At 63.8% G+C, this 53966-nt stretch carries 60 protein-coding genes and 1 pseudogene (1 of these 61 running past the window's edge); 35 read left to right on the forward strand and 26 right to left on the reverse strand.

All coding sequences use genetic code 11. The features are described from left to right. Window positions 1-1135 (reverse strand): PQQ-dependent sugar dehydrogenase (locus MAXJ12_RS02230; RefSeq protein WP_008834118.1); only part of this gene is annotated, 1135 nt, incomplete at its 3' end. A 115-nt stretch (window positions 1136-1250) separates the two neighbouring features. Then, window positions 1251-1955 (reverse strand): SDR family oxidoreductase, encoded by a 705-nt coding sequence (locus MAXJ12_RS02235; RefSeq protein ID WP_008834119.1) that lies wholly within the window; start codon window positions 1953-1955, stop codon window positions 1251-1253. A gap of 217 nt (window positions 1956-2172) precedes the next feature. Between MAXJ12_RS02235 and MAXJ12_RS02240 the strand changes: the two genes are divergently transcribed. Beyond that, on the forward strand, window positions 2173-2514 hold the full coding sequence (locus MAXJ12_RS02240; RefSeq protein WP_040584663.1) for a hypothetical protein: 342 nt from the start codon (window positions 2173-2175) through the stop codon (window positions 2512-2514). Window positions 2515-2733: 219 nt separating this feature from the next. Here MAXJ12_RS02240 and MAXJ12_RS02245 read toward each other — a convergent pair whose 3' ends face one another. After that, window positions 2734-4725: a PhoX family protein gene (locus MAXJ12_RS02245; protein WP_008834121.1), complete on the reverse strand. Its 1992-nt coding sequence runs from the start codon at window positions 4723-4725 to the stop codon at window positions 2734-2736. 168 nt (window positions 4726-4893) lie between these two features. On the opposite strand from MAXJ12_RS02245, the gene MAXJ12_RS02250 reads away from it, so the two are divergent. From MAXJ12_RS02250 to MAXJ12_RS02265, 4 genes are all read left to right on the forward strand, one after another. Continuing rightward, window positions 4894-5607, forward strand: coding sequence for a phosphatase PAP2 family protein (locus tag MAXJ12_RS02250; RefSeq protein WP_008834122.1), 714 nt, complete (start codon window positions 4894-4896; stop codon window positions 5605-5607). 107 nt (window positions 5608-5714) lie between these two features. Continuing rightward, the gene (locus tag MAXJ12_RS02255; RefSeq protein ID WP_040584664.1) at window positions 5715-5987 is read left to right on the forward strand and encodes a helix-turn-helix domain-containing protein; all 273 of its coding nucleotides are present in this window, start codon (window positions 5715-5717) and stop codon (window positions 5985-5987) included. 134 nt (window positions 5988-6121) lie between these two features. Then, entirely contained in the window at window positions 6122-7837 is a 1716-nt protein-coding gene (locus tag MAXJ12_RS02260; RefSeq protein ID WP_008834124.1) for a SulP family inorganic anion transporter, read from the forward strand. Window positions 7838-7915: 78 nt separating this feature from the next. After that, on the forward strand, window positions 7916-8401 hold the full coding sequence (locus tag MAXJ12_RS02265) for an SRPBCC family protein (protein WP_008834125.1): 486 nt from the start codon (window positions 7916-7918) through the stop codon (window positions 8399-8401). A gap of 65 nt (window positions 8402-8466) precedes the next feature. Here the strand turns inward: MAXJ12_RS02265 and MAXJ12_RS02270 are convergent, their stop codons facing one another. Genes MAXJ12_RS02270 through MAXJ12_RS02280 form a run of 3 tightly spaced genes read right to left on the reverse strand, consistent with a single transcriptional unit; the run spans window position 8467 to window position 10678 of the window. After that, window positions 8467-9282 carry a C40 family peptidase gene (locus MAXJ12_RS02270; protein WP_008834126.1) on the reverse strand — a complete coding sequence of 272 codons (816 nt, stop codon included), beginning with the start codon at window positions 9280-9282 and terminating at the stop codon, window positions 8467-8469. Continuing rightward, window positions 9279-10211, reverse strand: a complete 933-nt coding sequence (locus MAXJ12_RS02275) for a CHAD domain-containing protein (RefSeq protein WP_008834127.1) — start codon at window positions 10209-10211, stop codon at window positions 9279-9281. Before MAXJ12_RS02275 ends, MAXJ12_RS02270 begins: the two co-directional genes overlap by 4 nt. Then, a complete protein-coding gene (locus MAXJ12_RS02280) occupies window positions 10208-10678 on the reverse strand; it encodes a CYTH domain-containing protein (RefSeq protein WP_040584666.1) in 471 nt (156 codons plus the stop codon). The genes MAXJ12_RS02275 and MAXJ12_RS02280 overlap by 4 nt, the downstream gene beginning before the upstream one ends. Before the next feature lie 80 nt (window positions 10679-10758). Here MAXJ12_RS02280 and MAXJ12_RS02285 point away from each other — a divergent pair, with 80 nt between their 5' ends. From MAXJ12_RS02285 to MAXJ12_RS02300, 4 genes are all read left to right on the forward strand, one after another. After that, entirely contained in the window at window positions 10759-11448 is a 690-nt protein-coding gene (locus MAXJ12_RS02285) for a CerR family C-terminal domain-containing protein (RefSeq protein WP_008834129.1), read from the forward strand. Beyond that, window positions 11445-12389 (forward strand): HlyD family secretion protein, encoded by a 945-nt coding sequence (locus tag MAXJ12_RS02290; protein ID WP_008834130.1) that lies wholly within the window; start codon window positions 11445-11447, stop codon window positions 12387-12389. The genes MAXJ12_RS02285 and MAXJ12_RS02290 overlap by 4 nt, the downstream gene beginning before the upstream one ends. 121 nt (window positions 12390-12510) lie before the next feature. Then, window positions 12511-13428: an ABC transporter ATP-binding protein gene (locus MAXJ12_RS02295; RefSeq protein ID WP_008834131.1), complete on the forward strand. Its 918-nt coding sequence runs from the start codon at window positions 12511-12513 to the stop codon at window positions 13426-13428. Next, on the forward strand, window positions 13425-14576 hold the full coding sequence (locus tag MAXJ12_RS02300) for an ABC transporter permease (protein WP_008834132.1): 1152 nt from the start codon (window positions 13425-13427) through the stop codon (window positions 14574-14576). Before MAXJ12_RS02295 ends, MAXJ12_RS02300 begins: the two co-directional genes overlap by 4 nt. A gap of 41 nt (window positions 14577-14617) precedes the next feature. Here the strand turns inward: MAXJ12_RS02300 and MAXJ12_RS02305 are convergent, their stop codons facing one another. After that, window positions 14618-15397 carry a ZIP family metal transporter gene (locus MAXJ12_RS02305; RefSeq protein WP_008834133.1) on the reverse strand — a complete coding sequence of 260 codons (780 nt, stop codon included), beginning with the start codon at window positions 15395-15397 and terminating at the stop codon, window positions 14618-14620. Between the two features lie 164 nt (window positions 15398-15561). On the opposite strand from MAXJ12_RS02305, the gene mbfA reads away from it, so the two are divergent. Further along, window positions 15562-16545 (forward strand): iron exporter MbfA, encoded by a 984-nt coding sequence (gene mbfA, locus MAXJ12_RS02310; RefSeq protein WP_008834134.1) that lies wholly within the window; start codon window positions 15562-15564, stop codon window positions 16543-16545. Here the strand turns inward: mbfA and MAXJ12_RS02315 are convergent. The 4 genes from MAXJ12_RS02315 to MAXJ12_RS02325 form a co-directional block, all read right to left on the reverse strand. Further along, entirely contained in the window at window positions 16542-17024 is a 483-nt protein-coding gene (locus tag MAXJ12_RS02315) for a DUF305 domain-containing protein (protein WP_008834135.1), read from the reverse strand. The two genes, mbfA and MAXJ12_RS02315, sit on opposite strands and share 4 nt — an antisense overlap. 63 nt (window positions 17025-17087) lie before the next feature. After that, window positions 17088-17450: an antibiotic biosynthesis monooxygenase family protein gene (locus tag MAXJ12_RS02320; RefSeq protein ID WP_008834136.1), complete on the reverse strand. Its 363-nt coding sequence runs from the start codon at window positions 17448-17450 to the stop codon at window positions 17088-17090. Further along, complete coding sequence (locus MAXJ12_RS34925) at window positions 17447-17803, reverse strand: NIPSNAP family protein (protein ID WP_244421428.1); 357 nt, start codon at window positions 17801-17803, stop codon at window positions 17447-17449. The genes MAXJ12_RS02320 and MAXJ12_RS34925 overlap by 4 nt, the downstream gene beginning before the upstream one ends. Window positions 17804-17949: 146 nt before the next feature. Then, a complete protein-coding gene (locus MAXJ12_RS02325; protein ID WP_008834137.1) occupies window positions 17950-18171 on the reverse strand; it encodes a DUF1127 domain-containing protein in 222 nt (73 codons plus the stop codon). A 66-nt stretch (window positions 18172-18237) separates the two neighbouring features. Here MAXJ12_RS02325 and MAXJ12_RS02330 point away from each other — a divergent pair, with 66 nt between their 5' ends. Further along, the gene (locus MAXJ12_RS02330) at window positions 18238-18918 is read left to right on the forward strand and encodes an ArsR/SmtB family transcription factor (RefSeq protein ID WP_008834138.1); all 681 of its coding nucleotides are present in this window, start codon (window positions 18238-18240) and stop codon (window positions 18916-18918) included. Between the two features lie 58 nt (window positions 18919-18976). Here the strand turns inward: MAXJ12_RS02330 and MAXJ12_RS02335 are convergent, their stop codons facing one another. Next, the gene (locus MAXJ12_RS02335) at window positions 18977-19483 is read right to left on the reverse strand and encodes a YciE/YciF ferroxidase family protein (protein ID WP_008834139.1); all 507 of its coding nucleotides are present in this window, start codon (window positions 19481-19483) and stop codon (window positions 18977-18979) included. Between the two features lie 407 nt (window positions 19484-19890). Between MAXJ12_RS02335 and MAXJ12_RS38140 the strand changes: the two genes are divergently transcribed. From MAXJ12_RS38140 to MAXJ12_RS02345, 3 genes and pseudogenes are all read left to right on the forward strand, one after another. Then, window positions 19891-20046, forward strand: a complete 156-nt coding sequence (locus MAXJ12_RS38140) for a hypothetical protein (RefSeq protein ID WP_008834140.1) — start codon at window positions 19891-19893, stop codon at window positions 20044-20046. A gap of 123 nt (window positions 20047-20169) precedes the next feature. After that, on the forward strand, window positions 20170-20616 hold the full coding sequence (locus MAXJ12_RS02340; RefSeq protein ID WP_008834141.1) for a thiol-disulfide oxidoreductase DCC family protein: 447 nt from the start codon (window positions 20170-20172) through the stop codon (window positions 20614-20616). Next, window positions 20609-22192: pseudogene (locus MAXJ12_RS02345) on the forward strand (DUF4166 domain-containing protein); the annotation flags it as partial. The gene MAXJ12_RS02340 and the pseudogene MAXJ12_RS02345, both read left to right, overlap by 8 nt. 44 nt (window positions 22193-22236) lie before the next feature. Here the strand turns inward: MAXJ12_RS02345 and MAXJ12_RS38660 are convergent. The 7 genes from MAXJ12_RS38660 to hrcA all read right to left on the reverse strand — a co-directional run bounded on the left by MAXJ12_RS38660 (window position 22237) and on the right by hrcA (window position 29243). Beyond that, complete coding sequence (locus tag MAXJ12_RS38660; protein ID WP_008834143.1) at window positions 22237-22623, reverse strand: DUF1850 domain-containing protein; 387 nt, start codon at window positions 22621-22623, stop codon at window positions 22237-22239. Next, window positions 22620-24746 (reverse strand): TRAP transporter permease, encoded by a 2127-nt coding sequence (locus MAXJ12_RS02350; RefSeq protein ID WP_008834144.1) that lies wholly within the window; start codon window positions 24744-24746, stop codon window positions 22620-22622. Before MAXJ12_RS02350 ends, MAXJ12_RS38660 begins: the two co-directional genes overlap by 4 nt. A 225-nt stretch (window positions 24747-24971) precedes the next feature. Next, complete coding sequence (locus tag MAXJ12_RS02355) at window positions 24972-25931, reverse strand: TAXI family TRAP transporter solute-binding subunit (protein ID WP_008834145.1); 960 nt, start codon at window positions 25929-25931, stop codon at window positions 24972-24974. 109 nt (window positions 25932-26040) lie between these two features. Then, window positions 26041-27021 carry a cysteine synthase A gene (gene cysK / locus MAXJ12_RS02360; RefSeq protein ID WP_008834146.1) on the reverse strand — a complete coding sequence of 327 codons (981 nt, stop codon included), beginning with the start codon at window positions 27019-27021 and terminating at the stop codon, window positions 26041-26043. Window positions 27022-27166: 145 nt separating this feature from the next. Then, window positions 27167-27784, reverse strand: coding sequence for a LysE family translocator (locus MAXJ12_RS02365; protein WP_008834147.1), 618 nt, complete (start codon window positions 27782-27784; stop codon window positions 27167-27169). A gap of 120 nt (window positions 27785-27904) precedes the next feature. Further along, a complete protein-coding gene (locus MAXJ12_RS02370; RefSeq protein WP_008834148.1) occupies window positions 27905-28102 on the reverse strand; it encodes a hypothetical protein in 198 nt (65 codons plus the stop codon). Window positions 28103-28172: 70 nt separating this feature from the next. Then, window positions 28173-29243, reverse strand: coding sequence for a heat-inducible transcriptional repressor HrcA (gene hrcA, locus MAXJ12_RS02375; RefSeq protein ID WP_008834149.1), 1071 nt, complete (start codon window positions 29241-29243; stop codon window positions 28173-28175). A 161-nt stretch (window positions 29244-29404) separates the two neighbouring features. On the opposite strand from hrcA, the gene rph reads away from it, so the two are divergent. Genes rph through hemW form a run of 4 tightly spaced genes read left to right on the forward strand, consistent with a single transcriptional unit; the run spans window position 29405 to window position 32371 of the window. Next, entirely contained in the window at window positions 29405-30121 is a 717-nt protein-coding gene (rph, locus tag MAXJ12_RS02380) for a ribonuclease PH (RefSeq protein ID WP_008834150.1), read from the forward strand. 8 nt (window positions 30122-30129) lie between these two features. Further along, window positions 30130-30558, forward strand: a complete 429-nt coding sequence (locus tag MAXJ12_RS02385) for a VOC family protein (protein ID WP_008834151.1) — start codon at window positions 30130-30132, stop codon at window positions 30556-30558. Continuing rightward, window positions 30558-31205 (forward strand): RdgB/HAM1 family non-canonical purine NTP pyrophosphatase, encoded by a 648-nt coding sequence (gene rdgB / locus MAXJ12_RS02390; protein WP_008834152.1) that lies wholly within the window; start codon window positions 30558-30560, stop codon window positions 31203-31205. The genes MAXJ12_RS02385 and rdgB overlap by 1 nt, the downstream gene beginning before the upstream one ends. Before the next feature lie 11 nt (window positions 31206-31216). Continuing rightward, window positions 31217-32371, forward strand: coding sequence for a radical SAM family heme chaperone HemW (gene hemW, locus MAXJ12_RS02395; protein ID WP_008834153.1), 1155 nt, complete (start codon window positions 31217-31219; stop codon window positions 32369-32371). Between the two features lie 2 nt (window positions 32372-32373). Here hemW and MAXJ12_RS02400 read toward each other — a convergent pair whose 3' ends face one another. Continuing rightward, window positions 32374-32571: a hypothetical protein gene (locus MAXJ12_RS02400; RefSeq protein WP_008834154.1), complete on the reverse strand. Its 198-nt coding sequence runs from the start codon at window positions 32569-32571 to the stop codon at window positions 32374-32376. 131 nt (window positions 32572-32702) lie between these two features. Here MAXJ12_RS02400 and rsmI point away from each other — a divergent pair, with 131 nt between their 5' ends. The 4 genes from rsmI to MAXJ12_RS02420 all read left to right on the forward strand — a co-directional run bounded on the left by rsmI (window position 32703) and on the right by MAXJ12_RS02420 (window position 35426). After that, window positions 32703-33602, forward strand: a complete 900-nt coding sequence (gene rsmI / locus MAXJ12_RS02405) for a 16S rRNA (cytidine(1402)-2'-O)-methyltransferase (protein ID WP_040584650.1) — start codon at window positions 32703-32705, stop codon at window positions 33600-33602. Then, window positions 33599-33973 (forward strand): YraN family protein, encoded by a 375-nt coding sequence (locus tag MAXJ12_RS02410; RefSeq protein ID WP_008834156.1) that lies wholly within the window; start codon window positions 33599-33601, stop codon window positions 33971-33973. Before rsmI ends, MAXJ12_RS02410 begins: the two co-directional genes overlap by 4 nt. A gap of 75 nt (window positions 33974-34048) precedes the next feature. After that, window positions 34049-34873: a cyclase family protein gene (locus MAXJ12_RS02415; RefSeq protein ID WP_008834157.1), complete on the forward strand. Its 825-nt coding sequence runs from the start codon at window positions 34049-34051 to the stop codon at window positions 34871-34873. A gap of 322 nt (window positions 34874-35195) precedes the next feature. Then, window positions 35196-35426, forward strand: a complete 231-nt coding sequence (locus tag MAXJ12_RS02420; protein WP_008834158.1) for a DUF3297 family protein — start codon at window positions 35196-35198, stop codon at window positions 35424-35426. Window positions 35427-35478: 52 nt separating this feature from the next. Here the strand turns inward: MAXJ12_RS02420 and MAXJ12_RS02425 are convergent, their stop codons facing one another. Then, complete coding sequence (locus MAXJ12_RS02425; RefSeq protein WP_008834159.1) at window positions 35479-36849, reverse strand: cytochrome P450; 1371 nt, start codon at window positions 36847-36849, stop codon at window positions 35479-35481. 81 nt (window positions 36850-36930) lie between these two features. Beyond that, window positions 36931-38337: a PQQ-dependent sugar dehydrogenase gene (locus MAXJ12_RS02430; protein WP_008834160.1), complete on the reverse strand. Its 1407-nt coding sequence runs from the start codon at window positions 38335-38337 to the stop codon at window positions 36931-36933. 294 nt (window positions 38338-38631) lie between these two features. Here MAXJ12_RS02430 and gyrB point away from each other — a divergent pair, with 294 nt between their 5' ends. From gyrB to MAXJ12_RS02450, 4 genes are all read left to right on the forward strand, one after another. Beyond that, complete coding sequence (gene gyrB / locus MAXJ12_RS02435; protein WP_008834161.1) at window positions 38632-41079, forward strand: DNA topoisomerase (ATP-hydrolyzing) subunit B; 2448 nt, start codon at window positions 38632-38634, stop codon at window positions 41077-41079. A gap of 157 nt (window positions 41080-41236) precedes the next feature. After that, complete coding sequence (locus tag MAXJ12_RS02440) at window positions 41237-42265, forward strand: ABC transporter substrate-binding protein (protein ID WP_008834162.1); 1029 nt, start codon at window positions 41237-41239, stop codon at window positions 42263-42265. A 54-nt stretch (window positions 42266-42319) separates the two neighbouring features. Continuing rightward, window positions 42320-44548, forward strand: a complete 2229-nt coding sequence (locus MAXJ12_RS02445; protein WP_085983855.1) for an ABC transporter permease — start codon at window positions 42320-42322, stop codon at window positions 44546-44548. Between the two features lies 1 nt (window position 44549). After that, complete coding sequence (locus tag MAXJ12_RS02450) at window positions 44550-45626, forward strand: ABC transporter ATP-binding protein (protein ID WP_040584655.1); 1077 nt, start codon at window positions 44550-44552, stop codon at window positions 45624-45626. On the opposite strand, the gene MAXJ12_RS02455 is transcribed toward MAXJ12_RS02450, so the two are convergent. Then, window positions 45616-46407, reverse strand: a complete 792-nt coding sequence (locus tag MAXJ12_RS02455; protein WP_008834165.1) for an inositol monophosphatase family protein — start codon at window positions 46405-46407, stop codon at window positions 45616-45618. The two genes, MAXJ12_RS02450 and MAXJ12_RS02455, sit on opposite strands and share 11 nt — an antisense overlap. A 217-nt stretch (window positions 46408-46624) precedes the next feature. On the opposite strand from MAXJ12_RS02455, the gene ku (MAXJ12_RS02460) reads away from it, so the two are divergent. The 6 genes from ku (MAXJ12_RS02460) (at window position 46625) to MAXJ12_RS02475 (ending at window position 50001) form a co-directional block, all read left to right on the forward strand. Further along, the gene (ku, locus tag MAXJ12_RS02460; protein ID WP_008834166.1) at window positions 46625-47524 is read left to right on the forward strand and encodes a non-homologous end joining protein Ku; all 900 of its coding nucleotides are present in this window, start codon (window positions 46625-46627) and stop codon (window positions 47522-47524) included. A gap of 211 nt (window positions 47525-47735) precedes the next feature. After that, window positions 47736-47888: a hypothetical protein gene (locus tag MAXJ12_RS37485; RefSeq protein WP_008834168.1), complete on the forward strand. Its 153-nt coding sequence runs from the start codon at window positions 47736-47738 to the stop codon at window positions 47886-47888. Beyond that, window positions 47885-48211 (forward strand): hypothetical protein, encoded by a 327-nt coding sequence (locus tag MAXJ12_RS02465; RefSeq protein ID WP_008834169.1) that lies wholly within the window; start codon window positions 47885-47887, stop codon window positions 48209-48211. Before MAXJ12_RS37485 ends, MAXJ12_RS02465 begins: the two co-directional genes overlap by 4 nt. Before the next feature lie 114 nt (window positions 48212-48325). After that, entirely contained in the window at window positions 48326-48529 is a 204-nt protein-coding gene (locus MAXJ12_RS36485) for a hypothetical protein (protein ID WP_139043768.1), read from the forward strand. A gap of 12 nt (window positions 48530-48541) precedes the next feature. Beyond that, entirely contained in the window at window positions 48542-48805 is a 264-nt protein-coding gene (locus MAXJ12_RS02470; protein WP_008834171.1) for a DUF6894 family protein, read from the forward strand. Between the two features lie 302 nt (window positions 48806-49107). Further along, window positions 49108-50001, forward strand: a complete 894-nt coding sequence (locus MAXJ12_RS02475) for a hypothetical protein (protein ID WP_008834172.1) — start codon at window positions 49108-49110, stop codon at window positions 49999-50001. Between the two features lie 56 nt (window positions 50002-50057). On the opposite strand, the gene MAXJ12_RS02480 is transcribed toward MAXJ12_RS02475, so the two are convergent. After that, window positions 50058-51089 (reverse strand): histone deacetylase family protein, encoded by a 1032-nt coding sequence (locus tag MAXJ12_RS02480; protein WP_008834173.1) that lies wholly within the window; start codon window positions 51087-51089, stop codon window positions 50058-50060. A 264-nt stretch (window positions 51090-51353) separates the two neighbouring features. On the opposite strand from MAXJ12_RS02480, the gene ku (MAXJ12_RS02485) reads away from it, so the two are divergent. Together ku (MAXJ12_RS02485) and MAXJ12_RS02490 are read left to right on the forward strand one after the other, a co-directional pair. Further along, window positions 51354-52190: a non-homologous end joining protein Ku gene (ku, locus tag MAXJ12_RS02485; protein WP_008834174.1), complete on the forward strand. Its 837-nt coding sequence runs from the start codon at window positions 51354-51356 to the stop codon at window positions 52188-52190. Window positions 52191-52205: 15 nt separating this feature from the next. Beyond that, window positions 52206-52976 (forward strand): exodeoxyribonuclease III, encoded by a 771-nt coding sequence (locus MAXJ12_RS02490; protein ID WP_008834175.1) that lies wholly within the window; start codon window positions 52206-52208, stop codon window positions 52974-52976. 23 nt (window positions 52977-52999) lie between these two features. Here MAXJ12_RS02490 and MAXJ12_RS02495 read toward each other — a convergent pair whose 3' ends face one another. After that, window positions 53000-53200, reverse strand: coding sequence for a hypothetical protein (locus MAXJ12_RS02495; protein ID WP_008834176.1), 201 nt, complete (start codon window positions 53198-53200; stop codon window positions 53000-53002). 167 nt (window positions 53201-53367) lie between these two features. On the opposite strand from MAXJ12_RS02495, the gene MAXJ12_RS02500 reads away from it, so the two are divergent. Next, entirely contained in the window at window positions 53368-53676 is a 309-nt protein-coding gene (locus tag MAXJ12_RS02500; protein WP_008834177.1) for a hypothetical protein, read from the forward strand. 33 nt (window positions 53677-53709) lie between these two features. On the opposite strand, the gene MAXJ12_RS02505 is transcribed toward MAXJ12_RS02500, so the two are convergent. Next, window positions 53710-53966, reverse strand: partial view of a four-helix bundle copper-binding protein gene (locus tag MAXJ12_RS02505; RefSeq protein ID WP_008834178.1) — the 3' portion only. 76 nt of this gene lie beyond the right edge of the window; the window shows 257 of its 333 coding nt (coding positions 77-333); its start codon lies beyond the right edge, outside the window — the gene reads right to left on this strand; it ends in the stop codon at window positions 53710-53712.

The raw sequence follows: 53966 nt of genomic DNA on the forward strand, positions 1-53966 counted from the left end.
TGAAGGCGCCGCCGGCAAATTGCGGGCCGAACAGGTCGGCGTCGTAGAAGGTGAGGCCCAGCGAGGCGGTGTGCGCGCCGAGCGCATAGTCGGGCACGATCGCCTTTTCGACCAGGTCGGGGCGCTGAGGCTCGACGCGGGTGTCGACATGCTGGCCGAAATAGCTGTAGGGCCAGCCGTAGAAGCCGCCCTCCCTGACCGAGGTCATGTAGTCGGGGACCAGATCGCTGCCGATCTCGTCGCGCTCATTGACGACGACCCAGAGTTCGCCGGTGGCGGGATGCCAGGACAGGCCGTTGGGATTGCGCAGGCCAGAGGCGAAGAGGCGGGTCTGCCGGGTGGCGAGGTCGATCTCCAGCACGGCGGCGCGGTTCTCTTCCTCTTCCATGCCATTTTCGCCAACATTGGAGTTGGAGCCGACGGTCGCGTAGAGCTTAGTGCCGTCGGGGCTGGCGATGATATCCTTCGTCCAGTGATGGTTTCGGCCGGCGGGTAGGTCCACGATCTTCTCGCCCGGCGCGTCGATGCTGGTGGCGCCGTCGGTATAGGGGAATGCGACGATGGCGTCAGCGTTGGCGACGTAGAGCGTGTCGTTGAGCAGCGCCATGCCGAAGGGCGAGTTCAGGCCTTCGAGGAAGGGCGAGCGGGTCTCGGCGACGCCGTCGCCATCGGCGTCGCGCACAAGAGTGATGCGGTTGGCGCTCGGCACCTCCGCGCCGGCACGTGTCAGGACCAGGCCCATGATCCAGCCGCGCAGGTTGAATTCCTCCTCGGGCTTGGGCGGCCTGTTGGTTTCGGCGACCAGCACGTCGCCATTGGGCAGTACGTGCAGCCAGCGCGGATGATCGAAATCGCCGGCATATTCGTTGACCGCGAAGCCAGGCGCCGGCGTCGGCGTCATGCCCTCCGGCCACGGGCTGGCCGGAGCGATGTTGATGGTGGGGATGAGTGTCTGGTTGGGCTCGGGCAGGGTCGGATTGGCGCCGTACCCCTCCTCGACGGGCACCGTCGCCTCCTCGCGCGACATGAAGAAGACGGCGACTGCCGCCAGGATGGCGAGCACGGCGAGTATGAGGATGGCGATGAGGATTCGTTTCACGGCGACCTGCTCCGATCCGATGAAGTCCTGGCGCATTGTCCCGTCGGAAGGTTCGCAACTTTTCGCTGCGCGGGCCTTCGGTCCGGATCACGCTTCTCGCCTAACCGCGAGCAGGGAACATTGTTGCAAGCGGCGAAGCGTCAACCCCCGGTTACACCGATTTCGTGATACCGCCGTCGATGCGGATGTTCTGGCCGGTGATGTAGCTGGAGCGGTCGCTGGCAAGGAAAGCGATGAGCTCCGACACCTCCTCGACGCGGCCATAGCGGCCCATCGGGATGCGCTCGCGGCGCTCGCCGGCTTCCGGCAGACTGTCGATGAAACCGGGCAGGACATTGTTCATGCGGACATTGTCGGGCGCATACTTGTCCGCGAAGAGCTTCGTGAAGGACGCCAGGCCGGCGCGGAAGACGCCGGAGGTAGGGAACAGCGCTTCCGGCTCGAAGGCGGCATAGGTGGAGATGTTGACGATCGAGCCGGATTTTTGCGCCTGCATGACCGGGGTCACGAGACGGGCGACGCGAATGGCGTTGAGCAGATAGGTCTCCATGCCGAGATGCCAGTCCTCGTCGCTGATCTCCAGCACCGGCGCGCGCGGGCCATGGGCGGCGCTGTTGACCACGGCATCGATGCGGCCCCATTTCTCGACCGTCGCGTCTACCAGGCGTTTCAAGTCGCCGTTGGAGCGGTTGGAGCCGGTGATGCCGATCCCGCCGAGCTTTTTGGCCAGCGCCTCGCCCTTGCCCGACGAGGACAAAATGGCGACCTGAAAGCCGTCCTCTGCCAGCTTCCGCGCCGCATCCGCGCCCATGCCGCTGCCGCCCGCCGTGATGATCGCCGTCTTCAGTTCCGTCATTTTTGTTCTCCGTCGCTGTATCCGAGCGAGGGGTAGCCATGTCGGCGCGGCGAGGCAAGCAGCCAGCGGCAGGGAAATGTCTGGCAACCGGTTCGGCCTTGCGTGGACCATGGCTTGCTACCTCGTCGGCATCTTGACGCCAATCCGGCTTTGCCCGAGAGATCGCGTTTGCGCTTGCCGGCTGCAAAAGGGCGACGGCAGTTACGGAGAGATTGCCTTGACGTTATCCGGCTTCCTGCAGCTCGGCCTTTCGACCGCGATCTTCCTCATTGCCGCGACCGTGGCGAAATACTGGGCGCTGGCGCCGAGCATCCCCAAGCTTCTACTGACGCTGGCGCTCTATTCGCTCGGCAATCTGATCATGCTCAGGCTGGTGCGCGAATTCGGCATGGCCTCGGCCTTCAGCCTTTCGGCGGTGATCCAGCTTGTCGCGGTTAACGTGATTGCGCTTGCCTATTTCAGCGAGCGGCTGAATGCACTGCAGAGCGGCGGCATCGTGCTGGCGATCGTGGCGGTGGGGTTGATTACGCTCGGGCCGGCGCTGACGGGCGGGCGGTAGCGACCTTAATAATTTTCCCTGCGGGCATCCGACGCGGTTTTCTCTGCCGAATTCAAGCTGGCGATCCGAGGCCCGCGCCGCCCCTCACCTGCCTGCCGGCATCCTCTCCCCGGAAGAACGGGGAGAGGAGCGACTGCCGCAACGCTGGCGACCCCCTCTCCCCGTTGTTCACGGGGAGAGGGTAAGGGTGAGGGGCGGCGCTGACGTAACCGGAGCTTTCTAAACCCCGATCTTGCCGCCACCCTGCTTGGTGATGGCGACGACCGACGGGCGCACCGGCATGTCGTCCTTGAAGTCGGGCCAGCGGGTCGAAAGATCCTCATAGTAGGACGGGCGGCCGAAGCCTTCCCAATCCTCGCCGCCATCGGCTGGGTGCTGCACGGCGACAAAGGCCGTCTGGTCATCAGGCGTGAACAGCGGACCGCACATTTCAGCGCCGATGGGTACGCGGAAGAACAGTTTCGACGTGGCGCGCGCCTCGCCCTCGGTGTCGACCGCCCACAGGCCGTCAGTGCGACCGGTGGCCTTCGGACCGTTACCGTCGGTCGAGACCCACAACCGGCCGGCGGAATCCACCGCGCAATTGTCGGGCATGCCGAACCAGCCATTGGCCGTCGTCGCGGTCGAGAAGGACGCGCCGACCTCCGCGACCGAGGGATCGCCGCATTTCAGGAGAATTTCCCACTTGCCTTTGGTGGCCGCGAAGTCGCCGCCGTCCTCGGCCAGCTCGATGATGTGGCCGAACGCGCTTTCGAAGCGCGGGTTGGCGGCGTCGACCTGCTCGGCCTTGCGCTTGGTGTTGTTGGTCAGCAGGACATAGACCTTGCCGTTGGCGCCGTTGGGCTGGATATCCTCCGGGCGGTCCATCTTGGTGGCTTCCAGCAGGTCGCCGGCACGGCGGGTCTCGATCAGGATGTCGGCCTGGCTCGCAAAACCGTTCTCGGCGGTCAGCGGGCCCTGGCCATGAACCAGCGGCAGCCATTCGAACGAGCCGTCATCGGCGAACTTGGCGACATAGAGCGTGCCTTCGTCGAGCAGGTCCATGTTGGCGGCGCGATCGTCGGGGTTGAATTTGCCCGCGGTGACGAATTTGTAGACATAGTCGAAGCGCTCGTCGTCGCCGAGATAGAAGACGACGCGGCCGTCCGGCGCCACGATCGACTCGGCGCCCTCATGCTTGAAGCGGCCGAGCGCGGTGCGCTTCTTCGGGACGGAGTTCGGATCCTGGACGTCGACCTCGACGATCCAGCCGAAGCGGTTCGGCTCGTTTGGCTCTTTCGACACATCGAAGCGATCGTAGAAATTCGCCCACTGATAGGTGCCGTCCGGGACGCCGACGCGTTCGTAATTGGCGGCTTCGGGATGATCGGCTGGCAGTTCGCCGGCGAAATAGCCGTGGAAATTTTCCTCCGCCAGGATGTAGGTGCCCCAGGGCGTGACGCCGCCCGCGCAATTGTTGATGGTGCCGAACACCTTCGTGCCGGTGGCGTCGGCATTGGTCTTGACGCGGTCGTGGCCGGCGACCGGGCCGGAAAGCTGCATTTCGGTGGTGGCGGTGATGCGGCGGTTAAGCTCGCCGTCCTTGACGACCTGCCACTTGCCGCCTTCCTTCCTGATCTCGACGATGCTGCCGCCATGGGCGGCCATCTCGATGTCAACGCGTTTCTGGTCGGCGTCGCTGACCTTGATCTCGCCCTCGGAGATCGTGACGATGCCGGGAAACATCAGATGTTCGTTGGTGTATTCGTGGTTGACGACAAGCAGGCCGTGTTCGGACGAGCCGTCGAGCGGGATATAGCCGACATAGTCGTTGTTGTAGCCGAACTGTTTTGCCTGAGCCTCCGGCGTCTGATTGGCCGGATCGAACTCCGGCGCATCGGCGAAGATCGGATCGCCCCAGCGCAGCAGGATGTCGGCGTCATACCCGGCTGCGACATGGTGCTTGTCGTCGATACCGGCTTCGACCTCGTCGAAGCTGAAGACCGAACCCGAAGCGGCGCGGGCGTTGTCCGCGGTGATGAGGGCGATCGGGCTGACGGTGGCGGCGATAGCCGAAACGGCGAGCGAGCCTTTCAGGAAGCCGCGGCGCGAGAAGCGCGCGGCGATGACTTCGCCCATAGTCCTGTTGGCGGTCGGATTATGGCCCGGACCGTCATTGTCCTCGAGCTGGCTGGTGCGGAATTTGGTTTCGGGAGAGACGTATTCGTTCATCGTACTGACCTCTGGCTGGCGGCGGCTTGAGATGAGCGATGGCTAGTGCGGCCTTATAACAAGAGCATGACAGTTTTGCGCCTGGCGGACTTGCCGGACAAGGCGTGGGGCCTATAGGTCTAGCGCGGTTGAAAGCCGCGCCCGCGCACATCCACACCGAGAGACGCCATGCCGTTTTTTCCCGATCTCCTGAAGAGGATCGAGTTTTCCGTTCTGATGGCGGCGATGATCATTGCCGGCGGCGCCTATGGCTTCGTCGAACTCACGGAGATCGCGCGCGAGACAACACCGCACACATTCGACACGCGCATCCTACTCGCCTTCCGCACGCCGGGCCAGCCCGACAATCCGATCGGTCCGTTCTGGATGGAGGAGGCGGTGCGCGACATGACCAGCCTGGGAAGCGCCGCAGTGCTTATCTTTTTCACGGCGGTTGTCATCCTCTATCTGATGATCGTCCGCAAACCGGCGGCCGCCCTGTTCGTCTTCGTTTCCGTCGCCGGCGGCCAGTTGCTGAGCAGCGTGCTCAAGCTCGGCGTCGACCGCCCTCGCCCTGAACTTGTGTCGCATCTGGCCGACGTGCACACGCTGAGCTTTCCCAGCGGGCACGCCATGATGTCGGCCGTGACCTATCTGACGCTCGGCGCGCTGCTGGCACGGATAATGCCCAACACTGCACTCAGGATCTATGTGCTCGGCGTCGCCATACTGGCGACATTCCTGGTTGGCGCCAGCCGCGTCTATCTCGGCGTTCACTGGCCTTCCGATGTGCTGGCCGGCTGGTGCGCCGGAGCCGCCTGGGCAATGCTTTGCTGGCTGATCGCGCGGCTGATGCTCAGACGGGCGGGAGACATCGACAGTTCTACTCCGGCGGAGACGTGACGGGGTTTTCTCCCGAGCTCCATTCTGCGACACTAAAGATGATGCTTGAAACATCATAATGAATGCATGATACATTCATCTCGCAAACTCAGACAGGAGCACTGTCCGTGATCACCGCAGCGCAGATGCGCGCCGCGCGGGCGCTGGCCGGCATAGACCAGAAGACGCTCGCCGAACGCGCCGGCGTTTCGCTTCCCACCATCCAGCGGATGGAAGCGAGCGACGGCGTCGTCAGGGGCGTCGTTGACACTTTGGTCAAGGTCATCCACGCGCTGGAGATGTCAGGTGTGGAGCTGATCGCGGACAACCAGGCAAGCGCCGAGGGCGGCAGGGGCGTTCGCCTGCGCCAGCCCGCGGGGCCGAATGGGCAGCCTGGCTGAGTTGGCAGGACAAGAGTCGCGACGGCGACGCCGACATTTGGGGGTGTGCTGAAATTCGGCGATGCCGGCCAGACCGGAATCCCGACACACCCCAGCCGACGATCCCGCCGCCCTTCGCACCGCGAAAGGCAAGCATGAAAGCAGATCTCAACCCGGGCCGGACGACGAGGCAGCCGACATTCCGGGAACTCTATACCCCCAAGCTGGTGACCGTGATACGCGAAGGCTATGGCCTTCCGCAATTTCAGGCCGACCTGCTCGCCGGATTGACGGTGGCGATCGTGGCGCTGCCGCTGTCGATGGCCATCGCCATTGCCTCGGGCGTTTCTCCCGACCGCGGCCTCTATACGGCGATCATTGGCGGCTTCCTGGTTTCGGCGCTGGGCGGCAGCCGGTTCCAAATCGGCGGGCCGGCCGGGGCCTTCATCGTGCTGGTCGCCGCGACGGTGGCGCGGCACGGTGTGGAAGGGCTGATCCTGGCGACGATGATGTCGGGCGCGTTTCTCGTCGCCGCCGGCTATCTGAGGCTCGGGACCTACGTCAAATTCATCCCCTATCCGGTGACGGTCGGCTTCACCTCCGGTATCGCGGTCATCATCTTCGCCAGCCAGCTCAGCGAATTGTTCGGCCTGACGCTGCCGGGCAAGGAGCCGGGCGAACTGATTGAAAAGCTGATCGCGCTGGGCGAAGCCGCCGGCACTGTGAATCCCGCGGCAGTCGGCGTGGCCGCCCTGACGATCGGCGTAATCCTTGGGCTGAAGCGCCTGCGGCCGACCTGGCCGGGCATGCTGATCGCAGTGGCGGCCGCAGCGCTTGCGGCATACGCCTTCGGCCTGCCTGTCGAAACGATCGGCAGCCGGTTCGGCGGCATACCGCGCTCGCTGCCGCTGCCTTCGCTGCCGGCCTTCAGCCTGGAGCAGGTACAGGCGGTGTTTCCGGACGCGGTCGCTTTCACGCTGCTCGGCGCGATCGAATCGCTGCTTTCGGCCGTCGTCGCCGACGGCATGACCGGACGGCGTCACCGCTCGAATTGCGAACTGGTGGCGCAGGGTTTCGCCAATATGGGCTCGGCTCTGTTCGGCGGCATCTGCGTGACCGGCACTATCGCGCGGACCGCCACGAATGTGCGGGCCGGCGCGCACGGTCCGGTTTCGGGCATGCTCCACTCCGGTTTCCTGCTGCTCTTCATGCTGATCGCCGCGCCACTGGCAAGCTACATACCGCTGGCCGCACTTGCCGGCGTTCTCGCGGTGGTGGCCTGGAATATGGTGGAGAAGACTGCGTTCGCAGCACTCATCCGCTCGTCCTGGGGCGACGCCATGGTGCTTCTGGTGACATTCGCGCTCGTGGTTTTCCGCGACCTGACGGAGGGCATAGTGGTCGGCTTTGCGCTCGGCTCGGTGCTGTTCATCGATCGCATGTCGAAATCGATCGCGGTCGACACGGATGTGCCTATGGCGCGCGACGATGTCGCGGACGATCGCAATGGCCGCCGCACGAGCTATGAGCCGGAGAAGGCGAGCGACCCGGACACAGTGATCTACCGGATATCGGGGGCATTCTTCTTTGGCGCGGCCACGACAGTCGGCACGGTGCTCGACCGCATCGCCGACCAGCGCAAGAGCTTCGTCCTCGACTGCTCGGGCGTGCCGTTCCTCGATTCGACAGCAGCCAATGTGCTGGAAGGCGCGGTGCGCAAGGCGAAAAGGGCGGGCGTGCGCTTCTTCATCACCGGGGCGTCGCCAGGCGTTCGGCGGATGCTGTTCGCGCAGGGCGTGAAGCCGCCGCATGTCCGCTACAAGGCGACAATCGAAAACGCGCTACAGCAGTTGCGCGACGAGCGGGTTTGACAAAAATATTCACAGCGCTGTCGGATTTCCGTTTCATGGTTCGTCCTTGGGTCGAACCACCAATCACGGAGAGAGACCATGACCAACGCCGCCCAGACCACCGCCCCCGCCAACGACCGCGAACTCGTGCTGACCCGGCTGATCGACGCGCCGCGCGAAAAGCTTTTCAAGTGCTGGACGCAGCCGGAACTGATGAAGCAGTGGTTCGCGCCGTTGCCCTGGACGTTGTCGCACGCCGAAGTCGACCTCAGGGCCGGCGGAAGCAACAAGATCGTGATGCGTAGCCCCGAGGGCCAGGAATTCCCGAGCCTGGGCGTTTATCTGGAGGTTGTGCCAGACGAGAAGATCGTCTTCACCGACGCCTACACCGAGGCCTGGGTGCCTTCCGAGAAGCCGTTTTTCACTGGGATCATCACCTTCGAGGATGAAGACGGCAAGACACGCTACACGGCAGTGGCCCGCCACTGGACCGTGGAGGACCGCAAGGCGCACGAGGAGATGGGTTTTCACGAAGGCTGGGGCCAGTGCGCCGACCAGTTGGCGGAACTTGCCAAGAAGATTTAGCTCGTTCAAATCACGGCCGGCGCGGCAATGTCGCGCCGGTCTGTCCCCAGCGCAGGCCTCAAGTCTCAAGCCGTTCGGCTCTCCGCCTCCGGAACCGCGTCCAGCTTTTCCTGTTCGGCCCAGGTGACCGTCTTGTAGTCGAAGCCGTATTCCAGCGTCGGCTTGACGATCTGGAAATAGGGCGAGAGGTCGAAATCGCGCGGCGTGTAGAGCGAGTGGTGGCGGATATGCAGGATTTCCCGCCGCATGTAGGTCGACTGCGCCGAAGCGCGGCCGGGTGCGCGGGTGATCTCGGGCAGGATAGGATAGCGAATGCCCTCATAAGCCTCGGCGATCATGGACGAGCAGATGGCGCGGGTCGGATCCCCGGAGCCGAAGGCCAAAGCGCGCCGTCTCCAGCGCACCGGCATCGGAACCGGGAGGAAATAACGCAGCATGTCAAAAATATTCTTCGTGTCGTATTTGAGGCCGAGCCGCGCGACCATGAAGCCAACGACATGGTCGCGATCCTCAGGCGTCAGACCGCGGGCGCGGCAGATGCGAGTGTTGTAGGTCCGGTATTTCGACAGCGGCACCGCCACACAGCCCTCGCCCAGATTGACCTCGATCAGGCGCGGGCGCTCGGAGCCGTCCTGAGGCTCGGCCAGAGCATCGCCGACATAGAGCGCCGAATGCGACCAGGTCGATTGAGTCAGATATTTGATGGTGGCTGAAATCCGCTGGTTGCCCTCGATCAGCAGAATGTCGCCGGGCTCCAGCGCGCGGCGGAGCGTTTGCGGGTCGGACGGCGTATAGGGCTCGTAACCGGACGATTCCTCCTGCAACCGACCCGCCAGCCAGCGGCCCAGCCGATCCAACAGCGTGTCGGCAGCTTCCGTCATTGATTGGTTCCTGGCTGAGACTCGGAGGCGCCGGCCTGATAGCGATCCGCGATCTTCCTGACTATCGGCTTTCGCGCTTCGCCGAATAGAAGTTCCGCCTCACGAAGACATTGCCTGCGGAGCGCTTTCTCGCTGCGTTTCATGAGCTTGCCAAGGAGCTTTAGCTGCTCTTTCGAACCGAGCGCTTCGCCGTCCGACTGGATCAGCCTGCGCATGACGAAAATATCGTTCAATTCGCCAAGGCGCTCGCCGAGCGCATCGAGCGCCTTGCGGCGCGACTTGACCGGGCGCGGCCAGAAGCGATGCAGCAGCAAGACGTGCATCCAATGCGCCTTGACGCATTTGCGCAATTCGTGGAAGTCCTCCGGTTGGCCGCGCTTGCCGGCGGTATCGAGCGCGCGGCGGGCCCGGCGCAGGGTTTTTCCGGCGCCATCGGCCAGTACGTCGGCTGCGGCCTCTGGATCGTCTGGCAGGATCAGGCCGGCGAGCGCTTGACGGCCTTGCTCGCAAGCCTCGACAGCTGCATTGACGGTTTCTTCCAGACCGGTTCTTTCCCGCACAGGCGCCTCACGGCGGGCGACGAGGGCGGACCGCACCGCATCAAGCTCTCCCGCGGACGTCTGGTCCGGAAACGCCTTGACCAGACGGTCGACCGTCTCAATGAGAGCGGTGTCTTCTCGCGCGCCGGCAAGGCTGCGCGAAATGTCGCGGTAGCGTGCATTTTCGGTTCGGCAAAACTGCTCGTCGCCCGGCCGGACGAGACGGAACAAGGCGCGAAGTTTCTTGAACCGCTTTCGGCACGCATGCAGTCCCTTTTCGGGCTCGGTGCGAGAGGCCGCGAGATCGCCGATTGCTTTGCCGATCTCATCGGCCGCGATGCGCCGCACCTCGGCGGTCACCGGCAGGCTGGGCTCAATGCGATAGCTCATGCCGCCACCGGCAGGCCGTTGCGGGCAAGCGAGGCGTTGTAGAAGGCGCTCTCGCCGGTGATCTCGCGGCCGAGCCACGGCGGAAGTTTTGCCACCGGAACGTCGTCGGAAGTCTCCAGTTCTGCAATGACCAGCCCGGTCAGGGCGCCGGCGAACACATCCACCTCATAGAGGTAACCGTCGTGCCGGACTTCGTGGCGCGTCTTTTCGATCACCAGACCGATGGCAAATTCCTGCATCTCCCCGGCATCGGCTAGAGGTATCGCATATTCGAATTCGTCCCTTTCGCGCCCGTTCGCGCCAAACTTGAGCGTCAGGACCGCCGAACTGCCGTCGCGTATGCGCACACGGAAGGACCTGCCGTCGACCGCTGCCAGATAGAACTGACGGATCGCCGTCTTCGCGTCGGTCCGGCTGCGCCAGTCGTCGCTCGTCACCAGGAATTTGCGTTCGATTTCCTTGGCCATGACGCGGAATAAAGCGCACCCGGTGCGGCGGAGCAAGATGTCCATTGACTTTAATCATTCGATTGAATAAATCTTTGCATATGAACAAAATGCCTCAAAGCTCCTCTCCGCCAAAAGCACCGCCGTCCTCGGCCGAGCTTACCCGCGCCGCGCTCATCCATGCCGCGCTGCGGCTGTTTGGCCGGCAAGGCTTCCACGCCACCTCGACCCGCGAGATCGCGACCGCCGCGAGAGCCAATATCGGCTCGATCGCCTATCACTTCGGCGGCAAGGAAGGGTTGCGGGCGGCCTGCGCCAACTACATCGTCGAGACAATCGGCGGCATTGCCGGTGCTGCGATGGCGGAGGACGCCGGCGAGACGCCAGGCGCCGAAGCAGCGCATGAGCGGCTGAACACTGTGCTCGAAGCAATGGTCGGCTTTATCGTGGCCCGCCCCGAAGCCGGCGAATTCGTGCAATTCGTGCTGCGCGAACTCTCGCAGCCGAGCGAAGCGCTCGACATCATCTACAACGGCGTGTTCGAGCCGGTACACAACAGGCTCTGCCGCATCTGGGCCCAGGCGACCGGCGAGGACGCCGAAAGCGAGCGCACCAAGATCACTGTCTTCACCATGATCGGACAGGTCGTCTACTTCCGGATCGCCGGCCCGGCGGTGATGCGGCGCATGGGTTGGGAAAGCGTCGGGCCGGCCGAAGCGGCTACCATCATTTCGGTGGTAAAGAGCAATCTCGAGGCGGTCATCGCCGCTCGCAAAGGCGGAAAATCATGAGCTTCCTCTGCGCCATCCCGCTCGTGGCTTCGCTGTTTTCCGCCTGCGGGCCGGCGGCGCCGCTGGCAGTCGGCTATGTCGAGGGCGAGTTCGTGCTGCTGGCGCCAATCGAGACAGCGCAGGTGGAGACGGTTTCGGTGCGCCGCGGCGACCGCGTCACGCCGGGAAAGACAATCGTGGAGCTGGAGAGCGGCGACGCCGAGATCGCGGTCGCCGAGGCCGAAGCCGGGCTGGCGAGAGCGAAGGCGCAGCTTGCCGATCTGAAGCTCGGCAAGCGCCCGGAAGAGATCGAGGTGCTCGAAGCGGCGGTGCGCTCAGCCAAGGCGCAGGCGGAGGAAGCAAAGCGCGTGCTGGCCAGGGCTCAGGATCTCTTCAAGCGCGGAATAGCGCCCCAGGCGCAGTTCGACGAGGCTTCCACCAGGGTGGAACTGGCCGATTCCGAGGTCCGGCAGGCGGAGGCCAATCTGGCCGTGGCCGGCCTGGCGGCGCGGGCGGAGACGATCAGGGCCGCCGAATACCAGGTGAAGCAGGCCGAAGCGCAACTCGAGCAGGCGCGCTGGCGGCTTTCCAAGCGTGCGCTCGAAGCGCCCTCTCCCGGCCGCATAGACGATGTCATCCGCGACGCTGGCGATATCGCCGGGCCATCCGCCCCGGTGATTTCGATGCTGCCCGACGGCGCGGTCAAGCTGAAGGTGTTCGTGCCGCAGGCGGCATTTTCGTCGGTGCAGGTCGGAGCCCTGCTCGATGTGCGCTGCGACGGTTGCCCGGACGGCCTGACGGCGCGCGTCAGCTATGTCTCGCCCGACCCCGAATTCACGCCGCCGGTGATTTTCTCGCTCGAGACCCGGCAGAAGCTGGTCTACCTCGTCGAGGCGCGGCCGGAAGATGAAGCATCGCCGCTGCAGCCGGGGCAGATCGTGGATGTGAGTTTGAGGGAGTAGGCAGTAGGCAGTAGGCAGTAGGCAGTAGGATCATCAAGCAAGTGGATTGTATGTCAAACGCGCTGGTTCCCATTGCCTATTGCCCGCTGCCTACTGCCTCGTTCGCCGAAGGCGCAGCGCAATGAACGCCATCGAAGTCCGTAATCTCGTCAAGCGCTTCGGCACGAAGACCGTCGTCGACCATGTCACGATGAATGTCGCCGAGGGCGAGATCGTCGGCTTCCTCGGACCGAACGGCTCGGGCAAGACGACCACGATCCGCATCATGTGCGGGCTTTTGACGCCAGACGAGGGCGAAGGCCAGGTGCTTGGGTACGACCTCCTGACCGAGAGCCTCAAGATCAAGCGCGAGGTCGGCTACATGACCCAGAAATTCTCGTTCTACGAGGATCTGACCATCGCCGAGAACCTCGAATTCGTTGCCCGGCTCTATCGGCTGAGGCCGGTGGAGGAATATGTCGGCCGCACGCTGGAGGATCTGGGCATGACTTCGCGGCGCAACCAGCTTGCAGGCACGCTGTCGGGCGGCTGGAAGCAGCGCCTGGCGCTGGCCGCCTGCATCATGCACGAGCCGAGGCTGCTCCTGCTCGACGAGCCGACGGCCGGCGTCGACCCCAAGGCGCGGCGCGAGTTCTGGGACGAAATCCACCGGCTGGCGCAAGGCGGGCTGACCGTGCTGGTATCGACGCATTACATGGACGAGGCCGAGCGCTGCCACCGCATCAGCTATATTTCCTACGGCAAGATGCTGGCCACCGGCACCGTCGACGAAGTGGTGAAAAATGCCGGGCTGACGACCTTTGTGGTCGAAGGCCCGCGGCTCGACCAGGTGGCGGAAGCGCTGGAAGGCCGGCCGGGCGTCGAGCAGGTCGCGCCCTTCGGCACGACGCTGCATGTCGTAGGTTCGGATCAGAAACTGCTGGACGCAGCGCTGGAGGATGTCAGGAAACGCGAGAGAACCACCGTCAGGCCGGGTGAAACCAGCCTGGAGGACGTGTTCATCCAATTCATGGCCGGGTCGAAGGACAACATGGCATGAAACAATACGGCGTCAGCACGGTGTTCTCCTTCGCCAGGCTGGGCGCGCTGCTGCTGAAGGAGTTCATCCAGATGCGGCGCGACCGCATCACCTTCGCCATGATGCTCGGCGTGCCGCTGATGCAGCTCGTGCTGTTCGGCTATGCCATCAACAACGACCCGAAGAGCCTGCCCGCTGCGCTGGTCGCCACCAGCAACGATCACTATACGCGCGCCATGGTCTCGGCGCTGCAGATGACCGGCTACTATCGCTTCGACCATGTCGCGGAAAGCGCCGCCGAGGCCGAAGCGCTGATGGCCAGCGGTAGCGTCGCCTTCGTGGTGACAATCCCGTCCGATTTTGCCCGCCGCGTTGAGCGAGGCGACAATCCGCAACTGCTGATCGAAGCCGACGCGACCGACCCGGCGGTGGCGAGCGGCGCGATCTCGACGCTCGGCACGGTGGCCGCGAACGCGCTGCTGCGCGAACGGGGCATGGAGGCCGCGGCGGCGGAGAATGCAAGAAGCCAGCTCGAGGTGGTGGTGCACCGGCGCTACAACCCGGAAGGCATCTCGCAATACAACATCGTGCCCGGCCTGCTCGGCGTCATATTGCAGATGACCATGGTGATGATGACCTCGATCGCGCTGACCCGCGAAACCGAACGCGGCACGATGGAGAACCTGCTTGCCATGCCGGCAAGCCCGCTCGAGATCATGCTTGGGAAGGTGCTGCCCTATCTGGTCGTCGGGGCTGTGCAGGTCCTCGTGGTGCTGATCGCGGCAAAGCTGCTGTTCTCTGTGCCTTTCATGGGATCGCTGCCGCTGCTGCTCTTCGCCATCCTCGTCTTCGTGCTGTCGCTGGTGCTGCTCGGCTACACCATCTCGACCATGGCGCGCACGCAGATGCAGGCGCTGCAGCTGACATTCTTCTTCTTCCTGCCGTCGATCCTGCTTTCGGGCTTCATGTTCCCCTATCGCGGCATGCCGGGCTGGGCGCAGATTTTTGGCGAAATCTTCCCTCTGACGCATTTTTTGCGCATCACCCGCGCGGTGATGCTGAAAGGCGCCGATTTCGCGGCGATCGCGACCGAAGTCGGCGCGCTGGCGATTTTTGTGGCGCTGTTTGCGGGGGTGGCGCTGCTCAGGTTCAGGCGGACGCTGGATTAAGGTGTATCGATATTCAGGTGACGCCGATACGCGCGAGCCCGTCAGGTCAGCTCCGACAGGACGAGCATGACGAGAAAGCCGATGGCCACGGCAATGGCGGCGGATTGCAGATAGTGATGGCTTTCGGCCTCGGGGATGAGATCGGTGACGGTGAGATAGAACATGCCGCCCGCGCCGACGGCCAGCAGAAACCCGAGCACGCCCTGCGGCAGGCCGCGCAGCAGGAACCACCCAGCCATGGCAGAGACGAACAGTGACGCGCCGATCAGCCCGGTCCATTTCAGAATTCTCGTCTTGTAGTCCTTTCCGCTTTCCTCACGCGCCAGTTCGCCGATCGAGAGCGCCTCGCTGACGTTGTCGATGCAGATCGCCAGGCCGACGATGAATGCGACGCTCGGATCGATGGCCGCGCCGACCCCGATCGTAATGCCCTCGATCAGTTCCTCCACGCTGGTGGCGCCGGCGAGAACCGTAACTTCGCTGCCGAGCGGTCGGTGACGCTCGTGGAACCGCTCGACGCGCTGTCTCTGCTCGGCGCGGCTGCCGGCCAGCGCGCCGCGATTTATGTAGAGGTCGAGGCCGTAAACGAGGGCGAAGCCGAACGCAAAGCCTCCGACCACCGCAGCCAGCGGGGACAGCTCAAGCGCCTTGGGGACCATCTCGAAGGCGAAGGTGCCAAGCAGGACGCCGGCTGCCAAACCGACCGCGATTGACAGGAACAGGCTGGAGGACCGGACGAATATGGCGATCGCGCCGCCGAGTGGCGAGGCCAGCGCGGCTGCGAGCGCCACCGAAAAGACGATCAGGAACTGGCCGTCCATCCAGCTCTCCTTGTGCAGGCAGGAGCAACGTGCCTCGCGCGAAACGGTTGCGTCCGCGATGGCGGGCTCACGGCCGAATCGGGAGACGACCGCCCGGCACCCGGCCATTGACGCGTCGGCGGACGAGGCTTAGTTTAGAATTATTCTAAACTGGATCGTCAAGTATGCTTTCCCGCGTCTTCGGCTTCGGCCGCCGCTCCTTCGATTCGCTGAACGAACAGGAGATTCTGGCGCTGGCGATCTCCTCGGAAGAAGATGACGGGCGGATCTACCGCGCCTATGCCGACGGGTTGCGCGAAGACTTTCCCCAATCGGCCAAGGTTTTCGACGGCATGGCCGACGAGGAGGACGGACACCGCAATCAGCTCATAGAACTGCATCGCAGGCGGTTCGGCGAGCGTATCCCGCTGATCCGCCGCGAGCATGTGCGCGGCTATTTCGAGCGCAAGCCGGACTGGCTGGTGCGGCCGCTCGGCATCGAGAAGGTGCGCGGCCAGGCCGAGGCGATGGAGCGGCAGGCGCAGCGCTTCTACGTGGAAGCCGCCAAGCGCGCGGAAGACGCCTCGACGCGCAAGCTTCTGGGCGACCTCGCCACGGCCGAACAGTCACACGAATCGCTTGCGCGCCGGCTGGAACTGAAACATACGCCGGAGGATGTGCGGCAGGAGGAGCGCCAGAGCGAGCGCCGCCAATTCATCCTGACCTACGTCCAGCCCGGGCTGGCAGGGCTCATGGACGGCTCGGTCTCGACGCTGGCGCCGATCTTTGCCGCCGCCTTCGCCACCCACGACACCTGGCAAACTTTCCTGGTCGGTCTCGCTGCCTCCATCGGGGCCGGCATTTCCATGGGCTTCACCGAGGTTGCCTCCGATGACGGCAGGCTCTCCGGGCGCGGATCGCCGGTGAAGCGCGGACTGGCGACCGGCATCATGACCACGGTCGGCGGGCTCGGCCACGCCCTGCCCTATCTCATCCCGCATTTCTGGACGGCTACGACGGTGGCCGCGATCGTCGTCTTCATCGAACTCTGGGCGATCGCCTATATCCAGAACCGCTTCATGGAGACGCCGTTCTGGCGGGCGACGTTCCAGGTGGTGCTCGGCGGCGCGCTGGTATTCGCGGCGGGCGTTCTGATCGGGAACGCTTAAGGACCGGATCCATCAAGGGGTTGCGCCAGCAGCGCTTCCATCTCGGCGATTTCCGCAAGCTGGCTCTCGATGATCCGACGGCACAGCGCCTGTAGGCGCTCGTCGCTAATCGACGCCTGCTCGCACATCAGCACCGCTCCCGAATGATGCGGGATCATCGAGCGGAGGAACTGGCGGTCGGCGATGGCCGTCTGCTGGCGGATCAATATCCAGGCCCCGGCAAGCACGACGAGGCCGACAACGATAAGCAGGGCATTCCGCCACCTGTCGGGATACATGGGCCGCATCAGCAGCAGCTCGATGATCAGCATCGGCGCGGCCATCAGGGCTGCCATATAGGCCTGGTTCAGGTTGTTGTAGACGTGGGGCAACTCGTCCACCATCGCGTACATGAGGATGTACATCGCGATGAACGACAGCAGCACCATCGCCGACAGACGGAGGTACGGCCTCGAATACGTTGAATGATCCGCCGCCATGGCATTTTCCTCGTGCAATCAGTTCGCCGCGCCGATGCTCAACGGCGGCCGGCGGGTTTGGTTTCACGAGGTCAGCGATCGTACGGCATGCGCCTCCAGGCTGTCGGCCGGCGCCTCAGCCCGCTCGAACATGCCGTAATCGCGGACGACATGGGCAATGCGCAGGCGGTAGTCGGCAAAGACGCCGCCGCGGCCGGCCTTCTGCGCCTGACGGTGCTCGACCGTGTTGCGCCATGCCTTGACCGCTTCCTCGTCGCGGAAGAAGGACAGCGACAGCACACGATCGGGGTCCGACAGGCTCTGGAAACGCTCGATGGAGATGAAGCCGTCGATCCTCTCCAGCAGGGGACGAAGCTCGGCGGCGATGCCGAGATAGGCGTCGCGCTTGCCCGCAGCCGGCGTGACCTCGAAGATGACCGCGATCATCTTTGCACCTTTTCCGCGCGCATGATCTCTGACCGAAAAGTCTGCAACTTTTCGGGATCAAGCGACGCCGCATGCGGCCCCGAGGCGAGCTTCAGAAAAATGCGGTCCTCCCTGTGGATGAACTTTTTTGCCCGCGCGAACTCGTAATTCTCCCGGCCCAGCGGGTCGGCGGCGAGCCGGGCGCGATAGGCCTCGTATGCGGCTAGGTTTTCGATATTGTAGACGCCGTAAGCGGTCGTGGCCGAACCCTCGTGCGGGGCGAAATAGCCGATCAGGTCGGCGCCGCAACGCGGGATCGCCTGCCCCCAATTGCGGGCGTATTCCTCGAAATCGGCCTTGCCGAACGGGTCGATCTCTTAGCGGATGAAGCAGGTGATGGTCATTTCTTTCTCCATAGGAATGCGGCGACGATAGCTAGGCCGGCAATACAGATGCTTCCATCGCGGTCGAACTATCCGGGCGATGTTTCGAGTTAGACAATTCTTGCCGAGCCGAACCGTCAGCGCTTCCAGAAGGGCCGGCACTCACGCTCGACGTCCCGGCGGGTGAGGCCGATATCGGCAAGCTGCTCGTCGGTGAGTTCGGCGAGCGCGAGGCGCTGGTTGTGACGCTCGATCGCGCGATCGAGCCACAGGATGACGGCGTGGATGGCGTGCAGCGATCGCCGCAACAAAGGTAAAGCGGCCGCAGCGGCTTCGGTGACAGTGCGTTGGGCGGTCATGGTCGTCTCCTTTATGGGTGGAGATTACCACTTGCCCTACGCGGATGGTTCGATTACCGTCGAAGTATGAGAGACGGCCCCGATATATCTCGCATCGCCAATCTGGTCGGCGACCCGGCGCGCGCCAACATGCTGACGGCGCTGATGGACGGCGGCGCGCTCACCGCCAGCGAGCTGGCGCTGGAAGCAGGCGTGACCGCGCAGACGGCGAGCTCGCATCTCGGAAAGCTTATGGAAGGCGGGTTGTTGTCGCTCGCGGCGCAGGGCCGCCACCGCTACTATTCGCTTGCCGGGCCGCAGGTGGCGGCGATGCTCGAATCGATCACAGGCGTAGCCGCGGCCGTCGGCCCGAAGCGCACGCGGCCCGGCCCGCGCGAGGCGGTGATGCGCGAGGCGCGTATCTGCTACGACCATCTGGCCGGCGAGCACGCCGTTGCCATGCTGGACGGGTTTTTGGCGCGCGGCGTCCTGGTCGCCGACGGCGACGAGATTCGGCTCAGCAAATCCGGCCCGTCGCATTTCGCTGCGGTCGGCATCGACACCGAAGCCTTCCGCAAGCAGCGCCGCCCGATCTGCCGCGCCTGCCTGGACTGGAGCGTGCGGCGATCTCACCTCGCCGGCGCGCTGGGCGCCGCCATCCTCGACAAGATCATTGCGGAGAAATGGGCAAGGCGCGAAGCCGAAAGCCGCGCCATCGTGTTTTCGCCCAAGGGCAAGATGGCGTTCGAGAAGGCGTTCCTGGCTTAAGCGACGACGCGAAAAGGCCGGCGATTCCTCGCCGGCCCTTCAGCTTCGGCCTATATAGCTACTGAGCTGCCTGCAGGTTGACCTTGCTTTCGGCCAGTTCGGTCAGTTTCTTGTCAGTGGCCTTCTCTTCTTCGAGGTTCTGCTTCAGCACGGAAGCACAGTCGTCGCGGCCGAGCTGCTTGGCCCATTCGATCAGCGTGCCGTAGCGCGTGATCTCGTAGTGCTCGACGGCCTGCGCGGCGGCGATCAGCGCGGCGTCGAGAACCTGCTTGTCGTCCACGTCGCCGGCGACCTCATCGGCCTCCTCGATGATACCGTCGATGGCCGGGCAGTCGACCCCCTTCGCCGGCACGCCATGCATCTGGAAAACCTGCTCGACGCGCTGGATGTGACCCTTGGTCTCGTCCAGGTGCTTCTCAAAACCCTGCTTGAGCTGCGGATTGGTCGCCTTGGAGATCATGTCGGGCAGCGATTTCTCGATCTGCTTCTCGGCATAGTAGATGTCCTGCAGCGTGTGCACGAAGAGATCGTCCAGCGATTTGATATCTTTCGAAAAAAAGCCCATGGCTTTGGCCCTTCCTGTTCGTTGTGGGGAATGCAGGCTCGGCCTAAACCGACGCCTGCCAGGCGGGGGTGTCCCGCTCTGGACACCGAACGCTCGGCACTTGGCGCGGTTCCAAAAATCCGGCGCTGAAATCCTCGGTGCAACGTGGGCAAGAAGTTCCTTCTGTAACCGCACCCGAAACGAAACTCGGCCCCCGGCGACATCGCCGCGAAACAGGTGTGATGCAAAAGGCACAGGTAGTGGAATGTTGCGCTTTGGCGCTCAAACGCCGCGAATCAAACGCATTTCAGCCACGAACCGGGACAAATCCTGGCGAAGATTAACATCGCGTTCACGGATCATTCACGACCGGGCGCTATGGTGACATCCAATCGGAAGGGACATCCGAGGGATTTGGGACAGGGACAATGACTATCTGGCATCACATCACGAGCTATGCGTTCGCAATCCGCGAATTCGTCGCGCCGACCTACCGGCCCGAGCGCTACTATATGCGTGGCCCCGGCCCGGCTTGCGCACGTCGCCGCGGCGGCTCATTCGAAGCCCGCGCCTCGTTTCAATAACCGCCATCGCCGCACGGTTGAGCCTAACCCGCTCGCCTGCGGCCGCCGCGACATCGCTGCATCTTGCCATTGCCATCCGGCGTCGTAGGGTTTTCCTGACCTAACACTCGGGCCGGAAGCCAAGTGGCAGACACCGTTCTTCCCACCCACCAGCATAAGCCCGGATACGACGGCAGCCAGCCGCTGATCGTCTTTGACGGCGTATGCGTTCTCTGTTCCGGCTTCGCCCGCACCGTCGTCAGGCTGGATCAGAAAGAACGGTTCCGCTTCACCACTGCTCAATCGGCGCTGGGCGAGGCGCTTTACCGGCGCCATGGCCTGCGGACGGATGTCTACGAAACCAATCTCGTGATCATCGACGGCGTCGCCTACACCCGGATGGATAGTCTCATCGCGGTGATGGATGTGCTGGGCTGGCCGTGGCGCGCAGCGAAAATCGTCAACATGCTGCCGCGCCGGCTCCGCGACGCGCTCTACAGTCTGATCGCGCGCAACCGCTATGCGCTGTTCGGCAAGAAGGACAGTTGCGAAATACCGTCCGCCGCATTGAGAGACCGCATCATTGGTTAGGATTCTCGTTATCGGCGGCTATGGGGTCTTCGGTGGAAGGCTGACGGAACGGCTCGCAGCAGAATCAAGCGCTGAAATCCTGGTTGCCGGCCGCTCGCTGGAAAAGGCAGTCGCTCATTGCCGTCGCAAAGGCGGGAAACCGGTGCGGATCGATCGCGAAGGCGACATCTTCAACGAGATCGCATTGCTTGAGCCAACGATCGTCATAGACGCCGCCGGACCGTTTCAGGCCTACGGCAAAGACCGCTACCGAATCGCCGAGGCGGCGATCGCAGCGAAGGCGCACTATCTCGACCTTGCCGATGATGGCGCATTCGTAGCCGGAATCGGCACGCTCGACGATAGCGCGAAAGCAGCCGGCGTTGCCGTCATCGCCGGTGCAAGCAGCGTCCCGGCAATTTCTGCCGCAGCGCTCGACGAACTTGTACAGGGGCTTGCGGCAGTCTCGCTGGCCGGCTCGGCGATCCTGCCCGGCAATCGGGTTCCTCGCGGACTTTCCGTCTTGCGCGCCATCGTCGGGCAGGCCGGCCGATCGCTGCGTGTCTGGCGGGGTGGAAATTGGACCGACACCACCGCATGGGGCGATTTGAGACATTTCACGCTCGAAGCCCCCGGGATCGCTCCGCTGAAAGGCCGGCTTGCAAGCACAATCGGTGCGCCAGATCTCATCCTCTTCCCCGAACGCTACGGCGCACGTTCGGCGCTGTTCCACGCCGGTCTGGAGTTGAAAGCACTGCATCTTGGCCTTTGGCTGCTGGCCTTGCCGGTTCGATTGGGCCTTGTTCGCTCGCTCGGTCCGCTGGCCGGGTGGCTTGGACGGATGGCCGGATGGGTGGCCCGTTTGGGCTCCGACCGCGGCGGGATGGTCGCCTACGCAGTCGGCCGCGACGGCGCGGGGCGGGCGGTGGATCGGCGATGGACGCTGATCGCCGAGACAGGCGACGGGCCGCAGGTTCCACCGACGCCGGCGCTGCTTCTGGCGCTCAAGCTGATGAACGGCTCGGGGCTGACAGTCGGGGCCCGCCCGGCGGCCGGACTGCTGACGCTCGGCGAGATCGAGGCCGGCTTGTCGCCGTTTCGCATCCGGCTCGGCCGCAGCGAAAAACCAGCCGCTCCGCTGCTGGAGCGCGTGTTGCCCAAGGGCTTTGCAACGCTTCCGCAAAGCTGGCGCAGGCTCGCTGAAATCCACGATATCGACTGTTTCGAGGGTGTCGCTTCGGTCGAACGGGGCGGCGGTTTATCCGCTCGTCTGATTGGCGCGCTTTTCGGTTTCCCTCCCGCCGCTCCCGCGGTAGCCGTGAGCGTGACCAAGCAAAAAACCACTTCGGGTGAAAAGTGGACCCGACGCTTCGGCGCAAAATCCTTTGTCTCGCATTTGTCGCGAAAACCGGATGAAGAGCCGGGTGTGCTCCGCGAACGGTTCGGGCCGTTTTCCTTCCTGCTGAGGCTCTTCGCCGAGGACGGCCGCGTGGCCTGGCCCGTCGAAAGCGGGCGCTTCCTTGGCATTCCCCTGCCTCGCGCTCTGATGCCGAGGAGCGAAGCCTTTGAATATGAGGGGGCGGACGGCGAGTTCCGCTTCGATGTTAAAATCTCGATGCCTTTCGCCGGCCTGATCGTGCGCTACCTCGGCTGGCTGGAGCCTGCTTTCCCGCCGCACGGCTTGAGCCGCACCGGCTCGCCGGCGGCCGCGCCGAGCTCGATGCATTTGCCCGCCGCGCAAAGCGACCAGCCGGCGCCCGTCGCGCCTGAGGCGGCAAGCACGATTTCCGGCCGCGTCGGAATTTCCGGAACGTAGGACCACCAGCCATGTTCGAACACAGCGTCGGGCGGCGGCTCCATGCCGGCGCCGGATCCCTTTACCCGCGCCTCGACGATCTCGATGCCGGCGGGCGTGATGCGCCAGTCCTCCTCCCAGCGGGTTTGTTCGACCGAGTGCGTCCAGGACAGCGTGAAAGCCGTCGCGGCGAGCGTGACCGTATTGCCTGCCTCGAGGATGCAGAGGCTCACGGCAGGGCGCCGGCCGGACGGCTTCGGCTGCGCCACCAGTGCAGGCCAATGACGATCGCCGCAAGCGCGAAGCCGAGTTCGTCCGTATAGGGCAGAGCGAGCACCAGGCTTAAGGCGGCGGCGGTGGCCAGCAGCCTTTCCCACATGGCCATTCGCGTGAACAGGAAGCCGACCACGGCCGCGCCCCACAAGCCGATGGCGAGACAGACCTTGATGAGGATATAGACGACCTCAACCGGATAGCCGTAGCTCGCGGCCATCGGCCCGGCGTCCTGCAGCATCAGAGCCGGCGTATAGACCGCCATGAACGGCACTACGAAGCCGGCGACGGCGAGTTTGGACGCCTGCATGGCGATCTTCATGCCAGAGATTTTGGCCATGGGCGCCGCGGCAAAGGCTGCAAGGGCCACCGGCGGGGTCAGATCGGCCATGATGCCGAAATAGAAGACGAACATGTGGCTGACCAGTAGCGGCACGCCGAGTTCCAAAAGCGCCGGCCCGGCGAGCGACGAGGTTATGATGTAGTTGGGGATGGTCGGAATGCCCATGCCCAGCACCAGGCAGGTCAGCATGGTCAGCACCAGCGACAGGAACAGATTGTTCTGGCCGATGGCGATGATCGCGCCGATGAAGGTCGAGGCGATGCCGGTGAGCGTGAGCGTGCCGATGACGATGCCGACGATGGCGCAGGCGATGCCAACCGGCAGCGCGTTCTTGGCGCCCTCGGCCAGCGATTCGATGCAGATGACCAGCGTCTCGCGGCCGCCCTTGAAGAACAGGCAGGCGGCGACCAGCGCGCCGAGGACCAGCGCCAGAATGTCGACGCCGTATCGCATGAAGGATGCGGCGGCCAGGCCGAGCGCGATCCAGAACACCATGCGGAAGGCGAAGGGGCCGATAAGCGCCGCAAGCGGCGTACCGAGGATGAGCACGATCGTCAGCGCCAGGCCCATCGTGCCGGCAAAGATAGGCGTGTATCCGGCAAACAGCAGATAGACGAGCGCTGCCAGCGGCAGCACCAGCGGCCAGTGTTTTTTTACCGCGTCCCACGGATTGGGCAGCGTCGCCTTGTCCATGCCCTGCAGGCTGAACTTGCCGGATTCGAGATGCACCATCCAGAAGCAGGCGCCGAAATAAAGCGCTGCAGGCACGATCGCCGCCTTGACCACGTCGGCGTAGGGAACGTTCAGCGTCTCGGCCATGATGAAGGCGACGGCGCCCATGACCGGCGGCATGATCTGGCCGCCCATGGACGAGGTCGCTTCAACGCCGCCGGCGAAGGCCGAGCGGAAGCCGAATTTCTTCATCAGCGGGATGGTGAACTGGCCCGAAGCCACGACATTGGCGACGCCGGAACCGGAAATGGTGCCCATCAGCGCGGAAGAGAGCACGCAGACCTGCGCCGGGCCGCCGCGCCAGGCACCGACCATGCCGAGCGCGAAATCGTTGAACAAGGCGATCATGCCGGCGCGCTCGAGGAAGGCGGCGAAGACCACGAAGATGAAGATATAGGCCGCCGACACATAGACCGGCGTGCCGTATATGCCCTCAGTGCCGAAGCCGAAATGCTCGACGATCTGCGCGAAATCATAGCCGCGGTGAATGAAGGGCGGGGGCAGGTAGTTGCCGAAGAAGCAGTAGGCGAGGAACAGGCCGGCGATGACGGCCAGCGGCAGGCCCATGATGCGGCGCGCGGCCTCGAAGACCAGCACGATCAGCACCGCGCCGACGACGAGGTCGGGTGTGGTGAGGAAGCCGGACCGCTGGATGATGTCGTTATAGAACACCCAGTTGTAGACGCCGGTGAGAAAGCCGAGGATGGCAAGCGTCCAGAACCACGCCTTGCCGACGGGCGTTCTGGCACGGAGCGTGGCGATGAGCGCGAAGCCGAGCAACAGGAGGAAGCCGACATGCATGGCGCGCACCACCTGGCTCGGCAAATTGCCGTAGGCGGCAGTGTAGAGCTGGAAAGCCGAGAAGGAGACGGCGATCCAGAAGACGATGCGGCCCGCCACGCCCTCGCCGAAGCCCGGCGGCAGCCCTTCGATGGGTTCCTCGACGGACGGGGAGAGGATGGTCGGGGTGTCGACGTTTTTTGCCGCGCCGGATGTTACTTCGCTCATTTGCCACACCCCACGATAGGCGAACTATGATTTGAGACACGCCCTTCTGGGGTACATGCCCCCTCCACCACGCTTCGCGTGGTCCCCCTCCCCCGTGAACGGGGGAGGATCAGCGGCGGCGACGGCCGCGACCCTGAATCCTCCCCTGTGAAGCGGGAGAGGGGGACCGCCGAAGGCGGTGGAGGGGGCATACGAAGAATCACGACTTAACCGCGATTCCACTGCCTACTTCAGCAGCCCGGCTTCCTTGTAGTAGCGCTCGGCGCCAGGATGCAGCGGGATCGGCATGCCGTCGAGCGCCTTGGCCGGGTCGATCGCCTTGGCGGCGGCGTGGGCGGCGGTCAGTTGGTCGAGACTTTCGAACAGCAGCTTGGTCATCTGATAGGCGGTCTCGTCGGAAACGCCGTCATGCGTGACGAGGAAATTGCCGACCGCGGCCGTCTCGACATCTTCCGTTTGCCCGTCATAGGTGCCGGCAGGGATGACCACCGACACATAGGGCGAGCCGATCTTTTCGACGTCCGCCTTGGGCACGGCCACCACGTTGATCGGCAGCGAAGTGGCGAGATCGCGGATCGAGGCGACGCCGAGGCCGGCCGACTGCAATGTTGCGTCGAGCTGGCGGTTCTTGATCAATTCGACCGATTCGGCGAAGGGCAGATATTCGACCTTGCCGAGATCCTCATATTTCATGCCGGCGGCGGCGAAGATGGCGCGGGCGTTGAGCTCGGTGCCGGAAGCGGGCGCGCCGACCGACAGGCTCTTCCCCTTCAGGTCAGCTAGCGTCTTGATGCCGGATTCCTGGCTGGCGACGATCTGGATGTAATTGGGATAGATGGCGGCGATGCCGCGCAGTTTGTCGAGCTTGCCGGGGAAGCCGGCCTCGGTGTTGCCTTCGGCGGCGAGCTTGACCGAATCGCCAAGGGCAAACGCTATCTCGCCCTTGCCCTGCTGCAGAAGGTTGAGGTTCTCAACCGACGCCTTGGTGGCCTGGACCTGCGTGCGCGCGCCCTCGATGCCCTTGCCGTAGATTTCCGACAGGGCGACGCCGAGCGGATAATAGACGCCGGAAGTGCCGCCAGTGAGCACATTGATGAATTCCTGCGCCTTGGCAGACACGGCGCCAAAGCCGAGCGACAGCGCAACGGCGCCGGCGGCAAGGATCTTGGTTTTCAGGTTGAGCATGCGGTTCCTCCCGGGACAGTCTTTTCATGATCGCGCCGCCTGGTGGCGGCGCGGGCTGGGGTGATTGTTTTAACGGCTGCGGCGGAAATGCAAAGGGGGTTATTGGGGGCTAGCCGCCGAGCCCCTCAAACAGGACCGTCGAGAGGTAGCGTTCGGCGAAGGAGGGGATGATCACGACGAGGTTCTTGCCGGCATTTTCCGGGCGCGAACCAACGACGATTGCTGCCTGGAGAGCGGCGCCAGACGAGATGCCTACCGGCACGCCTTCCAACCGCGCAACGAGCCGCGCATTGGCAATGGCGTCCTCGTTAGAGGCCTGGACGATCTCGTCATAGATGGTCGTGTCGAGGATTTTCGGGGCGAAGCCGGCGCCGATGCCCTGGATCTTGTGCGGGCCGGGCTGACCGCCCGACAGCACCGGCGAAGCTTCCGGCTCGACGGCCACGACATGCAGCGAGGGCTTGCGCTTCTTGATGACCTGGCCGACGCCGGTGATCGTGCCGCCGGTGCCGATGCCGGAGACGAAAATGTCGACCGCGCCTTGCGTGTCGTTCCAGATCTCCTCGGCCGTGGTGGTGCGATGGATCTCGGGGTTAGCGGGATTCTCGAACTGCTGCGGGATGACTGCGCCGGGGATCGTCTGCACCAGTTCCTCGGCCTTGGCGATGGCACCCTTCATGCCCTTCGGTCCCTCGGTCAGCACCAGTTCCGCGCCGAGGAGCGCCAGCATCTTGCGGCGCTCGACCGACATGGTTTCGGGCATGGTCAGAATCAGCTTGTAGCCCTTGGCGGCGGCGGCGAAGGCGAGCGCAATGCCGGTATTGCCCGATGTCGGCTCGATCAGCGTGTTCCTGCCGGGCGAGATCGTGCCGGCGGCTTCCAACGCTTCGATCATCGAGACGCCGATGCGGTCCTTGACACTGGCGATCGGGTTGAAGAATTCGAGCTTGGCGAGGAGGTTGGCGACGATGCCCTTTTCCTTCGCGAACTTGTCGAGCCGGACCAGCGGTGTGTCACCGATCGTTTCGGTGATCGAATTGAAGATGCGCCCGCGACCCGGTGCGCGCGTCGAGGTGGCCGGCTTGTTCATTGATTTCGCTCCCACAGATTTTTTCGGGCTTACCATAGTCTCGCCCCTCGAAAAATCCGAGTGGGCGGCGTGCTGAAAAGGTTGCCGGTTCGGAACTCAGTTTCCCGATTCGGCATAATCAGAGAATTATTTGGCGCGCGGCATTCTAGTGTCGAGAAGCGATGGCGAGTGCCGCGCCTGCCATGAAGGCAGCTGCGGTGCGGTTCAGCGCCTTCAGTGCGCGCGGCGTCTTCAGGAACCAGCGCGCCTTGGCGGCAAGCGCCAGATAGGGCACCAGCACGACGAGCAGCACCATCACGGTCAAGGCGGCCAGAATCATGTAGTCGGCGAGAGTGATGGTCCTCAGATCGACCAGCGTCGGCGTCAGCGCCAGATAGAAGATCATTGTCTTGGGATTGCCGAGCGTGACGGTGAGCCCGGCAAGGAAACTTGCGAAAAGCCCGCCTTTGCCTTTCCGCGCCTCAATCGTCTCCGGCGTGATGCCGCTTTTCCAGAAGCTCCAGGCAAGCCAGGCAAGATAGGCGACGCCAAGCCATTTTATGACCAGGAACACGGTACCGAAGGTCTGCGCGACCAGAGCCAGGCCGAGCACGACGGCGGTGAGATAGGTCAAATCGCCGACGACCAGCCCGAACGACATTGCGAGCGCCGAGCGGAAGCCGGACCCGAGCGCGCGGGCGACGAGGGCAGTAACGCCCGGACCGGGAATGGCTGCGGCGATGGCGAGCGCAAGGCTGTAGGCAAGAAAGCCGGCAAGGGTCATGGAACGCACCTTCGGTCGGTATGGCGCGCTTCTATGGCACAGGCGCGCCTCCGCGGAAATACGGCAGCAAGCGCTCACGGTTTGGCGCACCGAAATGCTTAGATGGCGGTGATGGCGTGCTCAGTTGCCGCCGGCGTAAAGGCCGTCATCGAGACGCTTTTCCAGCGCCACGAGATCGTCCGGCAGCGGCATCCCCATTGCGCGCAATTCGTTGAGCTTTTCGCGCAATTGCTCATGGATTTCATGCTCGTCCTCGGGCTGATTGACCATCCCTTGCAAAAGTAGGCTGATCTGGGCCTTGATCTGTTCGAGCGCCATGGCCGGTTCCCCCTTTACTCCAGTCGTAACTTTTACACCGGATGCCGCGCCGCCGCCACAGGCGGCCTGTTCAGCGTAGCATGCGCGAGATGAGCTGGGCGGTGTAGTCGACCATTGGAACGATGCGGGCGTAGTTCAGCCTGGTCGGGCCGATGACGCCGAGCGCGCCGACGACGCGGGCGTCCTTGTCGCGGTAGGGCGCCACGACCAGCGAGGAACCGGACAGCGAAAACAGCTTGTTTTCGGAGCCGATGAAGATGCGTACGCCAGAACCCGCCTCCGCGAGATCGAGAAGCTGGACCATGCCCTCCTTGGTCTCGAGATCCTCGAATAGATGCCGGAGCAGTTCGAGGTCGGCCTGGGCGGTGACGTTTTCCAGCAGATTGGCGCGGCCGCGCACAATCAGCCGCGACGGCAGCCCGCTTTCGGAACCGGCCCAGACGGCAAGGCCCTTTTCCACCAGATCCTGCGATAGAGTGTCCAGGGCGGCCCTTGTCTCTTCCTTTAGACGTGCGATCTCCGCCCGAGCCTCGGCGAGCGTGCGGCCGCGTATATGGGCGTTGAGGAAATTCGAGGCTTCGTGGAGCTGCGAATTGGTGACGCCGGCCGGCAGGTCGACCACGCGGTTCTCGACGTCGCCATTTTGCGTGACCATGACGGCCAAAGCGCGTTCGGGCTCGAGCTGGATGAACTCGATATGCTTCAGCGGCACCTCGTTCTTGGCGGCGAGCACGAGGCCGGCGCCGCGCGACATGCCCGACAGCATCTGGCTTGCCTCGGTCAGCATATGTTCAAGCGTCGCGCCGCTGCCGGAGGCCTTCAGCTGCGCCTCTATGGAGCGGCGCTCCTCGTCGGACAGGTCGCCAAGTTCCATGAAGGCATCGACGAAGAAGCGCAGCCCTTTCTGCGTCGGCAGGCGGCCGGCCGAAATATGCGGCGCATAGACGAGGCCGAGATGTTCGAGATCGCTCATCACATTGCGCACGGTGGCCGGCGACAGCGACGAAGGCAGCATGCGCGACAGGTTGCGCGAACCGACCGGTTCTCCGTCGAGAAGATAGGAATCGACGATGCGGCGGAAGATGTCGCGCGAACGCGCGTCGAGCGATTGCAGATTCTGGTCCAGCACCGGCTTCGTCATCGAAACTCCAAACCTCTGGCCAAAATATAGACGGGACCGGCGGGAACACAACCGGCACGCCGGCCGGCCGCTTTTCCTTTGCGCCCCGGACGGCATGAGGTTACAAGCCGCCACGAGGCAGAAGCGGCCTCCAAATTCGAATTTCGAACAGAAAGTGCCTGATGCGCCCCTCAAAACGCCAATACGACGAAATGCGCGCAATATCCTTCGAGCGCAATGTTTCCAAGCACGCCGAAGGTTCGTGCCTGGTGAAATTCGGCGACACGCATGTCCTGTGCACGGCGAGCCTGGAAGAGCGCGTGCCGGGCTGGATGCGCAATTCGGGCAAGGGCTGGGTGACGGCGGAATACGGCATGCTGCCGCGCTCGACCGGCGAGCGGATGCGCCGCGAGGCCTCGGCCGGCAAGCAGGGCGGGCGCACGCTGGAAATCCAGCGGCTGATCGGGCGCTCCTTGCGCGCCGTCGTCGATCTTCAGGCGCTAGGCGAAATGCAGATCACCGTCGACTGCGACGTGATCCAGGCCGATGGCGGCACCCGGACGGCGGCGATCACCGGCGGCTGGGTAGCGCTGCACGACTGCCTGCGCTGGATGGAAGCGCGCCAGATGACGAGCGTGTCGAAGGTGCTGAAGGACCACGTCGCCGCTATCTCATGCGGCATCCATGACGGCCAGCCTGTGCTCGACCTCGATTATCTTGAGGATTCGTCGGCCGGCACTGACGCCAATTTCGTCATGACCGGCAAGGGCGGCATCGTCGAAATCCAGGGCACGGCCGAGGGCGTGCCGTTTACCGAGGAAGAATTCGCGGCGCTGATGGCGCTTGCCAAGAAGGGCATTTCGCGGCTGGTCAGCCTGCAGCAGATGGCGGTGGGGTAGAGGCTGACATGACGCCCTCGGCGATCCTCGAATCCGCACTTTACGTCACTGATCTCGATGCGGCGGAAGCGTTTTATCGCGAAGTGCTGGGGCTGGAAGTGATCGCCAGGGCTGAAGGCCGCCATATATTCTTCCGCTGCGGGGCGGGCGTGCTCCTGCTGTTCAATGCCGAGGCGACGCGGCAGGCGCCGCCGCCGGATGCCAAGCTGCCTGTGCCGCCGCACGGCGCCGCCGGCCCGGGGCATCTGTGTTTTTCCGCGACCGGTGACGAGATCGCGCGGTGGAAAGCGCATCTCGAAGCGCAGAACATCGACATCGAAGCCGACTTCGAATGGCCCTCTTCCGGCAAGAGCTCAGGAGGCGGCCGTTCAATCTATTTCCGCGATCCTTCCGGCAATTCGCTGGAATTCGCCGAGCCGAAAATCTGGGGTATGTGATGCGGCCACTGGAAGACAAGAAGATCGTCGTGGCCAGCCACAATGACGGCAAGCTGCGCGAATTCGCGCAACTGATGGCGCCATTCGGCTTCGAGGCGAAGTCGGCTGCGGAACTCGGCCTGCCGGAGCCGGACGAAACCGGCACGACCTTTGAGGAGAACGCCTACATCAAGGCGTATGCCGCAGCCAAGGCGACCGGCCTGCCGGCGCTGTCGGATGATTCCGGCCTCTGCGTCGACGCGCTGGACGGGCAGCCCGGAATCTACACCGCCAACTGGGCCGAAACCCCGGAAGGCGGGCGCGACTTCGCCATCGCCATGCAGCGCACCGAGATCGCGCTGCACGAAGTGGGCGCGTCCGACCCCGCGCGCCGCGCCGGCAAGTTCGTAGCCGTGATCTGCCTTGCCTGGCCTGACGGGTACGCTGAGTATTTCCGCGGCGAGGCCGAAGGCACGCTTGTATGGCCGCCGCGCGGCGACAAGGGCTTCGGCTATGATCCGGTGTTCCAGCCGAACGGCTACGAGAAGACCTTCGGCGAGATGGACGCCGAACAGAAGCATGGCTGGAAGCCGGGCCAGGCCGAGGCCCTGTCACACCGCGCCCGCGCCTTCCAGAAATTCGCCCGCGCCAAGCTCGGCGCGACGTGACGGAGAGCGCGTTGACGGGCCGCGATCCGGGCTTCGGCGTCTATGTGCACTGGCCTTTCTGCGCGGCCAAATGCCCGTATTGCGACTTCAACAGCCATGTCCGCCATCGGCCGGTGGACCAGGAACGCTTCGCCCGCGCCTTCGACACCGAACTGAAGACGATGCGCGCCCGCACCGGGCCGCGCGAAGTGACCAGCATATTCCTCGGCGGCGGCACGCCGTCGCTGATGCGGCCCGAGACGGTGGCCAGCGTGCTCGATTCGGTGGCGAAGCACTGGACGGTGCCGGACGGCATCGAGATCACGCTGGAGGCCAACCCCTCCTCGGTCGAGGCCGAGCGCTTCCGCGGCTATCGCGCCGCGGGCGTCAACCGGGTTTCGCTTGGCGTGCAGGCGCTGAACGATACCGATCTGCGATTCCTGGGACGGCTGCACAATGTTTCCGAAGCGCTGCATGCGATCGAACTCGCGCGACAAATCCTTCCCCGGCTGTCCTTCGACCTGATCTATGCGCGGCCAGGCCAGACGCCGGAAGCCTGGAGCGCCGAGCTCGAACAGGCGATCGGCCGCGCGGCCGACCATCTGTCGCTCTATCAACTGACGATCGAGGAAGGCACGCGCTTTCACACGCTCTATGCGGCGGGAAAATTTGAGATCCCCGACGGCGACCACGCCGCCGAACTCTATGCAGTCACGCAGGAGGTGACTGCGGCGCGCGGACTGCCGGCCTACGAGATTTCCAATCACGCCAAGCCGGGCGCGGAAAGCCGGCACAACCTCACCTACTGGCGCTACGGCGAATATGTCGGCGTCGGCCCGGGCGCGCATGGCCGCTTCATCGAGAATGGCCGGCGGGTGGTGACGATCGCGGAAAAAATGCCGGAAACCTGGGCCAATCTGGTCGAGGCCAAGGGCCATGGCATCACCGGCGGAGAGATCCTGACGCGCTCGGAAGAAGCAGACGAATTCCTGCTGATGGGGCTACGGCTGGCCGAAGGCATCGATCTGGCGCGCTACGAGCAGCTTTCGGGCCGGCCACTGTCTTCGCCGCGCATGTCGATCCTGCAGGGCGAAGGGCTGGTGGCGCCGGTTGGCAATTCGCGCCTGCGCGCGACCCCGTCGGGCATGATCGTGCTGGATGCGGTGGTGGCGGACCTGGCGCGGTAGTCCTAGCGCAACGGCTTTGGGCGTTTAACGGCAGCTGCAGCCGATTTCAGCCTCTTTGATCGTTTGGCGCGTTCTGCGAGCTGATGCTTGATTTCCTCGCGGTTCGCATCCTTGTCCTTGGCGGCCGATTCATGCGGCATAGGGTTCTTCCGGCCGGCATAGTAAGGCTCGAACACATCCTGGAACTCAATACCGCTCATCTCGATCCTCCAATGGGCCGGTGAAACACGGCAGTGACGGTTTGGTTCCGCAAATTCCGCACGCTGCGAACGGCTTTTTGCAACGCCCGCGCCGGCATGGCAGAACAGTGTGAAAATCAGCGGGGATTGGCGTGCAGAAAGAGGAAAAAAGCAGGGTGTTCGTGGTCGGGCAGACGGAGATCGCCGCCCGCCCGCAGGAGCCCGCGCTATATCTTGTCGCCACGCCGATCGGCAATCTCGGCGACATCACGCTGAGGGCGCTGGAGACGCTTGCCAGTGCCGATATCCTGGCTTGCGAGGATACGCGGGTGACGCGGGTGCTGCTCGACCGCTACGGCATCCGGCAGCGGCCGACACCTTACCACGAGCACAATGCCGGCGAGGCCGGACCAAGGCTGATCGAGGCGCTGGAAGCCGGAAAAAGCGTGGCGCTCGTTTCGGACGCCGGTACGCCGCTGGTCTCGGATCCCGGGTTCCGACTCGTGGGGCAGGCGCTGGAGGCCGGCATCCGCGTCGTGCCGATACCGGGCGCCTCTGCCGTGCTGGCGGCGCTGACCGCATCCGGCCTGCCCTCCGACGCCTTCATGTTTGCCGGCTTCCTGCCGGTCAAGGACGGGCAGCGGCGGTCGCGGTTATCGGCGCTGACGGCGGTGCCGGCGACACTGATCTTCTTCGAATCGCCGCGCCGGCTCGCCGATACGCTTGCTGCCATGGCGGATGTATTCGGCGACAGGCCGGCGGCGGTCGGCCGCGAACTGACCAAGAGGTTCGAGGAGATGCGCACCGGCTCGCTTTCCGGACTTGCGGCGCATTACGGCGAGGCGCCGACGCCGAAGGGCGAGGTCGTCGTCTGCGTCGGGCCGCCGCAGGAGTCGGAAGCGGCTGATCCGCAGGATGTCGACCGTCTCCTTCTGTCGCTGGCAAAGGAAATGCCGGCATCGAAAGCGGCGGCGGAAGCGGCGCGCATGACCGGCGGGCAGAAGCCGGCGCTCTATCGCCGGCTGCTGGAGCTTAAGGACAGCGCGGAGTGACCGACGCCTCGACTAGACGCTTCAAGGCCTACCGGCGCGGCCATCGCGGCGAATGGCTGGCGGCGCTGGCGCTGATGGCGAAGGGATTCCGCATCGTCGAACGGCGCTACCGGACAAAGCTCGGCGAGATCGACCTTATCGCGCGGCGTGGCGACCTGGTGCTGATCGTCGAGGTCAAGGCGCGGCCGACGCTGATGGCGGCAATGGAAGCTTTGGGGCGCGAGTCGGAGCGGCGCATAGAGGGTTGCGCCGACCTCTGGCTGTCGCGGCAATCGGATTACGGAAGATTGTCGGTGCGGTTCGACATGGTGGCGGTGCTGCCGTGGCGCTGGCCTGTGCATGTGCAGAACGCTTTCTACGGGCGGAATTAGAGCACAAATCGGACTTGCCCTAACGTCGTCCAGGCAACATTCTCTTCTGCTCGGACGCCAGAAGGAGAGAACATCATGTGCCATCATTGCGTCATCGAATCCGTGAAGGCGGGCATGCTCAGCCGCCGCAATTTCTTCAAGGGAAGCATCGCCGCCGCTGGAGCTGCGGCGCTGGCGGCGACGGCCGCGCCAAGGCCGCTTTTCGCGCAGGCTCCGGGGAAGGCCGAAGACCTCACCCACGAACTCTGGGATAACTTCCCGACCTATTTCGGCGGACAGCAATTCTTCGCCGAGCAGAAATTCAGCTTCGAGAAGGATACGTTCAATCTTTATGAATGGCGCATCAGCGAGCACACCGGCACCCATATCGACGCGCCGCTGCATTTCACCGCCGATGGCAAGTCAGTGGCGGAATTGCCGATCGACGATCTGATCGCGCCGCTGGCCATCATCGACATACGCGCCAAGGCCGACAAGGACCCCGATGCACAGGTCACGCCCGACGATATCCAGGCGTGGATCACCGCCAATGGCGACCTGCCCGAGGGCGCTGTGGTGGCCATGCTGTCGGGCTGGGGCGCGCATGTCGCGACCGAGAAGTTCCGCAACGTCGGCGATGACGGCAAGACGCTGCACTTTCCCGGCTTTCACGTCGAGGCGGCGCAATTCCTGATCGAGCAGCCCTCGGTGAAGGCCATCGCGGTCGACACATTGTCGCTTGATCATGGGCCATCGCCGGATTTCATCGTCCACAACACCTGGCTGCCTAGCGGCCGCTACGGCATCGAGGCGGTAGCCAATCTGGACAGACTGCCGGCGAAGGGCGCGACGATCGTGGTCGGCGCGCCGAAGGTCAGGGGCGGCACCGGCGGCCCGGCTCGGATTTTCGCGATGGTGTAAGGTCTGTCCGAAAGAGGCTAGTCACTAACCCAACCTCGTCGCTCGACAGGCTCGCGGCTCTCGAGCGGTCGCGGTAGTGCCAAATCCCCAAGCTCAGGGGTTGTGCGATGAAGCGGTTGGCCGGTTGCGCGTTGCTTCGTGGTTCGGCAGGCTCACCATGAGGCAATGGGTACGTCGTTCACAGCGACGAGAGCAAAATCCGGAGGCGCAACGGTAGCCCTCATGGTGAGCCTGTCGAACGTCTACGGATGGACGGCTTGAAACCCGGCCCGCAGCCGGCTATCGGGCAACCCCGCCCGATATGCGGCGAAGGAGACCGACGATGACGCTTCCCGACAGACTGAGCAATGACGAGCGCAGCCCCTTCTACGACGCCGAGGTGCTGGAGCGTGGCGTCGGCATCCTGTTCAATGGCAAGGAGCGGACCGATGTCAGCGAATATTGCGTCAGCGAGGGCTGGATACGGGTGCCGGCGGGCAACTCCAAGGACCGCTTCGGCCAGCCAATGACCGTGAAGCTGAAGGGTGAGGTCAAGCCCTTCGTGCCGGAATAGCTGCCCGTTCTCGAGATGATCCCGCGAACCGGTCCGCTTTGCGGAATCTGCTCTACCGCCGAGGCGTGACCCGCATCGGCAGGCCGCCCTGTGGCTGCGTGGTCAACTTCTGCACCGGCCACGGCTTCGTCTCGGCAAGCGTGTCGAAGCGGAAGCGCGAGAGCAGGACGGCGAGCGCGATCACCGCCTCCTGCATAGCGAAGCTCGCGCCTATGCAGACGCGTGGGCCTGCGCCGAAAGGCAGGTACTGGTAGCGGTCGATCTTCTCGCGGTTGCCGGGGTGGAAACGCTCCGGCATGAAGGCGTCGGGCTGGTCCCATAGCTTGCGGTGGCGATGCACGGTCCACGGCATCATCAGCACGGCCGCACGTTTCGGTATGTAGAGGCCCTTGTATGTCTCCGGCTCGATCGGCTCGCGGTTGATGGACGGCGCGGGCGGATAGAGCCGCAGCGCCTCCTCGAAGGCGGCGCGGGTGAAGGGCATGGCATCGAGCCATTTGACCGGGTCGGGCTCGCGGGCGAGCACAGCGTCGATCTCGGCCTCGACCCTGTCGCGCTCCCACGGCGCTTCCGCGAGGCAATAGATGGTCCAGCCGAGCGCACGCGCCGTCGTTTCGTGGCCGGCGCCGATGAAGGTGATGATGTTGTCCTCGATTTCGTCTCGCGACAGGCCGTCCGGACCTTCGGCGCGCAGCAGCAGCGTCAGGAAATCCTCCGGCGCGGCCTTGGGATCGCGCGCGATCTTCTCCTTGCGCATTGCCACCGTGTCGGCGACGATCTTGCGGAAATAGGCCATGGTCTTGCGCCCGCGCAGGCGGGTGAGGCGCGGCAGCCATTCCGGCGCGCGCAATAGATCGAGCGGATCGACGCGGCCCATCGTTTCGAACAGGCGGTCGATCTCGGCGTTGAAGCCGCCCGGCGTGCCGGCGATCTCGCCGGAAAACAGCGTTTCGGCAAGGATGTCGTAGGTGAGTTGCGTCATGTCGTGCGAGATGTCGGTGCTGTCGACTTCCTCGTAGCGTTTGAGGAAGTCGAGACTGCAGTCGAGCATCGGCTTGGCGAAACCGAAAATGTGGCGCGGCGTGAAGACGGGCGCCATCGCCTTGCGGGAACGCTTCCAGACCTCGCCTTCCGCGGTTAGCAGCCCGTCGCGCAGGATCGGCCGCAGGATCATCTGGCGCACCGTCGCCATCTTGTAGTTCTTCGCATTGTCGACGAGGACGTGGCGGATGAGGCCCGGATCGTTGGCGATGACCAGCGGCCCGCCTATGCCGGTGACCGAAATCCACGGTTCGTTGTAGGAGGGCTCGCCCCACAGTTCGAGCGGGTTGCGGTAGACGATGCGGATCATCTCCAGCGTCGAAGGCGGTTTTGTGCGCGGTTTCGGCGCGGGGGGGATGAAGGGGGCCGGCTTGATGTCCATGGCCGGGAATATAGGCCCGCCCCTCGACGGCGTCACGGTGAAAAGCCGGACCGCCGCTGCCCGGCTCTCAAGGGACGGCCGTTACTCGGCCGGCATTTCCGGCTGCGTCTCTCCAGCCGGCGCTTCAGGTTGCGTCTCACCCGCCGGCATTTCGGGCTCGGTCGCGCCAGTCGCTGTCGGATCGGCCGGGCTCACCTTCCAGATCGTGCCGCCGCTGTCGTCCGCCACCAGCAATCCGCCGTCAGGCAGGAAGGCCACGCTGGCGGGGCGTCCCCAGACATTCGCCCTGGCGTCTCCCTCGGTCCAGAAGCCGGTGAGAAAATTGTCGTACCAGCCTTCCGGCGCGCCTTCATTGAAGGCCGCACGCACCAGCTTGTAGCCGGTCGGATCGGCGCGGTTCCACGAACCCTTCAGCACGACAATCGCGTCGCCGCGGTACTCCTCGGGCCAGTTGTCCGGGACGAAGGCGAAATCCATGGCCGAGGAGTGCGACTCGAACAGCAGCTCTGGCATTTTCGTCTGCTCGACCTTTTCTGGTGCGCGCTCGGCGAAATCCGGCATCGGCTTGCCGCCCAGATAGGCGTATGGCCAGCCGTAGAAATCGCCCTCAGCCACCCGCGTCATGTAGTCCGGCACCAGCTGGTTGCCGAGCCCGTCGCGCTCCTGCACGACGGCCCACAACTCGCCGGTATCGGGATGGAAATGGATGCCAGTCGGATTGCGCATTCCGGATGCGAATGTCCGCTGGTTCTTTCCGTCTGCGTCGAACACCTGGATCGAAGCCTTCATCTCCGGTTCTTCGGCAATGTTGCCCATGGAGCCCACACCGACATAGAGAGAACCGTCCTTCGGATCGACGGCCAGCGCGCGCGAGGTGTGGCCCTCGACAGGGCCGAACACGCCCTGTTCCGTTACCGCGATATGGTCGGCAGGCGTCTGCGGGCCTGTTGCTTCGCCACCCTGCTTGAGCAGATTGCCCATATCGGGCCTTATGCCGCCCATCTTGAACGGCACGCGCCATATTCCCTGCGCGTCCGCGACCAGTATATGGCCTTTGTGCTCACCGTCGGGCACGACCGCCATGCCGTAAGGCTCCTCGAAGCCGCCGGCGAAGCGCGACACGGTGTCGGCCTTGCCGTCGCCGTCCTCGTCGCGAAGGAAAGTGACGTAGCCGGCGTCCTGTTCTGCCAGGAGCACGTCGCCATTCTCCAGCACCAGCAGCTTGCGTGGATGCTTCAGTCCTTCGGCGAAGAGCGAGATGGAGAAGCCTTGCGGGGCCTTGGGCTCCTTGCCATTGCGTGGGATCACTTTCGGCGCGTTGCGCACTGCCTCGTCGGCATAGGGTTCGGGCAGGTCCTCGGCCCGTATCTCGAACCGTTTGCCGGGCTCCTGATCGGCCATGGGAGACTGGGCGTCCTGCGCCTGGACGACAGCGGATGCGGCGGTCGCAAGCGCGGTCGCCGCCGTCAATCTGAGTAGGAAAATCATCGCAGCGTTCCTCCTTTGCGGGGCTCGGGCCCTCGTCCCGATCTCCCCCGACAACTGGCGAAGCAGCGATCTGTTTCACACTTTCGCATTTGCCGGCTCCGGGTCACCCGAACGTGATGCCGCCCCGCGCCGACAGGTCCGCCGGCTCAAAATTCGTGGCGGCTCGTTCTCGCCATCAAAACGCCTGCAAACCTTGGAAAAACCGCCTGGAACGCCTATATCTGCGGTATCTCAGCGCGCGCGATTCGGTTGCTTTTCGCGCGCTTTCTTTCGGCATAGAGAAAACGGTCCTTCATGAGCGATAATTCCGAGAACGCTGCCGGCGCTTCGGCCGAGTACGGCGCCGATTCCATCAAGGTTCTCAAAGGTTTGGACGCGGTGCGCAAGCGGCCGGGCATGTATATCGGCGACACCGACGATGGATCGGGCCTGCACCACATGGTTTACGAGGTGGTCGACAACGCCATCGACGAGGCCCTGGCTGGGCACGCCACGCTGGTCACGGTGACGCTCAACCCCGACGGTTCGGTGACTGTAACCGACAATGGCCGCGGCATTCCGACCGATATCCACACCGGAGAAGGCATTTCGGCCGCCGAAGTCATCATGACGCAGCTGCATGCCGGCGGCAAATTCGACCAGAATTCCTACAAGGTTTCGGGCGGCCTGCACGGCGTCGGCGTGTCGGTGGTCAACGCGCTGTCGGTCTGGCTGAAGCTGAAGATCCGCCGCAAGGGCAAGATTCACGAAATGTCGTTCACGCATGGCGTAGCCGACGGCCCGCTGAAGGTGACCGGCGACGCCGGCGACGAGACGGGCACGGAAGTGACCTTCATGCCGTCGAGCGAGACCTTCACCATGATCGAGTTCGACTATGCCACGCTTGAGCACCGGCTGCGCGAACTGGCCTTCCTGAATTCGGGCGTCAGGATCGTCCTGACCGATGCGCGCCATGCCGATGTGAAGACGCAGGAACTGCTCTACGAAGGCGGGCTGATCGAGTTCGTAAAATATCTCGACCGGGCCAAGAAGCCGCTGATTTCGACGCCGATCGCCATCAAGGCCGAGCGCGACGGCATCACCGTGGAAGTGGCGATGTGGTGGAACGACAGCTACCACGAAAACGTACTGGCCTTCACCAACAACATCCCGCAGCGCGACGGCGGAACGCATCTGGCCGGTTTTCGCGGCGCGCTGACGCGCCAGGTCACCGGCTATGCCGAGACTTCCGGCATCGCCAAGAAGGAGAAGGTGTCTATCACCGGGGATGACAGCCGCGAGGGGCTGACGGCCGTTTTGTCGGTGAAGGTGCCGGATCCGAAATTCTCCTCGCAGACCAAGGACAAATTGGTTTCGTCGGAGGTGCGTCCCGTGGTGGAAAGCCTCGTCAACGAGGCGCTCGGCACCTGGCTCGAGGAGCACCCGGCAGAAGCAAAGACGCTGATCGCCAAAGTGGTGGAAGCCGCAGCAGCGCGCGAAGCGGCACGTAAGGCGCGCGAACTGACGCGGCGCAAGGGCGTGCTCGACATCACCTCGCTGCCCGGCAAGCTCGCAGATTGCCAGGAGCGCGACCCGGCCAAATCCGAAATCTTCATCGTCGAGGGTGATTCCGCCGGCGGCTCGGCCAAGGGCGGGCGCTCGCGCCAGAACCAGGCGATCCTGCCCCTGCGCGGCAAGATCCTAAATGTCGAGCGTGCGCGCTTCGACAGGATGCTGTCGTCCGACATGATCGGCACGCTGATCACCGCGCTCGGCACCTCGATCGGCAAGGACGAATTCAACGCCGACAAATTGCGCTACCACAAGATCATCATCATGACCGACGCCGACGTGGACGGCGCGCATATCCGCACGCTACTCCTCACCTTCTTCTTCCGGCAGATGCCAGAACTGATCGAGCGCGGCCACCTCTTCATCGCGCAGCCGCCACTCTACAAGGTGACGCGTGGGAAGAGCTCGCAATACATCAAGGACGAAGGCGCCTTCGAGGAGTTCCTGATCGGATCGGGGCTGGAGGAGGCGTCGCTGACGCTATCCTCCGGCGAGGTGCGCGCCGGCAAGGACCTTCGCGGCGCGATCGACGACGCGCTCGCCGTGCGCTCCCTGATCAACGGCCTGCACACGCGCTACAATCGCGCCGTCGTCGAGCAGGCGGCGATCGCCGGCGCGCTCAATCCTGAAATCTTCAACGATCTGGGCCGCGCCGACGCCATGGCGCGAAAGGTGGCCGAGCGGCTCGACGCCATCGCCGAGGACATCGAACGCGGTTGGGAAGGCCGCACCTCGACCTCCAATGAGGGGCCGGGCGGCTTCATCTTCGAGCGCATGCTGCGCGGCGTAAAGGAATATGCGCATCTCGACATGGGCCTGATCAACTCCGCCGACGCGCGCGCGCTCCATCGCAACGCCGACCGGCTCGGCGAAGTCTATTCACAATCGCCGGTGCTGCGCCGCAAGGACAATGCCGAGCCGATTTCGGGTCCGCTGGCGCTGCTCGACGCAGTGTTCGCGACCGGCCGCAAGGGCCTGACGATGCAGCGCTACAAAGGCCTCGGCGAGATGAACGCTGAACAGCTCTGGGAGACCACGCTCGACCCGAATGTGCGCTCGCTGCTGCAGGTCAAGGTGAACGACGCCACCGACGCCGACTCTCTGTTCGCCCGGCTGATGGGCGACGATGTCGAGCCGCGCCGCGATTTCATCCAGGAGAACGCACTGTCGGTGGCCAATCTGGACGTGTAGTTCGGCCCGAATAATTCCTACTGGAGTCCGGTGGCCGCCCTCGCCGGACAGTTGCTGTTCCCCAATTGCAATTCATCGGGAAAGCCAGCAATCTGTTTGCCGCCGCAACGAAACGTGATTGTTTCGTAAGACGGCAAACGACAGGGAGGAGTTTTCGATGACAAGCAAGTACCTGCTGGGTGCGACGATGCTGGCGGCCGGTCTGTTTTCCGGCATTTCCGCTGCGAGCGCCGAGAGCCTGACGCTCTATTGCAGCGCCGACGAAGCCTGGTGCCAACAGATCAAGACCGGCTTCGAAGCCGAGACCGGGATCACGGTCGATATGACCCGAAAAAGCTCAGGCGAAACCTACGCACAGGTGCGCGCCGAAGCCAGCAACCCCAAGGGCGACATCTGGTGGGGCGGCACCGGCGACCCGCATTTGCAGGCGGCGGAGGAAGGCTTGACCGAGGAATATGTCTCGCCTACGCGCGACCAGCTCCACCCCTGGGCGATCAAGCAGGCGGAGGCGGCCAGCAACAAGACGATCGGCGTCTATTCGGGCGCGCTCGGCTTCGGCTACAACAAGGATCTGCTGGCCAAGAACAATCTTCCGGAGCCGAAGTGCTGGGAAGACCTGACCAAGCCCGAATACAAAGGCCAAATCCAGATCGCCAATCCGAATTCGTCGGGCACCGCCTATACGACGCTCGCCACGATGGTTCAGCTGTTTGGCGAGGAGAAGGGCTTCGAATACATGAAGTCCCTGCATAAGAACGTCAACCAATACACCAAATCAGGCTCAGCGCCGATCAAGGCCGCAGGCCTCGGCGAGACCACGATTGGCATCGTTTTCATGCATGACGCCGTGGCGCAGACAGTAGCCGGCTTCCCGATCGTGACCGTCGCGCCTTGCGAGGGCACCGGTTACGAGATCGGCTCGATGTCGCTGATCAAGGGCGCCCGCAACCCCGACGCCGCCAAGAAATTCTACGACTGGGCGTTGACCGCCGAGATGCAGGGCAAGGCGCAGGAGGCGAACTCTTTCCAGCTGCCGTCAAACAAGTCGGCGAAGAGCTCCGACAAGGCGCCCGATCTCTCGACGATCAAGCTCATCGACTACGATTTCAAGAAATACGGGTCGAGCGACGAGCGCAAGCGCCTGCTGCAGAAATGGGACGAGGAAGTCTCGACGCTGCCGCAGTAAACCGTGCGGGCCCGCAAGAACCAGGGTGGATTGCACCCGACCGTTATCCTGTGGATGGCGGTCGGGTGGCTCGGCTTTGCCGTGCTGCCCTGGTACGGACTGGACAGCAATTTCTTCACGCTGTCCTGGCTACTTGACGGCTATCCGTTCAATGGCGACGTAGCGCCTGCCCTGTTTCTTGTCCTGCAGGGCGAGAAACCCTGGCTGGCGCCGATGGGCATGCTCCTCGCGGCGCCGTTCCTTTTATGGGGCCGGGAAAAGAGCGACCCGCTGTTTGCTGCGCTGCTGATCGCAATCGGCGCGGCCGGCTTTTCCTGGCTGCTGTTCCAGGGGTTCGCCATCGGCCTGCAAGGCTTCCAGTTCGACTGGCTGACAGCGCTTTTCGGCGAACTGGACGACCGCCAGTTCGGCATGGGCTACGGCGCCCTGCTCACCGCCGGCGCTTTCCTGTTCCTGTTTACGCTCGGGCTTGCCGGGCGCGGCGCGGTCGGCGGCGACGTGTTCGTGGTCGGCTCGATCGGTTTCGTGGTCGCAGTGGTCAGCCTGTTCATCTTCATGCCGATTTTCCAGATGCTGCTCAGTGCGCTGATTACCGAGGAAGGCAGCTATTCGCTCGCGACCTTCTTTGCCAAGCTCTTCAGCCATCGGCTCTGGGGGCTTGGCTGCCTGGCAGGCGGCAGCCGCTGCGGCGTCGCCTGGAACTCGCTCTTCCTGGCCGTGCTTGTCGGCATCCTCACCACCTTGCTCGGCCTGATCTTTGCGCTCGTCGTCACTCGAACCGGATTCCGGTACGGCAGACTGCTCAGGGCGCTGACGGTGCTGCCGATCATCACCCCCCCGTTCGTCATCGGCCTCGCCATCATCCTTCTGTTCGGCCTGTCCGGCGCGATGACACAGACTTTCGCCGAGCTTTTCGGCGTGCAGCCGACGCGCTGGGTGTACGGCCTGCCGGGCCTCCTGATCGCGCAGGTGCTGGCCTTCACCCCGATCGCCTTCCTGGTGCTGATCGGCGTTGTCGAGGGTGTCAGCCCGTCGATGGAGGAGGCGGCGCAGACGCTGCGCGCCAATCGCTGGCAGACCTTCCGCACCGTGTCGCTGCCGCTGATGCGCCCGGGACTGGCAAACGCCTTCCTGCTCGGCTTTATCGAAAGCATGGCCGATTTCGGCAATCCGCTGGTGCTCGGCGGCAATTTCGACGTGCTCTCGACCGAGATCTTCTTCGCTATCGTCGGCGCGCAATACGATCAGGCCCAGGCCGCCATACTGGCGCTCGTGCTCCTTTTCTTCACGCTGAGCGCGTTCTACGCGCAGCGCTTCTGGCTGGGCAGGAAATCTTACACCACCGTCTCCGGCAAGGGCGACGCCGGCGTCCATCCGCATCTGCCCAACGGCCTGAAATACTCCGTCTATGCGGTTGCCGGAGCATGGGCGGCGTTCACCATTCTCGTCTATGCGACGATCTTCTACGGCAGCTTCGTCAAGCTGTGGGGCGTCGACCACAGCCTGACCTTCACTCATTACGTCAAATCCTTCGCGATCGGCTGGAACGAGTTCGGCATACACTGGATAGGCTCGGCCTGGAGTTCTTTCTGGACGACCATCACCATCTCGCTGATCTCCGCCCCGCTGACCGCCATGATCGGGCTTCTGACCGCCTATCTCCTGGTTCGGCAGGATTTCGCCGGCAAGGAAGGCTTCGAGTTCGGCACCATGCTGTCCTTCGCCATCCCCGGCACGGTTATCGGCGTCTCCTATGTGATCGCCTTCAACGTGCCGCCGATCGAACTGACCGGCACAGGCCTGATCCTCATCCTGTCCTTCATCTTCCGCAACATGCCGGTCGGGGTGCGCGCGGGGGTCGCCTCGATGTCGCAGATCGACCGCAGCCTCGACGAATCGTCGCTGACACTCGGCGCCAATTCCTGGCAGACGTTCCGCAATGTGGTGCTGCCGCTGCTCAGGCCCGCCATCCTTGCGGCGCTGGTCTATTCCTTCGTGCGCGCCATGACCGCCATCAGCGCGGTCATCTTCCTGGTCAGCGCGCGCTACGACATGTCGACCAGCTACATTGTCGGACGCGTTGAAAACAACGAATACGGCGTCGCCATCGCCTATTCGTCCGTGCTGATTGCAGTGATGCTCGTCGTGATCGGCCTGATGCAGCTTGCCGTCGGCAGCCGTAAGCTGGGCAGGCGTGGCCGCGAGGATCCGCAATCGGCAGGCTGGCGCAGCAATGTCAGCCTGCCCGCGCGGCAGCAACCGGCTTTCACGGGAGGCGGCTGACATGGCCGAAATACGCAGCAAGGCGGCATCGGTGGAGTTCCGCGACGTCACCAAGATCTACGGCAAGAGCGCCGTTCCGGCCGTGAACGATGTCTCACTCTCGGTCGAGGCAGGCAAACTGGTGACGCTGCTTGGCCCGTCCGGCTGCGGCAAAACCACGACGCTTCGCATGATCGCCGGGCTGGAGATGGCGACGAGCGGTACGATCCTGATCGGCGGCAAGGACGTGACCCGGCTGCCGGCGACCGATCGCGATGTGTCCATGGTGTTCCAGTCCTACGCGTTGTTCCCGCATATGACGGTGACGGAGAACGTCGAATACGGCCTGCGCTTCTCCGGCTTCGCCAGGCGCGAGGTGAAGGATCGAGCCGGTGCAGGCCTGGAACTCGTCGGCCTGACCGGCTTCGGCGAGCGCTTTCCGAGCCAGCTCTCGGGTGGGCAGCAGCAGCGTGTAGCCGTCGCCCGTGCGCTGGTGCTGGAGCCGCAAGTGCTGCTTTTCGACGAGCCGCTCTCCAATCTCGACGCCAAGCTCAGGCGACACGTCCGGGAGGAGATCCGGGAGATCCAGACCACGCTCGGCCTGACGGTGGTCTATGTGACGCATGACCAAGAGGAGGCGCTTGCCGTTTCGGACCGCATCATCGTCATGAACAATGCCGCGATTGCGCAGGATGGCACGCCCCGCGAACTCTACGACGCCCCTGCCAACGCCTTCGTGGCGGACTTTATCGGCGAAGCAAACATCCTCGACTGCGAGGTGACATCGGTGAGCGGCGGCATCGCCGATGTGCGGCTCGGTCCGGTGGAGATGCGGCTGCCGGCGCGCGGCCGACAGGTTGGTCCGGCCAGGCTGGCGGCGCGGCCAAACCGCATCGACATCCGCGAGGGTGGAGCCGAAAACACGCTGGCCGGCAGGCTGCGCAAGGTGACCTATGTCGGCAGCCATCTCGAATTCGTGGCCGAGACCGAGTTCGGCGACATTTTCGTGACTTCGCCGGACGTGAATGCGCCGTTGGAGCAGGGGGCAGCAGTCGGCATCGGATTCCCGGCGAAAGGCCCTGTGCTGATTACCGACTGAACGCCTTGTCGCAAAGAGCGCCGATCTTGTCGAAGACGCCTGCCCCGCCGGCGATGACCATCGTCCCGCGCTCGACGGTGGTTTCCGGGTCTGGAACAAGGATGCGACCGCCTGCTTCCTCGACCAGAAGCAGGCCGGCCAAGCAATCCCAGGAATTCATGTGCTCCTCGCAGTAGGCGAGCAGCCTCCCGGACGCCACATAGGCCAGCATCAGCGCGCCCGAGGCGTTGCGAAAGAACACGCCGCCTTCCACGAACAGCAGTTGAATCAGCGTCACGATGTTCTTGAGTTCGGCGCGGTTCGAAAAGCCGGTTCCGACCGAGCCTTCGGTCAGGCTGGCCGCGCCGCTTGTTCTGATCGGTCGCCCGTTCAGGAAGGCGCCGCCGCCGCGCCGGGCATAGAAAATCTCGCCCGTGGATGGCTCGTTGATGACGCCGATCTCGGTGACCCCGTTCCTGGCGCAGGCGATGACGACGCACCAGGCCGGAATGCCGCGCACGAAATTGGCGGTGCCGTCGATCGGGTCGATTACCCAGACATGGCCGGTCGTGCCGCTCAGCGCCGCATGCTCCTCGCCGACGATGGCGTCGTCGGGAAATTCCTTCTGCAGGGCGGCGCGGATGAATAATTCCACCTCGCGATCCCCATTCGACACCAGATCCTGATGGCCCTTGCTCTCGATGGTCAGCGATTCGATCTCGCGGAAATAGCGGCCGCCCAGTTCGCCGGCTTTCCTCGCCAGTTCGACCGTGAATGCGAGCCGGCTATCGATGTCATGCATGAACGGTCCCCTCGTTCGGGAGCGCAGCGCTCCCGTCCATTCCGACTACCAGACCAATTGCCGGCTTGAAAGGCCGCCGACATCCAGCCGCGGAACCGCGATGCCCCGCCGGACATTGCGTAAGGATAGCGTTAACCTGGTTTAGGCGTATTATGGCGTCCTGCAGGCCCGCCGCTCATCGGCCCCGGCCTGCGCATTGGCAATGCGAGGCACGAAAATGGCACTGCGGCCGGCATGGAAAGGCTATCTGAAGCTTTCGCTGGTGACCTGCGCTGTGGAACTGTCGAACGCCACCACGCAGAGCGGCAAGATTTCGTTCCGCACCATCAACCGGACGACCGGCAACAGGGTGAAGCGCCAGTATATTGACGGCGCAAGCGGCAAGCCTGTCGACGAGGACAGCCAGGTCAAGGGCTATGAGATCAATGACGACGAGTTCCTGCTGATCGAGGAGGAGGAGATCGAAGCGGTTCAGATTGAATCCTCACATACGATGGAGCTCGAGGGATTCGTCGACAAGGCCGAGATCAAACAGGTTTACCTCGATACGCCCTATTATCTGTCGCCTGCCGACAAGGTCTCGGAGGAAGCGTTCGCCGTCATCCGCGAGGCGCTCGCCGCCAAGAAGATGGCCGGACTGGCGCGCATAGTGCTCTATCGCCGGGAACGGCCCGTGCTGGTCGAACCCTTCGGCAAGGGCATGCTGGTCACGACGCTGCGCTACCAGAATACGGTGCGCAAGCCGGACGAAATCTTCGACGACCTCAAGGGCGTGAAGCTCGACGAGGACATGGTCGAACTGGCAGCCGGCATCGTCGACAAGAAAAAGGCGAAATTCGATCCCGCTAAGTTCGAAGACCATTACGAAACCGCGCTGATCGAGCTCGTCCGCTCCAAGAAGGCGGGCAAGAAGGTGCAGAAGGCAAAGCCGGAGACGAAACCGTCCAACGTCGTCAATCTCTTCGACGCTTTGAGAAAGAGCCTGGCCGAGGACGCCGGCAAATCGGACGGCGCGTCTGAGGACAAGCCCGGGCCCCGCAAAAAGTCCGATGGCGCGGACAAGAAAAATGGCGAAAAAGCCAAGCCGAAATCCTCCTCGAAGAGCAAATCGGCATAGGTTGCGCGAGTCCGCACGGCGTTATTGCCGGCCAGCCTAAAATCTCCAACCAAGCCGGAACCAAATCCGCCCTCGTCCACTTTTTCCCGATTATCGGGAGATGCGTGATGGACAGACTGATCGATTTGTTCGTAGCGTTGATGAGCGCGCGGTGGTTCCCGCGCTGGCCGCATGAGACCGCTGATTTCAGGCCCTTGAAGAGGCGCTGAACATGGTGCGCATGCTCTCCATTCTCTTCGCGGGCTGGGTGGTCAACCGCGTCATCGCCGAAAACCGGATACAGCATCCGATCGCGCTTTTGCCGCCGCCCGGCCAAAAGCGGCGAGGACGCCCGGACGAGGAACGAGAAAGGTACCCGCAATGACGATGGCAGATCAGGACAAGCCCGGCCAACCCGCCAATCCACCCGAAGACGATGTGCCGGAGGCGGTAGAGGATGATGCGCCGGTCGTGGAAGAGGATTGGGAACGCGTCGATGTGGCCGAGGCTGAAGCAGGCGCCGACGAAGAGGATGTCTTCGCATCGGAAGAGGTGGAAATAGTCCCCGAGGAGACGGAACTCTCGCCGGAGGAGGACGACGACAACCCCTATCAGGAGAGCGACGAGGCTCTGCCCGACGACGAGGAAGAGACCGCGATACGTCACGATCTGCTGGACAGGGACGAGGGCGAGCGCTTCGGCGATTGACCCGCGGCTCCGACCGCCCTTTTAAAGGCGGATTCTTGCGCAATTTTGGGAACCAACAGGGCCGGCCGCTGTTGAGGGGCGGGTGCGGATAGTGCTCTCGGGAGGGTGCGCCAAATGAAAAAACTGATAAGTAGCTTTCTGGCTGAAATGCAGCCTTTATGGCTGAAGCAGCGCCAGCAGAACGCAATCGGCCGCCGTGTTGAACGGCCTGAACAGGCCGAAGACATCATCCGCGCCAATCCATGGGTTCCGTTCCAGAAACGCGATCCCGGCCGTCAGATGCAGAGAGACACACGCGGGGCGCAGATTCGACATTGAGGTCCAAAACCCGTGCCCTTCTACCGTTTCGAATTTCGCGACGGGACCAGGACGCAAACGATGCCGGACATCGACCTTCCGGATCTGGACGCAGCATATGAAGAAGCCAAGCGTTCTACGCGGGACCTGCTCATGGAAGCGACGCTGAAGGGCGAGGAGCGGACCGGCTGGGCCTGCCGCGTCTACGACAGGGACGGCCAGCGCATCCTCTCCGTGAATTTCGAAGATATCGTCCTCAACCGCGCGGACGACGACGCTGGCACAGGACTTCCGTAATCCCGCTCAAAACGATCCCAGTTCCTCCGTCCTGCCACTCAAATGGCCGCAAAACAGCAGTTCCAGCGTGCTACGGGAACCAACTTGCCCGCTGCTTGTTGATTTCGAGCGTTGTTTCAATGCGTTCGAAGGGAGAGACATCGATGCACGGCATCATTTATCTCGTCGGCCTTGTCGTGGTCATTCTCGCAGTGCTGTCGCTGTTCGGGCTCCGCTGAGCGGTTGTGCTTACAGGAAGGTCTCGCTCGCCGGCTGACGCCGGCCTTTGCGAGATTTCTGCCAACATTTTGAGGAGACCTTCGATGGCCACTTCTGACTCTCCCCTGATATCGGTCGGCGGCGTGCAAGCCGACGAAACTTCCTATGTCGACTGGCCGGCCATCTTTGCCGGCACAATATTCGCAACAGCCATTTCATTCGTGCTGCTGGCGTTCGGCTCGGCGCTTGGCTTGTCTTTGGCTTCGCCCTACGAGGGCAGCGGCATATCGCTGTTCTGGTTCTCTATCGTCGCCGCGCTGTGGCTACTCTGGGTACAGATTTCCAGCTTCATCGCCGGCGGCTACCTCACCGGCCGGCTACGCCGGCGCAAGCATGACGCGACCGAAGATGAATCCGACATTCGCGACGGCTCGCACGGACTGATTGTATGGGCGCTCGGCGCGCTGATCGGCGCGTTCATCGCGGTGTCGGGTATAAGCGGGGTGGCGAGCACCGCCGCCACCTCGATGAGCACCATCGCGGCCGGCGGTGCGGGCGCCGCGGCTGAAGGCGAAGACCCGCTATCGGGCGCCTACGACCTGCTGGTCGACAGGTTCCTGCGCTCGGGAGACCCGGCCGCCCCGCCGGCGAGCGCCGAAGCGCGTGATGAAATTGGCCGCGTGCTCGCCGCCGCCGTAGCAGACGGCGCGCTGAACGACGCCGACCGGCAATATCTGACGACAACCATCGCCGCCCGCGCAGGCCTGGACGAAGCGCAGGCGCAGCAACGCGTCGATGCGCTGCTGGCCGATGCGCAGGCGGCTGAAGCGGAAGCGAGGCAGGCGGCCGAAACGGCGCGCAAAGTGGCGATGATCGCGGCCTTCGTCACCGCCGCCTCGTTTCTGGTCAGCGCGGTTGGCGCCTATTACGGCGCGACGCTGGGCGGCAATCACCGAGACAACCAGATCGTCTTCGCCGACTGGCGGCGTCCCTGGTAGTTCGCTTTGGGCGGGTGAATTGGCCGTGCCCTAGCCGGGCGCGGTCCATTCTGGCCTCAGAGCCTGCGGGAGCCAGCATAGCCGCCTAGAAACGCGGCAAGGTTGTCGCCCAGCGCTTCGCAGAGATAGCCGCCTTCCTGGACGATGACCGTTGGCTGGCCGAGGTTTGCGATAGCTTCCGCAATCCGCGAGAATCCCGGCGTGGTGACCGACAGTCCACCGAAGGGATCGCCCGCGAAAGCGTCAAGTCCGAGCGCCACAACCAGCGCATCGGGCGCAAAGGACCGGATGCGCCGGAAGGCGATGCCGAGAGCCGCCAGGAATTCGGCGTCGCCGGATTTACGAGCGAGCGGCAGGTTCAGATTATAGCCGAGTCCCGGCCCCTCGCCCCTCTCGTCGGCATGGCCCCAGAAGAACGGATAAAAGCGCACCGGATCGGCATGGATCGAGATCGTCAGTACGTCAGGCCGGGCATAGAAGATGCCCTGCGTGCCGTTGCCGTGATGCAGGTCAACATCGAGGATGGCGACGCGGGCCGCCGATTTCCGCAAATGCTGCGCTGCGACCGCCGAATTGTTGATGAAGCAGAAGCCGCCGGCGACATCGGCGAAAGCGTGGTGGCCGGGCGGGCGGCAGAGCGCATAGGCGGCCGGCGCGCCAGACATGACCGTCTCGGCTGCTTCGACCGCCGACCATGCACTCCAGCAGGCGCTTTCCCATGTCTCGGCTGAGATCGGGCAGGCGGTGTCGGCCATGTGGTAGCCGGCCTGGCCGACCGCCGATGCGGGGTAGCTGCCGCCGCGTGCGATCGGATGAATGTTGGGGATGACCTCCGCCGAAGCGCCTTCGATGCGCTGCCAGCGCGCGAAGATGTTTTCGAGGAATTCCAGGTATTCCGGCGTGTGAATAGCAGCGATCGGCGCGAGACCGAAATTGCGCGGCCGGACGATTTCGCACCCTGCGGCGCGGGCTCCGGCAAGCAGACGCTCGACACGGTCCGGCTTTTCCGGATTGGGCAGCGGCGCGCCGCTGGACAGAAAGGCTTTAGGGTCGTGGCGCTTCTGTTCGTCGGCAAAGAAGGCTTTCATGATCACTCCAGGAATTAGTGAGGTGGTGCTTGAGGTCACCTGAGGTTCGGAGCGAACGCCAGAAAATCGCATGCGACTTGTTTTCGCTCAGCCAGAAGTGCCAAGCTTTCCATCTCGGCGGCCAGGCACCCTCGTTCTGGTGGAGGACGAGATTGCGCATCCTCCTCGGCTTCCTCGACGCCTGGAAGCCCAGGAACGAATCAGGCTTCCGGCCGTTCGCCTTCACTTGTATAGTCAAGGGCTTGGACGCCGTGGAGATGTATTATGGTAGCACGGGCGGTATGGAAGGGCTTTCTGAAACTTGGCACCGTAACCTGCGGCGTCAAGCTGACAGGAGCGACGAGCGAGGCCGAGAAGGTGCATTTCCGCACCCTCAATCGCAAGTCGAGGTTGCCGGTGAAGGCCCGCTACGTCGACGAGGAGACCGGCAAGCCGGTCGAACGCGAAGACCAGGTCAAGGGCTATGAACTGGACAATGGCGACTTCGTGCTCATCGAGCCGGAGGAAATCAAGAGCCTGAAGGTGACGTCGGAGCATACGCTCGACATCGAGGGCTTCGTCGACAAGGCTTCGGTCCAGTCGCTCTACCTCGAAAAACCCTATTACCTCTATCCAGCCGATCGGGCCTCTACCGAGGCTTTCGCCGTCGTCCGCGAGGCGATGAAGCGCAAGAAGCGGGTCGGTACGGCCTCCATTGTGCTCTATCAGCGCGAGCGTCCGGTGGTCATCGAGCCGCTGGGCAACGGCATGATCATGACGACGCTGCGCAATCACAATGAGGTTGTCGCCGCCGACACCGTGTTCGACGACATCGGCGACCGCAAGGTCGACCCCGATATGGCCGAGATCGCTTCGCTGATCATCGAGAAGAAGGTGACAACATTCGATCCGTCGAAATTCGAGGACCGTTACGAGAATGCCCTGATCGAGCTGATCAACGCCAAGCGCGCCGGCAAGAAGTTGCCCAAGGCCGCGCCTGCGCCGAAGGAGAACGTCATCAACCTCGCCGATGTGCTGCGCAAGAGCCTGGAGAAGGAAGGCGTAAAGGCTCCGGCCAAGAAGCCGGCCGCCAGGGCCGAGCCGAAGCGCAAATCCGCCTGACGCCGTCAGGGCGGGATGAAGATAGCGACGTTCAACATCAACGGCATCAATGGCCGCCTACCTAACCTGCTGGAATGGCTGGAAGAGGCAGAGCCGGACGTCGTCGCCCTGCAGGAGCTGAAATGCGCCGACCGGCGATTTCCGGCGGCGGCGCTCGCCCGCGCCGGATACGGCGCAATATGGCACGGGCAGAAATCCTGGCACGGCGTCGCCATCCTGGCGCGCGGCGCCGAACCGGTCGAGACGGCGCGCGGCCTGCCGGGAGACGATGAAGACGGCGAAAGCCGCTATGTCGAGGCCGCGGTCAAAGGTGTGATCGTGACCTCCCTCTACGCTCCGAACGGCAACCCGCAGCCCGGCCCGCGCTTCGACTACAAGCTGGCCTGGATGGAACGGCTGGAGGCGAGAGCCCGCGAGCTGTACGAAGCCGCCCTGCCGGTGGTGCTGGCCGGAGACTTCAACGTCGTTCCCACCGAAGCCGACATCTACCCGACCACTTCGTACCGCGATAACGCGCTGGTTCAGCCCGAAAGCCGCGCCGCTTTCCGCGCCCTCCTCGCCCAGGGCTGGACCGACGCGATCCGGGTGCAACACCCCTCCGAAACCGTCTACACGTTCTGGGACTACAAGCGCGGCCGCTGGTCGCGCGACGCCGGCCTGCGGCTGGATCATTTGCTTCTGAGCGACGAACTCGCCGGCAGGCTGACAGACGCGGGAGTCGACAAGGCTGTGCGCGGCAGGGAAGGCGCAAGCGACCATGCGCCGACATGGATCGTATTGCGGTAGCAGCACCGGGAATGTGGCAGCGTTCAGTCGGCTGCCGGCGCGCCGTTGGTGGTAGTGGCGGGAGCGTCGGTCTGCTGCTGGCCTCCGGTGCCGGTCTGCGGCGTCGGGTCCGCCTCGACTTCGGGCGCCGGGACGGGCTCTTGCGATCCGGGGGTGTTCGGATCGGTTTCGCCGCAGCCTGCCAGCATGGCAAGAAGTCCGATGGCGAGTATGTCGATCTTCATGCCGCCTCCATGGAGCTTGATCCCTTGGTTCGGATCAGCACTAGCTCTCGTCAACAGACGGGCGACCGATTTGTTCCGGCCCGGCGGCCGGCGGAACCTTCCTTCCGGTCCATTGTTTCGGAAAAGGGCCGGGCAATGCCGGCCTGGCGACTTCTGGAGCATCACCCATGAACACCGCGAATCTGCAGCTGGAGGGCCTCTATCTGGCCATCGCGTCGATCAACAGCGCGCTTGTGCGCAAGGGGCTGCTCACCGTCGAGGAGATCGACATGGCGCTCCGCCGGGCGGAAGCGAATGCTGTCGGTGAGGACCGGCTGACCGAAGATCTTTCGCCGGCGAATCGTGACGCCGTCTGCTTTCCCATTCGCCTGCTCCAGATCGCCAACAACAGCCAGGCGGCCGGTGACGTCCCGCAATTTTCGGAGCTGGCGAGGCTCGTCGGCGAAACCAAGCGGCCCTACAACGACCAGATGTGAGCGAGCGTCCGCTTCAACGGGTCGAAGGAAACGTCAGGCGCTCATCTTGCGGCAACTTTCGGCGCAGCTCCGGCAAGCATCCACGCATTCCTGCATGTCGCCGATCCGCTCACAATCTTGCGCGCATTCCATGCAGATTTCCGCGCATTCGCGGCAGACATGCTTGTGATGCTCGGAGCCGATGAGCATGAAATGCGCCGATGTACGGCAAATCTCGACGCAGGCCATCATGAGCTTGAAGTGCGGCGGCTTGGTGTGCTCGCCGCCCATTTCGAGGCAGTGACCCATCG

This window comes from Mesorhizobium alhagi CCNWXJ12-2, assembly GCF_000236565.1.
In the GTDB taxonomy this organism is placed as follows: domain Bacteria; phylum Pseudomonadota; class Alphaproteobacteria; order Rhizobiales; family Rhizobiaceae; genus Allomesorhizobium; species Allomesorhizobium alhagi.

What these genes read in the sequence shown, in the direction of transcription:
- MAXJ12_RS02235 (WP_008834119.1), bottom strand. Translation starts at nt 1,955, where the DNA reads ATGACGGAACTGAAGACGGCGATCATCACGGCGGGCGGCAGCGGCATG.
- MAXJ12_RS02245 (WP_008834121.1), bottom strand. Translation starts at nt 4,725, where the DNA reads ATGAACGAATACGTCTCTCCCGAAACCAAATTCCGCACCAGCCAGCTC.
- MAXJ12_RS02250 (WP_008834122.1), top strand. Translation starts at nt 4,894, where the DNA reads ATGCCGTTTTTTCCCGATCTCCTGAAGAGGATCGAGTTTTCCGTTCTG.
- MAXJ12_RS02260 (WP_008834124.1), top strand. Translation starts at nt 6,122, where the DNA reads ATGAAAGCAGATCTCAACCCGGGCCGGACGACGAGGCAGCCGACATTC.
- MAXJ12_RS02265 (WP_008834125.1), top strand. Translation starts at nt 7,916, where the DNA reads ATGACCAACGCCGCCCAGACCACCGCCCCCGCCAACGACCGCGAACTC.
- MAXJ12_RS02270 (WP_008834126.1), bottom strand. Translation starts at nt 9,282, where the DNA reads ATGACGGAAGCTGCCGACACGCTGTTGGATCGGCTGGGCCGCTGGCTG.
- MAXJ12_RS02275 (WP_008834127.1), bottom strand. Translation starts at nt 10,211, where the DNA reads ATGAGCTATCGCATTGAGCCCAGCCTGCCGGTGACCGCCGAGGTGCGG.
- MAXJ12_RS02280 (WP_040584666.1), bottom strand. Translation starts at nt 10,678, where the DNA reads ATGGCCAAGGAAATCGAACGCAAATTCCTGGTGACGAGCGACGACTGG.
- MAXJ12_RS02285 (WP_008834129.1), top strand. Translation starts at nt 10,759, where the DNA reads ATGAACAAAATGCCTCAAAGCTCCTCTCCGCCAAAAGCACCGCCGTCC.
- MAXJ12_RS02290 (WP_008834130.1), top strand. Translation starts at nt 11,445, where the DNA reads ATGAGCTTCCTCTGCGCCATCCCGCTCGTGGCTTCGCTGTTTTCCGCC.
- MAXJ12_RS02295 (WP_008834131.1), top strand. Translation starts at nt 12,511, where the DNA reads ATGAACGCCATCGAAGTCCGTAATCTCGTCAAGCGCTTCGGCACGAAG.
- MAXJ12_RS02300 (WP_008834132.1), top strand. Translation starts at nt 13,425, where the DNA reads ATGAAACAATACGGCGTCAGCACGGTGTTCTCCTTCGCCAGGCTGGGC.
- MAXJ12_RS02305 (WP_008834133.1), bottom strand. Translation starts at nt 15,397, where the DNA reads ATGGACGGCCAGTTCCTGATCGTCTTTTCGGTGGCGCTCGCAGCCGCG.
- mbfA (WP_008834134.1), top strand. Translation starts at nt 15,562, where the DNA reads ATGCTTTCCCGCGTCTTCGGCTTCGGCCGCCGCTCCTTCGATTCGCTG.
- MAXJ12_RS02315 (WP_008834135.1), bottom strand. Translation starts at nt 17,024, where the DNA reads ATGGCGGCGGATCATTCAACGTATTCGAGGCCGTACCTCCGTCTGTCG.
- MAXJ12_RS02320 (WP_008834136.1), bottom strand. Translation starts at nt 17,450, where the DNA reads ATGATCGCGGTCATCTTCGAGGTCACGCCGGCTGCGGGCAAGCGCGAC.
- MAXJ12_RS02325 (WP_008834137.1), bottom strand. Translation starts at nt 18,171, where the DNA reads ATGACCGCCCAACGCACTGTCACCGAAGCCGCTGCGGCCGCTTTACCT.
- MAXJ12_RS02330 (WP_008834138.1), top strand. Translation starts at nt 18,238, where the DNA reads ATGAGAGACGGCCCCGATATATCTCGCATCGCCAATCTGGTCGGCGAC.
- MAXJ12_RS02335 (WP_008834139.1), bottom strand. Translation starts at nt 19,483, where the DNA reads ATGGGCTTTTTTTCGAAAGATATCAAATCGCTGGACGATCTCTTCGTG.
- MAXJ12_RS38140 (WP_008834140.1), top strand. Translation starts at nt 19,891, where the DNA reads ATGACTATCTGGCATCACATCACGAGCTATGCGTTCGCAATCCGCGAA.
- MAXJ12_RS02350 (WP_008834144.1), bottom strand. Translation starts at nt 24,746, where the DNA reads ATGAGCGAAGTAACATCCGGCGCGGCAAAAAACGTCGACACCCCGACC.
- MAXJ12_RS02355 (WP_008834145.1), bottom strand. Translation starts at nt 25,931, where the DNA reads ATGCTCAACCTGAAAACCAAGATCCTTGCCGCCGGCGCCGTTGCGCTG.
- cysK (WP_008834146.1), bottom strand. Translation starts at nt 27,021, where the DNA reads ATGAACAAGCCGGCCACCTCGACGCGCGCACCGGGTCGCGGGCGCATC.
- MAXJ12_RS02365 (WP_008834147.1), bottom strand. Translation starts at nt 27,784, where the DNA reads ATGACCCTTGCCGGCTTTCTTGCCTACAGCCTTGCGCTCGCCATCGCC.
- MAXJ12_RS02370 (WP_008834148.1), bottom strand. Translation starts at nt 28,102, where the DNA reads ATGGCGCTCGAACAGATCAAGGCCCAGATCAGCCTACTTTTGCAAGGG.
- hrcA (WP_008834149.1), bottom strand. Translation starts at nt 29,243, where the DNA reads ATGACGAAGCCGGTGCTGGACCAGAATCTGCAATCGCTCGACGCGCGT.
- rph (WP_008834150.1), top strand. Translation starts at nt 29,405, where the DNA reads ATGCGCCCCTCAAAACGCCAATACGACGAAATGCGCGCAATATCCTTC.
- MAXJ12_RS02385 (WP_008834151.1), top strand. Translation starts at nt 30,130, where the DNA reads ATGACGCCCTCGGCGATCCTCGAATCCGCACTTTACGTCACTGATCTC.
- rdgB (WP_008834152.1), top strand. Translation starts at nt 30,558, where the DNA reads ATGCGGCCACTGGAAGACAAGAAGATCGTCGTGGCCAGCCACAATGAC.
- MAXJ12_RS02400 (WP_008834154.1), bottom strand. Translation starts at nt 32,571, where the DNA reads ATGAGCGGTATTGAGTTCCAGGATGTGTTCGAGCCTTACTATGCCGGC.
- MAXJ12_RS02415 (WP_008834157.1), top strand. Translation starts at nt 34,049, where the DNA reads ATGTGCCATCATTGCGTCATCGAATCCGTGAAGGCGGGCATGCTCAGC.
- MAXJ12_RS02420 (WP_008834158.1), top strand. Translation starts at nt 35,196, where the DNA reads ATGACGCTTCCCGACAGACTGAGCAATGACGAGCGCAGCCCCTTCTAC.
- MAXJ12_RS02425 (WP_008834159.1), bottom strand. Translation starts at nt 36,849, where the DNA reads ATGGACATCAAGCCGGCCCCCTTCATCCCCCCCGCGCCGAAACCGCGC.
- MAXJ12_RS02430 (WP_008834160.1), bottom strand. Translation starts at nt 38,337, where the DNA reads ATGATTTTCCTACTCAGATTGACGGCGGCGACCGCGCTTGCGACCGCC.
- gyrB (WP_008834161.1), top strand. Translation starts at nt 38,632, where the DNA reads ATGAGCGATAATTCCGAGAACGCTGCCGGCGCTTCGGCCGAGTACGGC.
- MAXJ12_RS02440 (WP_008834162.1), top strand. Translation starts at nt 41,237, where the DNA reads ATGACAAGCAAGTACCTGCTGGGTGCGACGATGCTGGCGGCCGGTCTG.
- MAXJ12_RS02445 (WP_085983855.1), top strand. Translation starts at nt 42,320, where the DNA reads ATGGCGGTCGGGTGGCTCGGCTTTGCCGTGCTGCCCTGGTACGGACTG.
- MAXJ12_RS02450 (WP_040584655.1), top strand. Translation starts at nt 44,550, where the DNA reads ATGGCCGAAATACGCAGCAAGGCGGCATCGGTGGAGTTCCGCGACGTC.
- MAXJ12_RS02455 (WP_008834165.1), bottom strand. Translation starts at nt 46,407, where the DNA reads ATGCATGACATCGATAGCCGGCTCGCATTCACGGTCGAACTGGCGAGG.
- ku (WP_008834166.1), top strand. Translation starts at nt 46,625, where the DNA reads ATGGCACTGCGGCCGGCATGGAAAGGCTATCTGAAGCTTTCGCTGGTG.
- MAXJ12_RS37485 (WP_008834168.1), top strand. Translation starts at nt 47,736, where the DNA reads ATGGTGCGCATGCTCTCCATTCTCTTCGCGGGCTGGGTGGTCAACCGC.
- MAXJ12_RS02465 (WP_008834169.1), top strand. Translation starts at nt 47,885, where the DNA reads ATGACGATGGCAGATCAGGACAAGCCCGGCCAACCCGCCAATCCACCC.
- MAXJ12_RS36485 (WP_139043768.1), top strand. Translation starts at nt 48,326, where the DNA reads ATGAAAAAACTGATAAGTAGCTTTCTGGCTGAAATGCAGCCTTTATGG.
- MAXJ12_RS02475 (WP_008834172.1), top strand. Translation starts at nt 49,108, where the DNA reads ATGGCCACTTCTGACTCTCCCCTGATATCGGTCGGCGGCGTGCAAGCC.
- MAXJ12_RS02480 (WP_008834173.1), bottom strand. Translation starts at nt 51,089, where the DNA reads ATGAAAGCCTTCTTTGCCGACGAACAGAAGCGCCACGACCCTAAAGCC.
- ku (WP_008834174.1), top strand. Translation starts at nt 51,354, where the DNA reads ATGGTAGCACGGGCGGTATGGAAGGGCTTTCTGAAACTTGGCACCGTA.
- MAXJ12_RS02490 (WP_008834175.1), top strand. Translation starts at nt 52,206, where the DNA reads ATGAAGATAGCGACGTTCAACATCAACGGCATCAATGGCCGCCTACCT.
- MAXJ12_RS02495 (WP_008834176.1), bottom strand. Translation starts at nt 53,200, where the DNA reads ATGAAGATCGACATACTCGCCATCGGACTTCTTGCCATGCTGGCAGGC.
- MAXJ12_RS02500 (WP_008834177.1), top strand. Translation starts at nt 53,368, where the DNA reads ATGAACACCGCGAATCTGCAGCTGGAGGGCCTCTATCTGGCCATCGCG.